Source organism: Phocaeicola faecicola (genome assembly GCF_013618865.1).
Classification (GTDB): Bacteria; Bacteroidota; Bacteroidia; order Bacteroidales; family Bacteroidaceae; genus Phocaeicola; species Phocaeicola faecicola.
On record NZ_JABSOE010000012.1, the window covers coordinates 1 to 57,671 of the forward strand.

At 46.0% G+C, this 57,671-nt stretch carries 39 protein-coding genes, 3 tRNA genes and 1 pseudogene (1 of these 43 running past the window's edge); 16 read left to right on the forward strand and 27 right to left on the reverse strand.

Annotated elements, in window-relative coordinates; all coding sequences use genetic code 11:
- Positions 1 to 270: 270 nt before the first annotated feature.
- The 3 genes from gyrB to H3001_RS05115 form a co-directional block, all read right to left on the reverse strand.
- Complete coding sequence (gyrB, locus tag H3001_RS05105) at positions 271 to 2,235, reverse strand: DNA topoisomerase (ATP-hydrolyzing) subunit B (protein WP_181214256.1); 1,965 nt, start codon at positions 2,233 to 2,235, stop codon at positions 271 to 273.
- Positions 2,236 to 2,423: 188 nt separating this feature from the next.
- Entirely contained in the window at positions 2,424 to 2,678 is a 255-nt protein-coding gene (gene rpsT, locus H3001_RS05110) for a 30S ribosomal protein S20 (RefSeq protein ID WP_178243711.1), read from the reverse strand.
- A gap of 42 nt (positions 2,679 to 2,720) precedes the next feature.
- Positions 2,721 to 2,792 (reverse strand) — tRNA-Glu (locus tag H3001_RS05115).
- A 176-nt stretch (positions 2,793 to 2,968) separates the two neighbouring features.
- Here H3001_RS05115 and recO point away from each other — a divergent pair.
- The 3 genes from recO (at position 2,969) to H3001_RS05130 (ending at position 5,090) form a co-directional block, all read left to right on the forward strand.
- Entirely contained in the window at positions 2,969 to 3,691 is a 723-nt protein-coding gene (gene recO, locus H3001_RS05120) for a DNA repair protein RecO (protein ID WP_178243709.1), read from the forward strand.
- Positions 3,692 to 3,849: 158 nt separating this feature from the next.
- Positions 3,850 to 4,002, forward strand: coding sequence for a hypothetical protein (locus H3001_RS05125; protein ID WP_178243707.1), 153 nt, complete (start codon positions 3,850 to 3,852; stop codon positions 4,000 to 4,002).
- Positions 4,003 to 4,052: 50 nt separating this feature from the next.
- Positions 4,053 to 5,090 carry a hypothetical protein gene (locus tag H3001_RS05130; RefSeq protein ID WP_181214257.1) on the forward strand — a complete coding sequence of 346 codons (1,038 nt, stop codon included), beginning with the start codon at positions 4,053 to 4,055 and terminating at the stop codon, positions 5,088 to 5,090.
- A 137-nt stretch (positions 5,091 to 5,227) separates the two neighbouring features.
- On the opposite strand, the gene H3001_RS05135 is transcribed toward H3001_RS05130, so the two are convergent.
- The 8 genes from H3001_RS05135 to H3001_RS05170 all read right to left on the reverse strand — a co-directional run bounded on the left by H3001_RS05135 (position 5,228) and on the right by H3001_RS05170 (position 24,413).
- Positions 5,228 to 6,394 (reverse strand): thioredoxin family protein, encoded by a 1,167-nt coding sequence (locus H3001_RS05135; protein ID WP_181214258.1) that lies wholly within the window; start codon positions 6,392 to 6,394, stop codon positions 5,228 to 5,230.
- A gap of 110 nt (positions 6,395 to 6,504) precedes the next feature.
- Entirely contained in the window at positions 6,505 to 7,989 is a 1,485-nt protein-coding gene (locus H3001_RS05140; protein WP_181214259.1) for a RagB/SusD family nutrient uptake outer membrane protein, read from the reverse strand.
- A 17-nt stretch (positions 7,990 to 8,006) separates the two neighbouring features.
- Positions 8,007 to 11,108, reverse strand: a complete 3,102-nt coding sequence (locus tag H3001_RS05145) for a SusC/RagA family TonB-linked outer membrane protein (RefSeq protein ID WP_181214260.1) — start codon at positions 11,106 to 11,108, stop codon at positions 8,007 to 8,009.
- A 375-nt stretch (positions 11,109 to 11,483) separates the two neighbouring features.
- Positions 11,484 to 15,086 carry a glycoside hydrolase family 2 TIM barrel-domain containing protein gene (locus tag H3001_RS05150; RefSeq protein ID WP_181214261.1) on the reverse strand — a complete coding sequence of 1,201 codons (3,603 nt, stop codon included), beginning with the start codon at positions 15,084 to 15,086 and terminating at the stop codon, positions 11,484 to 11,486.
- A gap of 27 nt (positions 15,087 to 15,113) precedes the next feature.
- The gene (locus H3001_RS05155) at positions 15,114 to 17,408 is read right to left on the reverse strand and encodes a glycoside hydrolase family 20 protein (protein WP_181214286.1); all 2,295 of its coding nucleotides are present in this window, start codon (positions 17,406 to 17,408) and stop codon (positions 15,114 to 15,116) included.
- Between the two features lie 137 nt (positions 17,409 to 17,545).
- The gene (locus H3001_RS05160; protein WP_181214262.1) at positions 17,546 to 19,183 is read right to left on the reverse strand and encodes a glycosyl hydrolase family 18 protein; all 1,638 of its coding nucleotides are present in this window, start codon (positions 19,181 to 19,183) and stop codon (positions 17,546 to 17,548) included.
- A gap of 133 nt (positions 19,184 to 19,316) precedes the next feature.
- On the reverse strand, positions 19,317 to 21,170 hold the full coding sequence (locus H3001_RS05165; protein WP_178243696.1) for a RagB/SusD family nutrient uptake outer membrane protein: 1,854 nt from the start codon (positions 21,168 to 21,170) through the stop codon (positions 19,317 to 19,319).
- Between the two features lie 30 nt (positions 21,171 to 21,200).
- On the reverse strand, positions 21,201 to 24,413 hold the full coding sequence (locus tag H3001_RS05170; RefSeq protein ID WP_178243689.1) for a SusC/RagA family TonB-linked outer membrane protein: 3,213 nt from the start codon (positions 24,411 to 24,413) through the stop codon (positions 21,201 to 21,203).
- Between the two features lie 279 nt (positions 24,414 to 24,692).
- Here H3001_RS05170 and H3001_RS05175 point away from each other — a divergent pair, with 279 nt between their 5' ends.
- Complete coding sequence (locus tag H3001_RS05175; RefSeq protein ID WP_181214263.1) at positions 24,693 to 28,655, forward strand: response regulator; 3,963 nt, start codon at positions 24,693 to 24,695, stop codon at positions 28,653 to 28,655.
- A 129-nt stretch (positions 28,656 to 28,784) separates the two neighbouring features.
- Here the strand turns inward: H3001_RS05175 and trxA are convergent, their stop codons facing one another.
- Together trxA and H3001_RS05185 are read right to left on the reverse strand one after the other, a co-directional pair.
- Complete coding sequence (gene trxA / locus H3001_RS05180) at positions 28,785 to 29,144, reverse strand: thioredoxin (protein ID WP_178243685.1); 360 nt, start codon at positions 29,142 to 29,144, stop codon at positions 28,785 to 28,787.
- 21 nt (positions 29,145 to 29,165) lie between these two features.
- Positions 29,166 to 29,411 carry a hypothetical protein gene (locus H3001_RS05185; protein ID WP_181214264.1) on the reverse strand — a complete coding sequence of 82 codons (246 nt, stop codon included), beginning with the start codon at positions 29,409 to 29,411 and terminating at the stop codon, positions 29,166 to 29,168.
- Between the two features lie 96 nt (positions 29,412 to 29,507).
- Between H3001_RS05185 and H3001_RS05190 the strand changes: the two genes are divergently transcribed.
- On the forward strand, positions 29,508 to 30,449 hold the full coding sequence (locus H3001_RS05190) for a LysR substrate-binding domain-containing protein (protein ID WP_178243683.1): 942 nt from the start codon (positions 29,508 to 29,510) through the stop codon (positions 30,447 to 30,449).
- Between the two features lie 83 nt (positions 30,450 to 30,532).
- Positions 30,533 to 31,342, forward strand: coding sequence for a DUF134 domain-containing protein (locus H3001_RS05195; protein WP_181214265.1), 810 nt, complete (start codon positions 30,533 to 30,535; stop codon positions 31,340 to 31,342).
- A gap of 191 nt (positions 31,343 to 31,533) precedes the next feature.
- Here H3001_RS05195 and H3001_RS05200 read toward each other — a convergent pair whose 3' ends face one another.
- Genes H3001_RS05200 through H3001_RS05210 form a run of 3 tightly spaced genes read right to left on the reverse strand, consistent with a single transcriptional unit; the run spans position 31,534 to position 37,505 of the window.
- Positions 31,534 to 32,826 carry an MBL fold metallo-hydrolase gene (locus H3001_RS05200; RefSeq protein ID WP_181214266.1) on the reverse strand — a complete coding sequence of 431 codons (1,293 nt, stop codon included), beginning with the start codon at positions 32,824 to 32,826 and terminating at the stop codon, positions 31,534 to 31,536.
- Positions 32,827 to 32,855: 29 nt separating this feature from the next.
- Positions 32,856 to 34,319 (reverse strand): SusD/RagB family nutrient-binding outer membrane lipoprotein, encoded by a 1,464-nt coding sequence (locus H3001_RS05205; protein ID WP_181214267.1) that lies wholly within the window; start codon positions 34,317 to 34,319, stop codon positions 32,856 to 32,858.
- Positions 34,320 to 34,331: 12 nt separating this feature from the next.
- A complete protein-coding gene (locus tag H3001_RS05210; RefSeq protein WP_181214268.1) occupies positions 34,332 to 37,505 on the reverse strand; it encodes a SusC/RagA family TonB-linked outer membrane protein in 3,174 nt (1,057 codons plus the stop codon).
- Between the two features lie 498 nt (positions 37,506 to 38,003).
- Between H3001_RS05210 and H3001_RS05215 the strand changes: the two are divergent.
- Positions 38,004 to 38,309 (forward strand): annotated as a pseudogene (locus H3001_RS05215) (type II toxin-antitoxin system death-on-curing family toxin); the annotation flags it as partial.
- Here H3001_RS05215 and H3001_RS05220 read toward each other — a convergent pair.
- Together H3001_RS05220 and H3001_RS05225 are read right to left on the reverse strand one after the other, a co-directional pair.
- Positions 38,298 to 38,975, reverse strand: a complete 678-nt coding sequence (locus tag H3001_RS05220) for a response regulator transcription factor (RefSeq protein ID WP_178243675.1) — start codon at positions 38,973 to 38,975, stop codon at positions 38,298 to 38,300. The pseudogene H3001_RS05215 and the gene H3001_RS05220 overlap by 12 nt on opposite strands.
- 6 nt (positions 38,976 to 38,981) lie before the next feature.
- Positions 38,982 to 40,409, reverse strand: a complete 1,428-nt coding sequence (locus tag H3001_RS05225; protein ID WP_181214269.1) for a sensor histidine kinase — start codon at positions 40,407 to 40,409, stop codon at positions 38,982 to 38,984.
- Positions 40,410 to 40,571: 162 nt separating this feature from the next.
- On the opposite strand from H3001_RS05225, the gene H3001_RS05230 reads away from it, so the two are divergent.
- Entirely contained in the window at positions 40,572 to 41,444 is an 873-nt protein-coding gene (locus H3001_RS05230; protein ID WP_181214270.1) for a GLPGLI family protein, read from the forward strand.
- Between the two features lie 12 nt (positions 41,445 to 41,456).
- The gene (locus H3001_RS05235; RefSeq protein ID WP_178243669.1) at positions 41,457 to 43,970 is read left to right on the forward strand and encodes a carboxypeptidase-like regulatory domain-containing protein; all 2,514 of its coding nucleotides are present in this window, start codon (positions 41,457 to 41,459) and stop codon (positions 43,968 to 43,970) included.
- A gap of 160 nt (positions 43,971 to 44,130) precedes the next feature.
- Here the strand turns inward: H3001_RS05235 and H3001_RS05240 are convergent.
- The 8 genes from H3001_RS05240 to prmC form a co-directional block, all read right to left on the reverse strand.
- A tRNA-Leu gene (locus H3001_RS05240) sits at positions 44,131 to 44,215 on the reverse strand.
- Between the two features lie 16 nt (positions 44,216 to 44,231).
- Positions 44,232 to 44,304 (reverse strand) — tRNA-Gly (locus H3001_RS05245).
- Positions 44,305 to 44,385: 81 nt separating this feature from the next.
- Positions 44,386 to 45,726 (reverse strand): argininosuccinate lyase, encoded by a 1,341-nt coding sequence (argH, locus tag H3001_RS05250; protein WP_178244259.1) that lies wholly within the window; start codon positions 45,724 to 45,726, stop codon positions 44,386 to 44,388.
- 69 nt (positions 45,727 to 45,795) lie between these two features.
- On the reverse strand, positions 45,796 to 46,221 hold the full coding sequence (locus tag H3001_RS05255; RefSeq protein ID WP_181214271.1) for an SRPBCC family protein: 426 nt from the start codon (positions 46,219 to 46,221) through the stop codon (positions 45,796 to 45,798).
- 107 nt (positions 46,222 to 46,328) lie between these two features.
- A complete protein-coding gene (gene pyrE / locus H3001_RS05260; RefSeq protein ID WP_178244261.1) occupies positions 46,329 to 46,964 on the reverse strand; it encodes an orotate phosphoribosyltransferase in 636 nt (211 codons plus the stop codon).
- 99 nt (positions 46,965 to 47,063) lie between these two features.
- Positions 47,064 to 47,753: a ComF family protein gene (locus H3001_RS05265; RefSeq protein WP_181214272.1), complete on the reverse strand. Its 690-nt coding sequence runs from the start codon at positions 47,751 to 47,753 to the stop codon at positions 47,064 to 47,066.
- Positions 47,737 to 48,216, reverse strand: coding sequence for a regulatory protein RecX (locus H3001_RS05270; RefSeq protein ID WP_181214273.1), 480 nt, complete (start codon positions 48,214 to 48,216; stop codon positions 47,737 to 47,739). Before H3001_RS05270 ends, H3001_RS05265 begins: the two co-directional genes overlap by 17 nt.
- Positions 48,213 to 49,061, reverse strand: coding sequence for a peptide chain release factor N(5)-glutamine methyltransferase (gene prmC, locus H3001_RS05275; protein WP_178244264.1), 849 nt, complete (start codon positions 49,059 to 49,061; stop codon positions 48,213 to 48,215). Before prmC ends, H3001_RS05270 begins: the two co-directional genes overlap by 4 nt.
- Before the next feature lie 37 nt (positions 49,062 to 49,098).
- Here prmC and ribD point away from each other — a divergent pair, with 37 nt between their 5' ends.
- The 7 genes from ribD to murI all read left to right on the forward strand — a co-directional run bounded on the left by ribD (position 49,099) and on the right by murI (position 57,374).
- On the forward strand, positions 49,099 to 50,133 hold the full coding sequence (ribD, locus tag H3001_RS05280; protein WP_178244265.1) for a bifunctional diaminohydroxyphosphoribosylaminopyrimidine deaminase/5-amino-6-(5-phosphoribosylamino)uracil reductase RibD: 1,035 nt from the start codon (positions 49,099 to 49,101) through the stop codon (positions 50,131 to 50,133).
- Between the two features lie 216 nt (positions 50,134 to 50,349).
- Entirely contained in the window at positions 50,350 to 51,798 is a 1,449-nt protein-coding gene (locus tag H3001_RS05285) for a DUF6242 domain-containing protein (RefSeq protein WP_181214274.1), read from the forward strand.
- 33 nt (positions 51,799 to 51,831) lie between these two features.
- Positions 51,832 to 52,575: an isoprenyl transferase gene (locus H3001_RS05290; protein ID WP_317170753.1), complete on the forward strand. Its 744-nt coding sequence runs from the start codon at positions 51,832 to 51,834 to the stop codon at positions 52,573 to 52,575.
- A 2-nt stretch (positions 52,576 to 52,577) separates the two neighbouring features.
- Positions 52,578 to 55,220 (forward strand): outer membrane protein assembly factor BamA, encoded by a 2,643-nt coding sequence (gene bamA / locus H3001_RS05295; RefSeq protein WP_178244268.1) that lies wholly within the window; start codon positions 52,578 to 52,580, stop codon positions 55,218 to 55,220.
- Between the two features lie 86 nt (positions 55,221 to 55,306).
- Positions 55,307 to 55,822 (forward strand): OmpH family outer membrane protein, encoded by a 516-nt coding sequence (locus H3001_RS05300; protein WP_178244269.1) that lies wholly within the window; start codon positions 55,307 to 55,309, stop codon positions 55,820 to 55,822.
- Positions 55,823 to 55,892: 70 nt separating this feature from the next.
- Positions 55,893 to 56,438 carry an OmpH family outer membrane protein gene (locus H3001_RS05305; protein WP_178244270.1) on the forward strand — a complete coding sequence of 182 codons (546 nt, stop codon included), beginning with the start codon at positions 55,893 to 55,895 and terminating at the stop codon, positions 56,436 to 56,438.
- Positions 56,439 to 56,531: 93 nt separating this feature from the next.
- On the forward strand, positions 56,532 to 57,374 hold the full coding sequence (gene murI, locus H3001_RS05310; protein ID WP_178244271.1) for a glutamate racemase: 843 nt from the start codon (positions 56,532 to 56,534) through the stop codon (positions 57,372 to 57,374).
- Between the two features lie 214 nt (positions 57,375 to 57,588).
- Here the strand turns inward: murI and H3001_RS05315 are convergent, their stop codons facing one another.
- Positions 57,589 to 57,671, reverse strand: the final stretch of a protein-coding gene (locus tag H3001_RS05315) for a peptidase U32 family protein (protein WP_181214275.1). 1,183 nt of this gene lie beyond the right edge of the window; the window shows 83 of its 1,266 coding nt (coding positions 1,184-1,266); its start codon lies off the right edge, out of view; its stop codon occupies positions 57,589 to 57,591.

Consider the following 57,671-nt stretch of genomic DNA (forward strand, 5'->3'; position numbering starts at 1 on the left):
ATGTCCAACTGATAGGATTATATGAAAAAACACAGAAAAAGGGCAATAGCAATGGCATATAAAGTGATTATACTCTATCGACTTTATATGCCACCTTACTTTTTAGGGACATTTACTGAATATCCCTCCATCAGATCCCGAAAAAACAAATCCCCCAAAGGTTCATCCGAACTTCTGGGGGATTCTTTTTTTCAGGTATTTCTACCTGCTTTCTCAGTGTAAGATGTGAGATAAGGATTTAAATAAATAATAATTATAAATAAAACCTGCTTACGCATCAATATTCGCATAAGTGGCATGTTTTTCAATGAAATCACGGCGAGGTGCCACATCGTCTCCCATCAGCATCGAGAAGATATAATCGGCTTCTGCCGCATTCTCAATGTTCACCTGTTTCAGGATACGTGTCTCCGGATTCATGGTAGTTTCCCACAACTGCTCCGGATTCATTTCACCCAAACCTTTATAGCGCTGGGTATGGATACCTGCCTCGCTTCCGTCTCCATATTTCTGGATAAAGAGCTGACGTTCCTCGTCTGTATAGCAGTATTCACTGACTTTTCCTTTCGAGCACTTGTACAACGGCGGGTTGGCAATATAAAGATGACCTCCCTGGATTACCTCCGGCATATAGCGGTAGAACAGTGTCATGATCAGCGTGTCGATGTGAGAACCATCGACGTCGGCATCGGTCATGATAATCACCTTGTGATAACGCAGTTTTTCGATATTGGCCTTCTTGCTGTTCTCTTCACCGTCTACACCGAAGCGGATACCCAATGCCTGGATGATGTTGTTCACCTCATCACTTTCAAAGGCCTTGTGCCACATCGCCTTTTCCACGTTCAGAATCTTACCGCGCAACGGAAGGATAGCCTGGAACTGACGGCTTCTGCCCTGCTTGGCCGAACCACCTGCAGAGTCACCCTCCACCAGGAACAATTCGCATTCTTCAGCTGTACGGCTGGAACAGTCTGCCAGTTTACCGGGAAGACCTCCACCGCCCATCGGGCTCTTACGCTGAACCGATTCACGCGCCTTACGGGCAGCCACACGGGCTGTAGCAGCCAATACGACCTTGTCTACGATGATTTTAGCTTCTTTCGGATGTTCCTCCAGGTAATAAGCCAGCGCCTCTCCTACCGCCTGATTGACCGCTCCACTGACTTCGCTGTTACCGAGTTTGGTCTTTGTCTGTCCCTCAAACTGAGGCTCTGCCACCTTCACCGAAATCACCGCGATCAGACCTTCACGGAAGTCCTCACCCGAAATCTCCACCTTGGCTTTCTCCAGGGCCTTGCTTTCTTCGGCATATTTCTTCAGTACACGGGTCAGTGCCGTACGGAATCCGGCCTCGTGCGTACCACCTTCTATCGTATTGATATTATTCACATACGAATGCAGATTCTCACGGAATCCGGTGTTATACATAATGGCGCATTCAATAGGAATGCCCTGCTTTTCCGTATTCAGGTAAATGACATCCTCTATCAGCGGAGTATTGGTAGAGTTCAGGAAACGGACAAACTCCTTCACTCCCTCTTCCGAATGAAAGACTTCCTGCTTGAACGTACCGTCTTCCTCCGTCACACGGCGGTCGGTCAGGGTAATGGTAATTCCCTTGTTCAGATAAGCCAGTTCTCTCATACGGGCCTGCAGGATGCTGTACTTGTACTCAGTAACCGTAAAAATGCTTCCATCGGGCCAGAAAGTCTGACGCGTACCCGTCAGGTCGGTAGTACCTACCTCCTTCACGGCATACAAAGGCTTACCGCATTCGTATTCCTGCTGATAAATCTTTCCGTTACGGAAAACATTTGTAGTCATGTGAGTAGACAATGCGTTCACACACGATACACCCACACCATGCAAACCTCCGGAAACCTTATAAGATCCCTTATCAAACTTACCACCTGCATGCAGGACCGTCATTACCACTTCCAGTGCCGATTTCTTTTCCTTCTCATGAAAGTCAACCGGAATACCACGACCGTTGTCCTGAACAGTAATTGAATTGTCTTCGTTAATCGTAACCTCTATATGTGTACAATAACCGGCAAGAGCCTCGTCAATGGAGTTGTCTACCACCTCATAAACCAAGTGATGCAAACCCTTTTCACTGATGTCGCCGATATACATAGCGGGACGCTTACGCACTGCCTCCAGACCTTCCAAGACCTGAATACTGCTGGCAGAGTAATTGCTTCCGCTGTTGGGTGTCAGTTCTTCACTCATTGTTTCTTATTAAAAATTCTAGTTCTTAAATCGTTCAAAGTTAATAAAAAACCCCGAGATATCCTCACTTTTAACCATCTTTTAAAGCCTGCCCTCCCGAGTGCCGCCGCACTGCGCTACGTATACATACAACGACAAAAGGCTGAGTTTAAAAACCCAGCCTTAATATCTTTTTAGTAAGCAATTACTTAAGCCAACTTACCGATATGAGCAGCAAGTTTAGACTTCAAGTTAGCAGCCTTGTTCTTGTGGATGATGTTACGCTTAGCCAACTTATCCAACATTTTCTGTACGTTAGGGAACAAAGCAATTGCTTCTGCCTTGTCAGTAGTTGCACGAAGTTTCTTCACTGCGTTACGCATTGTTTTTGCATAATATCTGTTGTGAAGTCTTCTCTTTTCTTCTTGTCTGATTCTCTTAATAGATGATTTGTGATTTGCCATCTCGACTAATCTTTAATATTGTTCGTGATCTTGTTTATTATGTAGCCCGTGGGGGAATCGAACCCCCCTTTCAAGAATGAAAATCTTGCGTCCTAACCGATAGACGAACGGGCCATCCTAACGGGCGGAAAGAACTTCCGACCTGCAATGCCGGGGACACTAAATTCCTCGTTTGCGGATGCAAAGGTATGAAGTTTTTTTATTATAACAAAACTTTCCGATGTTTTTTTCCCTTTTTCAAAGGTTTTCTTTCAGAAACGCTATCTTTGTAAGTTGAAAACCGTATCATCATGCAGCAGAAATATATAGGAATCGTACTCCATACTGTCAAGTACAACGACAAGTCGAACATTGTCCACATCTTTACAGAGAACGAAGGAAACATCTCCTGCCTCATCCCGGTTGCCCGCTCCCGCAAGTCTACCGTCAGGCAAGTGCTGTTCCAGCCGCTTTCCCTCGTAGAGTTCGATGCAGAAGTACGTCCCCATTCCAAGCTTTACCCCATCAAAGAGGCCAAAGCCTGGTACCTGTTTCACTCGTTGCCTTACGATCCCTTCAAATCGGCCATTGCCATGTTCCTTTCAGAGTTTCTGTTCAGGGCATTGAGAGAAGAAGCCGAAAACCCGTCTTTATTCGCCTACCTCACCCACTCCATCCAGTGGCTCGATGCCTGCCAGTCGGAATTCGCCAATTTCCACCTGGTCTTTCTGATGAAACTGACCCGCTTTCTGGGGATTTATCCGAACCTGGACGACTTCTGCGAAGGTTGCTGGTTCGACCTGATGAATGCCTGCTTCGTACCGGAACAGCCCGGACACGGAATCTTTCTCCCTCCCCAGGAAAGCCAGGTGCTCCACAAGCTGATGAAAGCCAACTACCGGACCATGCACCTGTTCGGCATGAACCGCATGGAAAGAAACCGCTGCCTCCATGTCATCTGCGAATACTACCGCCTTCACCTGCCCAGTTTCTCGGAGCTGAAGTCGCTGGCCGTCCTTCAGGAACTGTTCTAACCTGCAGGACAAACGGGGCATTTCTTTTTCCGGAATAAAAAAAGAATAAAAATTCCGCCCGTTTAACTATTTTTCACCATTAATTGGTATACATTCCTTTTGTCCTCGTGTTATTATTAGTAAAAAACGCTTTAAAATCTAATAATCAAGACAAAGGTATGGATACAAAATCAGACCCTCAGAAAGAAATCTACGAGGCTCCACAAGCCACCGTCATTGAAATGCAACCCGAAGGAGTCATTGCCTCTTCTTCCTCCCACGAGCGTATCGGAGGGCGCGGAGACGACTGGGGAGGAGGATGGGAACTGTAAACCGAGGCACAACGAACTAAACTGTTTATTAAGGGAAAATCCATCATTCTATGAGCAAGAAAAATCACCTTCAGATTCTCCATATTGTCCCCCTCACATTATTGAGCACCCTGTTCATGCCAGGATGCCAGTCTTATCCGGGAGCAGACCTCAGGGAGGAAGTCCCCGCTTCATCTCCTACCGTCACATTATCGCTGCATGCAGAGGCCGTCGAATCGCCACAACAAGGCCGGGCATCCATTGACGAGAGTGCACTGACTCCCGGATCTTCCACTGTCTTCCGCTGGGATGCCGGCGACCGGGTCATGCTGTGGATGGGAGAAGCACAGACTCCCTGCATCTTCAGTACCCCGGAAGGAGGCACATACGCCGCTTCCTTTACCTACACCGGACCGGCCGTAGAAACCGACCGGTATTTCGGCTTCTATCCGGCAAGCGAGCGGAAAGAAACTACACAGTCTCTGTACATACCGACCGACGGTACGGTCAGACAGGAACTGCCGGACCATTCCATGCACCTGGGCAGATACCGTGCCATGTATACCGAAAGCATCACTGGCAGAAGCGGAGAAACCACCCTGGAAAAAATAATATTCAAGCCATTGACCAGCCTGGTTGTATTCAAGATCAGCAACGAGAGCGGCACTGCGGTTTCCTATTCATCCGTCACCCTGGAAACCTCCGGAAACTCCCAGCCCGTTTTCTACAGTCATGCCACCTATACAGCCGGCAGCGGAACGAAGGAGGTCACCTTGCCTTCGTCTCCCACAGACCACTCCGTAACACTGAGTCTAGGAAAAGAAAAGGGAATACCGGTTGCGTCTGGCAACACCTTCCATGCTTTCTTGCCCCTCTTTCCATCGGCCTCTCTGACCGACAGCCCTCTGCAACTGAGAATCACGACCGATGCCGGGAAAACCATCACCCGCAGTTTTCCCGGCTCCCTGTTACGAAGTATCGGCAGCTTCCGGACAGGTTTGTTTTACCTGTTCCACATCCGGCATACCCCTTCGGATGAGTTGAGCATCACCCTTCCCACCATCAGCGGGTGGGAAGCCGGAGGAGAAGTGGAACTGACGGTCGACTGATCTGCGAAACCCTTCATACCCATTTTTATATATGTCAACAGGCCAGTTCATTCTTACCTCCGAATGACTGGCCTGTTCTTTTAGCAACTTGCGGTAAATCGTCCCTGTCAGCGACAGGGAGCATCTATCGGCAACAATTATTTTTTCTTCCGTACGGGTTTCATCTTCAACGCATCCGGACGCATGGAATACGTTTTCTTACCCCATACCGGTTCTTTCAGCAGACAAGCCGGTACAGGCTTTCCTTCCTGCTGACGCAACAATACTTTTTCCAAAGTAGCCGCATATTCCTGATGAATCTGAGGATCGTCTCTGTCTGTCTGGTTGTAAGCAATGTAACGCAAATACTCCACACACTTGTCGAACCAGAAGTCAGGCGCATTTTTTCCATAATATCCCATACGGGCAATAAATTTCAGACGATCAATCAACAACTGGTGATCTACCGCTGTATCAGCAAGCATGGCATCAATTTTCTGTGCAGCTGCCTCATAATTCTTCGCTCTGATATCCGAGTTGATACGGATCATCTCACAGTTGAAAGCCTTTCCTTCGAAGTCACACAAGGCCTCTACTTCTGCCAGGTCTCCATATCCTGTTTCCTGAGCCAGTTTCTTGTCGACAGCCTCTTTGGTAAAACGAGTACAGAAATCCGCATAATTGTCCGAAACCTGTTTCAGGTACTCATTCATTCCCGAGATGGTATTCACATATACCTCCCACACATCCGGATCTGTCAGTTTGGCTCCTCCACGAATCAGTTCAGCAAAAGCTGCGTCCACGTCTTTCTTGGCATACACCGAAGACTTATAGTTAATATAGTTAATCAGCAGCTTCCGGTCGCGGTTACCCTTCTGGAACTCACTTTCCAGATAAGGAGAACAAGTTTCCGGATTCAGTGCATTGCGTCCGGTCTGAATAAACTGCTCTGCTGTCTGACGACTGCTGCTGCGGTGTACCATCTCTCCCGTTGCCGGATTGATAAACATATAGGTCGGATAACTGCGTACCCCATACTTTTGAGCCAGTTCTACACCTTCCCCATTCTCCGCATCAATCTTCATGTTCACAAAAGTCTGGTTATAAAACTCTCCTACCACCGGAAGCGTAAACACATTCTGAGCCATGTTATAGCATGGTCCGCACCACTGCGTATAGAAATCCACAAAAATCAGTTTATTCTCAGCCTTTGCCTTTTCCACAGCCTCGCTCCATTTCACGTGCAGGAAATCAATTCCATAATTCTGCGCCCCGGCTGAAAAGGCACATACCATCATCAGGACAGCCAATATATACTTTTTCATCTTTTTCAGTTCAGTTAAAAAGCAAAGGCCCCAGCCACTTCATACTAACAACCCCCGAAGCATACAGCGGCTAAAGGCCTTACTTTATTTATACAATTAAATTCCTATTATTAATAACCCGGATTCTGCTCTGCCAGTTCATTTGAGTTTCTTTCCGAAGAAGGAATTGCCTCAATTCTACGGTCAATGATACGCTTGTAAGCCTGCTCTTCAGAGATCTTACAGTCATCCTCATACTTTTTCTTCAACTGCTCATTCAGCACAAACAGATACTTTTTAAAATCAGGACGCTCTACATTGACTCCCGCAAAACGGATCTGCACAAACCATTCGTGCCAGTTCTCGAAAGACATTTCAATCATCCATTCATTGAAGATCGCTTCTTCCAGTTCTTCCCGTGTCTGAGGCACCTTGATTTCAGCTCCCGCACGCTCACGGATTTTCTGAATCGGCGCATAAGCAGCCGAGATTGATGCATTCGTACGGTACAGGGCTTCTGCCTTCATCAGGTACAGTTCAGCCACACGACTGAAGATAATCGGCATATTATTGGCCGAATTCAACAACTTCTTGATTGATTTCAGATTATATGCCACAGTACCCCGGAATTCCAAACTATCTACTTTCGAGAAAATCGCTGCCGCCCGAGGATCGTCTCCTACCAGATTCACATAAGGAGTACTAGGCCCCCAGTAACCTTGGTTCTTTGAAACGCTGTTACCGTAAGCCGTTTCCCGTGTACTGGTATTGTTGGCATCGTTCTCGTCGTAATAACGTGCAAAAAGAATCTCCTTTGATACAGAGAACTTGTCAAAGATATCTCCATAAACCGGCTCTGGAAGTGGCTGGTTGGTATCCACCGCATCATCAATTGCAGTCAGCGCCTCTTCATAGCGTCCGGCATAGAACAACGCCTTTGCCTTCAATGCCCGCGCTGCCTCTTTGGAAGCCTGTGACGACTTTGACCAGTCCGGTGCTTTCTGGATAGCTACCTCTAACTGGCGCAGGATTTCTTCGTACGACGCACCGACCGTAGCACGAGGCTTCTTGGCATTTTCCACTGTCGGGAATTCATCACGGATAATCACTCCATAAGGACTTTCTTCATTCCAGAACTCACCATAACGAACCAGCAGACGGAAATACGCAAAGGCACGCAGGTAGTAAATTTCGCCAAGCACTTCCTCCTTGCGGTTACCCGAAAACGCACCGGCGTCGATACCATCAACCGCTGATTCCAGGTAGTTTGCATTTTTGATAATCGCATAGTCGCTGTTCCATTCCGCCCCGTCACTGTACGACAGCGTCGGATAGTAACGTTCGGTATAATAAATGGTGTTACCCACATCACCGGTAAACTCCTGACGGCGCATGGTACCCGCCTTGAACGGACCACCGGTAGTAGGAAATATCACATTGAAGCCATCTCCCGGCAAGTACGAATACACTCCGTTCAGCGCCAGTTCCACCGCATCCGGTGTCGTAATGGCTCCATCCAGGTCCGCTTCAAAAGCCGGTTTCTGGTCCAGTACATCTACCAGCTCACAAGCACTCATTCCCAACATCAGGAATGCCAGATATATATACTTCTTCATCATTCCAATTTATACAATTAAAGATTAAACTTAATACCCACCGAGAATGAACGGAATCCCGGATAAGAAGAGGTTTCGTAGTTACCCCCATAGTTGCTTCCCGTAGAAACGGTAGCCGGGTCGGTACCCGGATAAGAGGTAATGGTAAACAAGTTGGTAGCCGATACGAAACACTGGCCTTTTACCACCTTGCCCAACGGCAGATCGTAGGTAAGGCGGACTTCCTGCAGACGCAGGAAAGAAGCATCGAAAAGTTCCAGGTTAGTGAAATCGGGCACACCTTCTCCAATGTAAAGAGCCGGCAGTGTAGCGTTCGGATTTTCCGGAGACCAACGGTCGTCCAATCCGTAGTCAATCAGACCACACAACTGTCCAGGCAGGTTCTGGATGGCTTTGTTATACAGTTTCAGACCACCGATCTGGTAACCGAAGTTCGCAAACAGGCCAAACTGCTTGTAGCGTACATTGGCAGTGAAACCACCGTATACATCCGGGTCAGGAGATCCCAGGATGACACGGTCATAGCTTTCAATCTTACCGTTTCCATCCTTGTCCACCAGTTCCAGGTTACCCGGTTTCAGGGTATTTCCATCGTAATAAGACTGTCCTTTGCTAACTGCATAAGCATTCAGTTCGTCCACACGCTCCTGGTTCTGGATGATACCATTGTGTTCATATCCCAGGAAGGCTCCCATCGGATATCCTTCTGCCAGTACCTGGTTTCCACTTCCATGAACAATAACACCGTCCATGGCCGTCTTGGTTGCTCCTTCGCTCACCAGTCGGGTTACCTTGTTCTTATTGTGAGAAATATTGAACATCAATGTCACTCCCCAGTCCTTGGTGTCCAGCAGATGAGAAGTCAGGTTCACTTCCACACCCCGGTTGGTTACGGCTCCCACGTTGCGGTTCATTGTCATACTTCCACCTACCGAACTTGAAGGGAAGCTGTATGCCCAGATCAAGTCATTGGTATTTTTGATGTATCCGCCGATTGATCCCGACAACTTATAGTCCCAGAGTGCAAAGTCCAGACCGAAGTCATACAACACTGATTTTTCCCAACGGATGTCACGGTTACCTACCTGTGAGTGAATGATGGCAGGACGACCGTTGTAGCTTCCCGCTTCATACAAATCCCGGTTAGAGAAGCTGGTCAAGTTCTGTGTACCGGTTACACCCGTACTGAAACGCAACTTCAAGTCGTTGATGAATTTCAGCCCCTTCATGAAATCTTCTTCAGAAACGCGCCATGCAAAAGCACCGGAAGGGAAGAAACCGTAACGGTTGTTAGCACCGAACATAGAAGATCCGTCGTAACGGCCGGTAAAGGTAAACAGGTACCGGTTCATCAGTTTATAGTTGATACGTCCGAAAGAAGAGAACAATCCGTAAGCATTGTATCCGTTGCTCCATGAATTGATCTTTGTCGCACTTCCGATATTGGTATAAATCTCATCATCCGGATAATCCGATCCAGACAGATAAGTACTGCGGCTGGTATACTTTTCGAAAGAAACACCGGCTACCGCATCCAATACATGGTTCTTGTTGAACGTATAGTTGTACGACAAGGTATTATCGAACACCGTCTTCGAAGAGCGGAAATGATTTTCACTACCCGATGCCTCCTTACGGTTGCTCAGGAAACTCGGTGTAAAACTGAGGTTCTGGTTGAACTCCACATTGGCCGACAAGCTGGAACGGAACTTCAGTCCCTTGATGATGTCCACCTCACCGTATACCGTACCCAGTACCCTGTAGATATCGTCATTATCTACCTGATACGTATTGGCCACCGGGTTAGGTGAACCGTCGGTCAGGTCAAACTCTCCTTTATCATCGTATATCGGACGGTCAGGACGATATCCCTGTGCCGAGAACAGAGAAGTTCCCGCATTCGACTGGTCGGTGTAACTCATTGTCGCATTCAGTCCGAATCTCAGGATGGGCAATACGCTCAGTTCGGTAGAAATACGTGTATTGTAACGTGTCAGGTCTCCTCCCTTGATCATACCCTGCTGGTCCAGAATGGCAAGAGAAAGCATGTATTTAGCCTTCTGCGTTCCTCCGCTGACAGAAAGGTCCACATTATGACGGAATCCCGGCTGGTAAACTTCCTTGAACCAGTCAGTGTTGGCGGTACCCAGAGCTCCCGATTCCGGGTCCAGAATGTCCGGTGCATAATCGTTCGAAGGATCGAACACCAGCGTCTGCTCAGCAAACTTGCGTACGGTCTCTCTCCATTCGTCTCCATACAGAATACGGAAATTCTTGATCTGAGAATCAATCGTAAAGTTATAGTTGAAGTTGACAGTCGGTTTTCCCTCTGTTCCCTTACGGGTAGTAATGATAACGACACCATTGGCCGCACGCGAACCGTAGATGGCCGCAGCAGAGGCATCCTTCAATACGTCCATCGACTGGATGTCATTCGGAGAAATAGCATCCAACATCGTAGGATCATCGATAGGCACTCCGTCGATTACGTACAACGGCTCGTTCGAACCTGTCAGTGACGTAGCACCACGCACACGTACGCGCACTGTTTCACCCGGTTTACCTGTACCCTGTGCAACCTGAACACCGCTGGCGAGGTTCTGCAGCATAGACGATACATTGGTAGTATTCAGCTGGTCCAGCTGCTTGGCACCGATAGAAGCTACCGAACCTGTCAGGTCTCTCACTGAAGAAGTACCGTATCCGACAACCACGATTTCCTCCAGGTCGGTCGCTGCAGCGTGCATTACCACATTAAATTTAGTGTTGTTCCCCACGGGCTGTTCCACGGTCTTCATTCCCACGAAACTGACAACCAGTACATCCGAGCTCTTTATAGGACAAGACAACTCAAACATTCCGTCGATGTTCGTAATCACCCCGTACATAGAACCTTTAATCAGTACAGAAGCACCAATCACCGGCTCTCCTGTTTCGTCTTTTACGACACCTGAAATCTTTTTCTTTTGCGCTTGAACCAATACCTCTTCCGAAGGCTTCACCGCTTCCGAAGCCCAAAGAGGAGTCAGACAAACAGACCCAGACAAAGCCATCAGAAAAGGCAAGGCTCTCAGACAGACTCTTCCAGTCCCCTTGTTCTCCATCTTGTTTTTATCCATTTTATCAGAACTAATTTATATTAATACATTTTTAACTCTCATCAAAACCCAACTAATTGTAACAAATCAACCCCTTTATTTGATTACTAAGTAACTTTTCCCCCCTTATAATCTTCTAAATAGAAACATTTTCCTATCTGCGCCCAAAATTACTAAAATCCCTCAAATTGAGATACATTTTCTTAAAAAAAACTTACCGACACCTCCTGACGTCCCTGGGGAGTTGCACGCTTATGAAACAAAAGTTCCACGGTCGTGAAACTCAAGTTTCCTGATGAAGAAACTCTTGTTTCACGACCGTGGAACTTTTATCATAACATACGGCAATGAAACACATTCGAATGTTTCATTGCCGTACCAATGTATCTCCTGCTGTTATTCTTTAGTGCAAGAAGTAAAACGCAACTTATAGCTCAGTTCTTTTTGAGGAACCTGATAAGCCGGAAGCGTATCTACATCCTGTCCGCAACTTGCGTTTCCTACTCCACGCATGGCTGCATCCAGGTGCAGGACGATGTAAGGACGTGGCTTCAACTCCCACATGTGGTTACAGTTCATCATATCCTCGTCGGTATATCTCAATGCAGAGAATGACACCTGTCCTTCTGTCTGTATGCAAATACCCTTGCCGTCGATACCGGTCAGTTTCAGTTCACGAAGTCCTTCACGGTTACCCATCGACTGAGGTTTCACATAAGCCACTTCCATACCTTCCACCGTATCTGCATAACGGCCAATCATGCAACCGTCTTTACGGTCGGAATAGTTTTCCCACGGACCGTAGGCATAATAGTCTACCTGACCCAGAGACGGATTCACCCCACATACCAGTCCGCAACGACGCAGGTCGGCTGTGTGCGGAGTAAAGACTGCTTCCATATCCATCGTACCGCCCGGCAGGAACGTGTAGGCCATACGGGTATCGCAGAGCGAACCTTTACGTACCGTAGTCACCACGGTCTTTCCGTCTTCTACCGCTACCGTACATTCTCCTTCGGCTGCCATTCCGTTGGCTACCTCAGTAAAGCGGTCGTTCTCAATCCAGCGGTGATTGTCAAATACAAAGCCCTGACCCTGGCAAACAAAAGGCACTCCGTTCATTTCCAGACCGGTCAGTACACCAGTCTTTTTATCGAACACGGCCTTCACACCGTAGCCTGTCACTACCAGCTGGTTGCCTTCCTCGCTGTAACGATACTCATCGCCACCTTTCCGTTTACCCTTTACCTCCGGCAGCGGACCGCGGGCCACCGCTTCATACTGCATCTGAGCCACCTCATGTCCGGCCTCAGCCCATCTGTCGGCAGCCTTGCTGCATACAAAGACATTGACCATGACTTCATCTCCCGCCTTTGCAGCTTTTTTCAAGCTTACTTCCTTCAGTTTCAAAGACAAGTTCAGTGAATCATCCGGAGCCACATCCGGCAGTTCCAGACTGTCGGTACTCAGCACCACACCATTCTTCACCGTCTGCCAGCGCAGATAAAAACGGTTCAACGACAGGAAGTCGTAAGTATTATACAGCGTAACATTCAGTTCATTCCGCTTTTCATCCACCTTTCCTTCACTGAAATGCACATACTGGTATACCGCCTTTACCTCTTTCAGTTTCGGCGACTCCTCACGGGTTGCCGGAACAATTCCGTTCGAACAGAAGTTGCCCTGATGCGGTCCCGGGAAGTCATAACCCGTATGCAGGCGATAAATACCCTTCTTCATTTCATGCGGTTCATAAATAGCCTGGTCTACCCAGTCCCAAATAGCACCTCCGATGGTAGCCGAACTGCTCTCAATACTCTTCCAGTATTCTTTCAGGTTACCGATGGCATTACCCATCGCATGCGCATACTCACAGATGAACATCGGCTTATCGAATGAATTCACATACGTATCCATCCATTTCATGCCCGGATACATCTTCGAGTACAGGTCGCTGAAACGGTTACCGCCGAATTCCTTGCCATCACGTGTACCCTCGTAGTGAACCGGACGGCTGTCCAGTTTCTTGGCTGCATCGTAACAAGCCTGGAAGTTGCTTCCTCCTCCGGCCTCATTACCCAAGCTCCAGAAGATGACACTCGGATGATTTCTGTCGCGCAATACCATCCGGTCGATACGGTCTACGAAAGCAGGAATCCACGACGGCATGTCACTGATAGACTGATTGGCATGGTCTTCCAGGTCGGCCTCATCCATGGTATACAGTCCATAATAATCGAACATAGCATACATCTTGGCCGCATTCGGATAATGAGAAGTACGGATTGTATTGATATTGTTCCGCTTCATCAGCAAGACATCCTGCAGCATTGACTCTGTAGTCACCGCACGTCCGTATTCCGGATGCGTATCGTGACGGTTGGTACCCTTAAAGAACACACGCTGTCCGTTGATATATACCAGCGGTCCACGCACCTCGATTTCGCGGAAACCGTATTTCGTAGAGAAAGCCATTTCCTCTTTTCCACCCTCACGCTGGATGACATGCACCGTATACAGTTCCGGAGTCTCGGCCGTCCAGAGTGACAAATCCTTCAGGTTGAAATTAGCCGATACCTGCAACGAAGCCTTGTCGGCAGTATAACGAACCTGCTGTTCCGACTCTGCCAGCAGTTTTCCCTGCGGAGTAAACAGGCGCACAATCAGGTCTTTCGTACCCTCACGGCGGTCACGGTTGTCCAATGTCAGCTGTACGTTCATCGAACCCGTCCGGTATCCGTGCTGACTGTCGAGTTCCGACGTAATATAATGATCGCGTACAGACACCAGCGGCGTGTTATACAGATACACGTCACGGAAGATACCGCTCATACGGAACATATCCTGACATTCCAGATAAGAGCCGTCCGACCAGCGGAACACCTGTACAGCCAGACGGTTGCGGCCGGTGCGCAGATAAGGCGTCAGGTCAAACTCTGCCACATTGTTCGCACCCTGTGTATAACCCACATAACGTCCGTTCAGATACACCAGTGCAGCACTGTAGATACCCCCGAAATGAATGAAAGTACGTTTCTCCTTCCATCCTTCCGGCAAGTCAAAGAAGCGTACATACGATCCCACCGGATTGATTCCGTAATTCTTTCCGCCGTCATTGAATCCCTTACGGGCATCGATGAAAGGAGGAATATTGGCATGAGGATATTCCACATTGGCATAAATCGGCCGGTCGTATCCCTGCATCTCCCAGTTGGAAGGCACCGGAATCGTTTCCCATCCCGACACATCATAATCCTCCTTATAAAAATCAATCGGACGCTGCGACGGTTCCGGCACAAAATGGAAGGCCCAGTTACCGTTCAGCAAACGGTAGTCCGCACTGTGGCAGTCTACCCAAGGCATGCGGTAAAAATCCGCATCCGCCATCATTTCCTTCTCTCCCGGATACGGCATATAAGTAGCATGTCCCACCTCCTTGTTTTCCGCAAAGCGGGTTTCATCCTCCCAATACACCTTGGCACGCACGGCCGTACTTGCCTTCAGTTCCTCCGGAAATGCCATCGCACTTTCCCGGATACGGAAGAAAGTCTCCCGGCTACCGGCTGCCTTTTCCTTCGCAAGCAACATCAGTTGCCCCTTCGGACTGCAAGACAGAATCAGGTGCAGGCTGTTGGCCGGAGAAAGCTGCACAAAGTCTCCTTTCTGCTCCACCTTCCACAACTGCGACTCATCGGAACCGTTGTTCTCCGTAATACCCAGAGAAGCGTCAGTCTTTGCATGCAGCGCCTTGTTCTCAAACGGATTGATAAAGCGCAAGCTGCCCGACAGGTTGCTCACCGTCCACTGCTGATACTGATTCCCGGCATCAGTGGCCTGCAATACCGGAGCATTTCCATTCTGCTGATATGAAAGCACCTTTCCGGGACAGGACTCAGGAAGAATATTATAGAGTTTGTCCTTGGCAAACTCCACCTGAGCCTGTATTCCCAACAGGCTGCACATACATACCATCCATAAAATAAAGATTCGATTTACCATTCTATTACACGTTTTTAGGGATTGATATTATTTTATCATGATTTCGTCCAAACATATCTTGGAGACCTGCCCCGGCCGCACATGGTCGGAAGGACATACCCCCGCAGGGTTCAAGGTAAATCGTACATATCTGGCCTTTGCTGCCTGTGGCTTCACCGTCAGCTCCTCGATAAAGTTGCCTTCCTTGAAGATTTCCTCCTTCGAGAAGTCCGTCCGGCCCACTTCCGCAAAATTCACATTATCTTCAGAAACCTCCACCACCATGGAAGCAGGCTTATGAACCGCCATGCCATAATTGGTGATGCATCCCACCGAGCATTCACTGATATCCGTCGTTTTCAGCAAGTCCACCGTAACCACTACCGGCTGGGAAAGCGCCCCCGAATACCATTCAAAGTCCGACTGTTTCAAACTACCTCTCACCCCATTCACCAGGACATCCATTCCCGGCAAAGGATTCACCAACGGTTTCGCTGTTGCCTTATTCCATATCAGCGGAAGCGTCAACACCTTACCCATCATCCTATCTTTCACAAAGGTAGCAGATTTTATCACATTTCCATCAGTCAGCACCAAATCCTTTTCATATTTTAAAGAAGAAGCAGAAGGCTCCGTACCATCCAATGTATAACGGATCTCCACATCCGGACGTTCACATTCCAGATGAACCTGCAACTCTCCATTTTCGGTCGGAGTGACCTTATGCTGGATGTTGAACATCGAACGTGCATATACGATACCCTTACTGTCCAGATGAGCCACATAATTATCCAGTCCTTTCAGGAACATCCCCCAATCCTTCGTTCCTTCCGGAATCCATGCGATTTCCGCCAAGGCAGCCAAACGAGGGAAGACCAGATAAAACACATCCTCAGGCCGGTCGCAGAACTCCGTCCACATACTTGCCTGTACCCCCATGAGCAAGTCACGGTACTCCGGTTTCCATTCCTTCTGGACCGGTTCATAATCATAAAGTCCCTTCAAGGTATTGTTTCCAAAATACGTCAGAGGTTCAAACCACTGAGGTCCCTGATAACGGATCAGATAAGCAATGCGCGCAGGCGTCATCACGAAACGATGTCCCTGTTCCGCCGCCTTGAGGGCCGCATTTCCCATTCCCTGCCAGCCAAAGACAATCACATCCTCCGGCAGCCGGCTGTTGGTCAGTTCATCCCATCCCATCACTTCCTTTCCTTTGCTGCGCACGTAGTCGCTCATCCGCTGCATGAAATACCCCTGCAAGTCCTCTTCGTCCTTCAGTTTCTCCTCACGCAGACGACGCTGGCAAAGCGGACATTTCTTCCAGTTTGTCTTCGTCGCCTCATCACCTCCCAGATGCACATACCGGGAAGGGAAAAGCGCCATCACCTCATCCAAGACTCCCTGCAGGAAGTGATAACACTCCTCATTGCCTGCACAGAAAATAATCTCCGCATTTTTCCCGCCAAGGCCCGGCAGGACCCCGATGAAATCCTTTACCACCGGACAGGCATATTCGGGATAAGCCGCCAGTGCCGCATTCGAGTGTGCAGGAATATCGATTTCAGGAATAATCTCAATCTGACGTGCCGCTGCATAAGCAATGACCTCTTTCATCTCCTCCTGCGTGTAAAAACCTCCCACAGTAGCCTTCTCTCCCTTCTCAGGATTACGACGGTCGGGGAAAGGCAAAGGCCGGCGGTCCACCCTCCAGGCACCCACCTCTGTCAGTTTAGGATACTTCTTGATTTCCAGACGCCATCCGTTGTCATCTGTCAGATGCAGATGCAGCCGGTTCAGTTTCAACATCGCCATACAGTCGATCATGCGCAGCAGATCTTCCTTCGGCATAAAGAAACGGGCCACGTCGAGCATAAAGCCACGGTAAGCGAAACGAGGCTTGTCCTTAACTGTCACGGCAGGAATCGTCCATGCCTGTGCCGCCTTTCCGGAAGCACCTTCCACCGATGCCGGCAGCATCAGTCGCAGGCTCTGGAGGCCATAGAAAAATCCTCTGTTATCGGCAGCCTTCAGCAAGGCCCCGTCCGGAGTCACCTTCAGTTCATAAGCCTCATCCTCCATTTTCTCATCCACCTGCAGGCAGATATCTCCTTCGGCAGCAACCTTTACCTCCGGAGTAAAACCGGATGAAGCAGTAAACAAGGCAGCAAAAGTCCCGGCAACCGTCTGCTGTGCCTCACCTGGCACCGCAATCACGGAAGTTGCCGTCAACGTAAAGCTTCCCGCACCCTTTTCCACAGACAAAGGTCGCGGAACCACAGTCACCTCCTCTTTATTCTCGGAAGAGTGACACCCTGACAATCCCATTGCCAGTACAAACATCGCAAGCGTCACCCACCTGTATACAAAATTCATTATCATAAATTTAACTTAGTAAATCATCGTTATTCGTCCCATCATGTGCGACGCTCTTTCCTTACCCGGGAGCGTCGCTTCATATATTCTGCCTTTCCGGTCCATTAATGTGCAGCCGGAGAAGCCATTGTTTCCACCATCACCTTTGTCAGGCACCAGGGATTCTCCCAAGGCACATCGGTCGCCAAGTCCCAGGTCATCACACCAGCCAGATCATTGTCCATCACATACTGAGTCTTCCGGACAATGGTGCTGGCCCCATTAAATATATACTTCTTTCCCTGATACACCACTTCATCCTTATCCGGACGGTCAATCAGGTTTTCCTGCACCAGGTTCCAGTAGGCCACAGTACCCTGCTTACCCTCGGCAGCCCCATAAAACGGCAGTCCCATAACCAGTTTCTCTTTAGGAATACCGTACTTCAATACCTCCTGCGCCTCTTTCACATAAGTATCATACGGGAAACGGTCGACACTCGGACCATAGCACTGCATTGAAATATGGTCAACGGCCTGAATCGCCTCCTTGCTGATGGTATAATACAGCGGATGCAGCGAGACCGTCAGGACAGGACCTTTGCCCAAAGCCTTTTTCAGTTCCACAATCGTCTTGCTGTAATTATCGAATTCCTCCTTGTTCAAAGGCCATTCAAAATCCAGGTCTACTCCATCGAAGGCATACTGTCCGACCAGCTTCACTACATTTTTCACGAAACTGTCACGATACACTTCTTTCGCACACATGGTTTTCCAGTCGCCGGCAGTCACTCCCACACGGAACTTGATGTTCTTTGCCGAAAGCTGTGCCTTTACCTGCTTCATGATCTCTACCCAGGTGTGTGAATCCTTTCCATAGCTCTCCGCATCGTCATACTTCCAATAGGCCAGGGTCTTACTCATGTTCCAGGTACTGAAATCAATCGCTTTCTCCATCACCTTCTGTACCTCATTCTCTGAAAGAGGCAAGCCATTGAAGAAAGTCTCATCCAACTTACCCTTGAATCCCTTCGCCAGCTTCATCTGGGTACGGACAAACGGCAGTTTATCTCCCCAGGAAAGATCAGAAGCAGCCTTTTTGCCATTTACATACAGATGAATTCCTTTGTTATTGGCCGTCACACTGTATGTCAAAGCCAGATGATTCCACTTTTCCGTCTCAAATCCGGACGCCGTCAACGTAACCTCTCTGCTGTCTACTTCAAACACAAACTCTCCCTTGCGTGCCCCCTCTTTCAAAGCAATCCGATGACTGCCATTATCCTTCAGGAACAGACAAGCCCCTTGCGTCCACTCATCCACATACAACCAGGTTCCAAAAGTAAACTGATTGCATTTGCCAGACTCGGCATTGCCCCAGATTACCGGAGTATGCAGCAAGTCATTGCCAGCATTCATCTCTCCATTTCCATCGAACGAAATCACCCCCTTCCGTTCCCGGAATTCCGGCAAGTATTTCTCATTAGAAAATGCAACTGTATTATCTGGAATCTCAAAGAACAGGCTTCCATCCGCATAAGGGTTTACCCCTAATAAGATCAGGTCATTGCAGGCATTCATGCTTTTTGCCGAAATCCGGTTGGTCTGAAAGAAATTGCTGCGAATATAAGAACTTACAATTTTATCCGTCACAGGCAAATCTGTAAAATCACCATCAGGATTTCCCTCCTGTCCCATCATCTCCACTCCACTCGTACACGACACAAATGCCAGAATCCCTAAAAAGGAAACCGATTTTCTCATAAAGTTATATTTTTTCATTATATTGATATACTAAAATATTTACATAATTAATTCAAAAAATAAGCCCGCATAATTACGCTACCATACCATAATGTAATTATACGGGCTCAATTATTCCCTATACAGTTACCGATCAATAACCGAAATTATTGTCTGTGATGCCAGGATTTGCATCAATTTCTGTATCAGGAATCGGCAAGAGCAAATTCATTTTCAGGAAATCATCGGTCAGATTGCCTTCATTGTAAATTCGGTCAGTCCACTTCTGAGCACTCTCCTTATAATATTTGTCAGACTCCCGGGTAAACTCATGTCGGTTGTGATACTCCAACGCTTCTTTCAAATATTTAGTACCTCTGATGCGGATCATATCATACATAGAAGGCTCGCCAAACAATTCAAAAATTCTTTCAAAATACAGTTTTTTCCGTACCTCTTCCTGACTGAGACTTTCAGACCAGGCCTTAGGTTCTCCATTACCCACCGAACCAGATGAGTTTCTGGCACGTGCCAGCACCTCTTCAGCAATTTCTATCGCACGCTTTGTTTCTCCCAGTTCATTATAGGTATCTGCCATCAGTAACAACATTTCAGCATAACGGTATACCATCAGGTTCTTATGACTGGCAGTACCCTGCTGCTGCATATCGTACAACTTCGCATGTGCCGGCCAGGCAGTCTGTTTACCCCCTGTAGTAAATTCCTTTGCGATATTTTTCAATGCCTGAATCTTTGCTTTTTCCTGAGGAGTTCCATCCTGCGGTACTGTCAAAGACTCCAGATACTTCAGGCTCGGGTTAGTAGGATCATCAAACTTTTCATAAGGCAAACGGACTACATACAATTTATCCTCTACATCCTTGCCATCCTTGGTGATTTGCTCATATTTAGGCTTTCCATCCTCGACACCAATCTGTACCTTATAAGTAATATACGGATAATAATAAACCGAGTCATTCGGTGACGGTTTATCTCCTACCTGAGGAGAAGGATTCGGCTGATTGTTTCCTTTCCGCTTTCTGTGAGAAGTAAGATAAGTGGCAGCAATACGAGGATCATACGGATACGTACCATAATGCAGGTCGTAAGCAGCCTTTGTAGCACGGTAAGTACTCCAGTTCACACCGGCAGTAGAAGACGTCGGAGAAAAACGGTTGCTGGCACGATTGAAGCAGTTGGATGAAGTCAGACTAAAGTTCACCTGGAAAATAGACTCCTTCGAATCGGCTACCCAGTCCTCAAACAACCGGCCGAAATTCTTTTCAAGCATATAGACATGATTGTTATATACATCGTCAAACATGCCTTTCGCATTCTTCCAGTTCTCGGCCTCATTAATGCCCAATGCAGCCATCTTATAATATACCTTACCCAAGAAAGCCTTCACAGCCCAAGAATTCGCACGGCCCACTTCCGACTTGTCAGAGATACCCAATGCTCCGGTCAAATCGCTCACAATCTGTTGAAAGACCATTTCACGCGGTGAACGAGGCACAGCAATACCTTCGGAAGTCGATGCAACCGTCTTCAGAGGAATGTCTCCAAACATGGAAACCAGGTTATAATAAGCCAGTGCACGCAAGAACTTTGCCTCTCCACCAAACTGAGTCTTGACATTTTCCGGCAGAGAACTTTTGTCCAGATTTTCAAGAAAAGCATTTGCCTCTGAAATCACCTTATACATACCATTCCAGGTAGTAGAGATCAGACCGTCACTGGACAACGTCTGCAAAGACACGATTCCATCACTACCACTCCGCTGTGACCATCCAAAACCAGAACCTGTGACAGGTGTTTCCTGATACATCTGACCATAAGCTGAAGTCGAAGCCATGTAAGAATAACATCCCAGCAGCGCCAGTTCAGCATTAGATTCTGAAGCAAAAACCACATTATTATTTTGAGAATATAGCGGCGTTTCATCCAAACAAGAAGACAGACTGGATGCAACGGCAATTGCCAATATCCAATATTTATATTTTTTCATATTAAAACCCTTAATTTATCAATACTAAAATCAGAATGTCACATTTAATCCAAATATAAACTGGCGAGGAGTAGGATAGGCATTCATATCTACCCCAGGACGCAAACCATCAAAAGCAAAGCTATTCACTTCCGGATCATAACCGCTGTAATCGGTCAGTACAAATGCATTCTTGACAGAAGCAAACACCGATGCATTCTGGAAACCGATTTTCTGCATCCACGCAGCAGGCAACACATAACTCAGCGTAATATCCGAGCAGCGCAGATAGCTGGCATCCTCCACATAGCGGTCCATCACCATATTCTGAACAATGTAGTTAGATGACGGATACAGATTTGAATGATTCTCTGCAGTCCACATTCCCTTAAAGGCCTCCTTTGAAATAGTACCAGCCTTAGTTCCCGGAGTGTTGATGTAACGGTTATTCACATTGATTACATCTCTGTCGTGTACTCCGTTGAAAGCGGCCGAGAAAGACAGGCCCTTCCATGAGAAATTAGTCTGGAAACCATAAGTAAATCCTGGATTCGGATTTCCAATAATGTCACGGTCGGAAGTATTAATGCTTCCATTGCCATCCTTATCCACAAACTTGATATCACCTGCTACAGGTAAATTTCCATTTACATCCTTGTAATAACCTACAGTTCCGTCATCCTTCATATACTTGACACCCTGATCGGTAATGTCTTCCGGCTGAACAATACCCTGAGTCACATATCCCAGGAACAATCCCGGAGCCTCACCCTGCAGGAAGATATGACCTACTCCAAAATGGTCTCCCAGCGAGTTGCCATAATATCCGATTCTTTCACCCAGGCAGCCAAATCCAGTAGGAAGCAATCCCAAGTCCACAATCTTACTCTTGTTCTTACCGATATTACCCGTCAAGCTCCATTTCAGGTCTTTCGTATCTATAATCTGCGCAGTCAGAGAGAATTCCACACCTTTGTTGTCCAACGATCCCTGATTATAATAAGTAGAGCTGAATCCGGCAGAACCCGGCAGGTTTCTGGAAATAAGCAAGTCTTTCGTCTGCTTCATATAAAGATCCAACGTACCAGTAAGACGTGAGCGGAACAATCCGAAGTCAAAACCAATGTTCCAGGAAGAAGTTTTCTCCCAAGTAAGTCCGTCATTCGGCAGATTGGTCACAGTCAGCGTAGATTCCTGATTTCCGGCACCGTCGGCATAATGGAAATCACCACCTCCATACATTGAGAAAGTAGAATAAGGATCGATACTCTGGTTACCCGTCACACCATAGCTTGCACGGAGTTTCAACTGATTCAGCCAGCTGACATCCTTCAGGAATTCTTCCTGTTCCATACGCCATGCCAAAGAAGCTGAAGGGAAATATCCCCAGCGGTTACCTTTCTTAAACTTACTTGAACCGTCGGCACGGAGAGAAGCAGTAATTAAATACTTATCCAGAAAAGACAGATTGATACGTCCCAGGTAAGAAAGCAACTGATAGTCTTTCTGAACCGGCTCCAGATGCTGTACATTGCCTGCCATATGAATTCCGTTCTCTCTCAGTTCAAACATAGAGAACTGAGTACCGTTTACATTCTGGTTCAAGAAATTATAATCATCATAAGTCACACCCGCAGTCATATCCAACATGGCTACGTCTCCCAGCTTATGATTAAAAGTCAACACATTTTCGATGGTTACATTGCTCTTGTCCAGATTCGAAATAGCCAGGTAACCATTGTTGTTCATACCCTGATACAACTGCATACCGTACCAACGCTTACGGTCGTTCAAGTTCAGGTTTCCTCCTGTACGGAAGTTATAACGCAATCCCGGCAAGATATCCCAAGAGAAATCCATACTGGCATTGAATGTCTTGTCGTTCGTCACGTCTTCATAGTCATTCAGCCAGCTCATCACCGTTGTTTTGTTCTCTGCCTGGAACGAAGGGTCATCCTCCGGCATTTCAAACGGCGCATAATCCAGTGCAGTACGAGAAACCGCTGTAGTAGCGCCTCCCAGCGTAGATCCTCCCGCCATCATGTTATTCTGACGGATAGATCCACTCAATATCATATTCAAACGAGTATTCTTCGACAGGTTCATACCGATGTTTGCACGCAAGTCTCCCTGCTTCAAACCGGTTTGTTTTACAGTACCGTTGATATCCTTGAAGTTGGCAGAGATATAATAAGTAGCCTTATCCGTTCCTCCGCTTACAGAAAGCGAGTAGTTCTGAGAAAAAGCCGTTGTATAGATTTCTTTCTGCCAGTTGCGGTAATTCACCAGGTGATAAGTAGCCGGATTATTCGGATCATAATGAGCCAATGCGTCATTATATACATATCTCACCTCATCTCCTACCAGATAAAAAGGATATTCACCGTTGGAAACACGGGAATTGATATACATGGCATGCTCACGCAAATCGGTCATCTCCAGCAATTTTGAAGGCTTTGCAATGGTAAAGTTCGCAGAAGCGTTTATCTTGGCCTTTCCCTGTTTTCCTTTTTTAGTCGTAATCAAAATCACACCATTGGCACCGCGTGAACCATAGATGGCAGTTGAAGACGCATCTTTCAATACCGTAATATCTTCAATGTCGGAAGGGTTCAAAGAAGCCAAAGGATCCTGGTTAATCTGGAAATCTCCACTGATACCAGAAGAAGCAAACTCTCCGGCAGAAGCCTGAGGAATATTATCGATTACATATAACGGCTGGTTGTCTCCACGCAGTGAACTGGCACCACGGATCTGAATAGACGATGCAGCTCCTGCCATAGCCGAAGTAGAACTAACTACAAGTCCGGCTACCTTTCCATTAAGCAGGTTATCGAGAGAATGAGCCTTTGCCGCATCGTTGGCATTCGGCTTCATGGTAGTCAGCGCTCCGGTCAGGTCTCCTTTTCGTGCCGTACCATATCCGACCACAACTACTTCATCCAGGATTTCCGCATCTTCCTTCAGCACCCAACGGTTGTCTCCCAATTTGGCTACCTTGGTTTCCAAAGTGCTATATCCTACATAAGAAATAACCAATACGTCACCTACCTTACCTTCAATAGAAACATTTCCATCAAAATCGGTAATCGTTCCGACTGAAGTTCCCTTAATCTGAACCGTTGCCCCAATCACAGTTTCACCCTTTTCATCTATAACCTGTCCGGATATAGTCCCCTTCTGTGCATAAACCGCAAAAGGGCAAAGTAGCAAAACGACCAAACAAATACATAATAAATGTACTTTACTTTGTACTGATTCCATAGTCTGTTTTTAAAGTTAATGAATTGTGTTTATTCTTCGATTTGAGTTATTAACGGGTGCAAAGATTTAAGAAATTAAAATTCCCCATGTTTCAAAATCACTATTTATAGTTCGAAAAACATTAAAAATGGCTCCAATAATCAATATTTGAGGCCTGACACCCCGATTTTTGAATAAAAACAGGCTAAAAACCGGAAGCAACCCAAGGAAATCCCCCAACCCTCTAATAAAAAGAATAAAAAAACTTATATTTGTACTAAAATCCAAGAATCTTAAATTATGAAGGTCCGTATCACAGTTGTACTATTTGCCATCCTGCTCCTTTTCTCACTGTCTGCATATGCCCATGATTTTCTCTATCAGCAATTATCCATTACGGAAGGTTTCCCTCCTTCTATCCAAAAAGTCTATGCTGAATCCAACGGGTATGTATGGATAGGATCCAAAAAAGGATTGGGGCAGTTCAACGGATACACCTTAAAGACCTATACCCACCTTCCTGATGACTCGACCTCTCTCCCGGGAAACGAGATACTCCAGATCATAGAAGACAGTTCACGGCAAATCTGGGTACTTACCCACAAAGGGCTTGCCCGCTACGACAGACACTCGGACACTTTTCATACGATAAAAGAAAAAAATGAAAATAACCTGCTTGCCACAGCTGCCTGCAAAATCCGTGACGGCATTCTTTTTATCAGCCGGTCGGCCGTGTGGAAATATGATTATTCTACCCGCAAAATAGCAATGTATCTCCCATTTAAACAGAAACTGGAAAATTTTTTCATTCATGAAATCTGGGAGTGGGATAAGAATCACCTGCTTTGCGTCAACAAGTGGAACGGAATATTCCTGCTGAATCTTCAAACTGGAGAAAAGGACTTCCCTCCGATTACGTCGCATAAAGAGATCAATCAGGTATTCATTGACAGCAAGCAGCGGGTATGGACCAGCATCTACAACAAAGGTATCACCTGCTATGACAAAACCGGCAAGGAAATAGCTTCCTACACGACAGAAAATTCCTCATTAAGCCATAACATCATCCTGTGCTTCAGCGAACACAAAGGAGAAATATGGACGGGCACAGATGGAGGAGGAATCAATATCATCAATCCGGAAGACCACTCCATTAAAAACCTTATCCATACATCGGGCGACAGAAACTCCTTGCCCGTCAACTCGATTGTCTGCCTGTATCAGGGCTATGACAACGATAATTGCTGGGCCGGAAGTGTAAAGGGAGGGTTAATCCATATCCGCCCGACTTTCATGCACACCTATGGAGATGCCCCTCTGAATGTTCCCAGCGGGCTCAGTGAGAAAGCGATTCTGTCTTTCTACCAGGAACCCGATTCCGAAAAAATCTGGATAGGAACAGACGGAGGCGGGGTGAATCTGTTCGACCCTGTCCGTAAGCAGTTCAAGCATTTCCCTGAAACCTGGGGAGAAAAGATTGCTTCCATTACCCGATACAGTTCCACAGAACTTCTGGTTTCCATCTTTTCAAAAGGACTTTTCACGTTTAACAAAAAAACAGGCAAACTGACCAAAATAAATGAAGGCAATCCCCTCATCCAGCAATATGCTTTGTATGGAAGAAAGGCGGTCAACCTTTATCAGAACTCGCCACAGTCCATCCTGATTCTATCATCAAAGATTTACAAATACAACCCTTCTACGCGAAGCGTATATCCGCTGATAGACAATCTGCAGCGACAGGCTATACCGTTCAAGTCCGACAGCTGTCATACCTACTTATATGACGAAAAACATATCTATGCCATCAGTCAGGAGACAGACCAGATACAGACGGTTTATACAGCCAAGACGACAACGACCATCCGGTCGGCCTCAAAAGATATTTATGGAAACTTCTGGATAGGAAGCAACCAGGAACTGTCCTGCTATGATCCTTTGAAGAAGACGGAGACACCGGTCCACAGTCCATGGCTTAAAGACATCTCAACCGTCATCTGTGACAATAACGGACGCGTGTGGATAGGAACCAATCATAAGCTGCTGGTCTGGCACATCAAGGATAAAAAACTGATCTCCTTCGATGAATCGGACGGTGCTGCCCAGAATGAATTTCTGGACAAAGCAGTCATGATTTCCCGTCAGGGAGACATCTATATGGGAGGAGTGAACGGACTACTTTGCATCAACCAGTCCCAATATACCCAAGAAGCAGCCTCTGTCCCTACCTTCTCGCTTACCGATATTCTATGCGACAACCAAAGTATGCTTTCTTCCGTTGATTTTAAGCATAAGACCCTCTCCCTGTCGAGTTACAATAAAAACGTAAGCATACAGGTGATGACACACGAAGAAAATATCTGTCGGAAAAAGACATTCCGATGGTACATTTCCGGAAGCAATTCACAGATTATTGAAAACAATACTCCAGAAATTACACTGTACTCGCTTACCCCGGACACTTATCAGATTGCAGTGTCGTGTGATACGAAAGACGGAGAATGGACTTCTCCGCAGACCCTCATTACCTTATACATTCCTCCAGCCTGGTACCAGAGCTGGTGGTTCATCACGCTGTGCATCATCGCGGCACTGGGAATCGGTGCATTCATTATCATCAACCTGCTGCAACGGAAAGAAGAACGGATGGCTTCTGCCATTAAGGAACACAAGCAAAAGGTCTACGAAGAGAAAGTAAGATTTTTAATCAATATCAACCATGAATTAAGAACCCCTCTGACACTTATACATACCCCATTAAGCAGTCTGCTGCAGACGCTTCCGGAAAACAGTCCGATTTATCCTACCATCCATAACGTACTGAAACAGTCCAGGCGGATGAAAGATCTGTTGAACATGGTACTGAACCTGAGAAAGATGGAAATGACCGAACATACGATGAACTTGGGAAGCTACATGCTGAACGAATGGGTAAAAGAGGTAGGCAAGGACTTTTCATACGAGGAAGAAAAACAGAATATTTCCCTGAAGTATGAAATGGACCACCGCATTACCAAAGTAGATTTTGACAAGGAAAAGCATCTGATTATACTGACGAACCTGATTGTCAATGCATTTAAGCATAGCAATCCCAATTCGACCATCATCCTCCGTACGGAGTTGATTGATGAAGGAAAGTCTGTACGCATTTCCGTGATTGACCAGGGGTGCGGACTAAACAACGTAGACTTGAACAAACTGTTCACCCGCTTCTACCAGGGCAAAAACGAAAAGGAAGGAAGCGGCATCGGCCTGTCATACGCCAAAATACTGGTTGAGCAACATCACGGACAGATCGGGGCCTGCAACAATAAAGACCAGGGAGCCTGTTTCTTCTATGAACTGCCCGTGCATCAGCATCAGTCTGCCGCACAAGAACCGTCCCATGAGTATCTGAATGACTTGATAAAGTCCGGTGAAGAAGACGAAACATACATCCCGCTGGAGAATCAGATTGATATTTCAAACTATTCCTGTCTGTATGTAGACGACAATGAAGAACTGCGCAATTTCATATCCTCGGCTCTTTCAGGCCACTTCAAGCACTTCTATCTGGCTTCGAATGGAGAAGAAGCACTTCAGATAGCCCTGAATGAAATTCCGGATATCGTAATCAGTGATATCATGATGCCGAAAATGAACGGATATGAACTATGCCGGAGAATCAAGGAAAACGTAAACATCAATCACATATTGGTGATTCTGCTGACGGCACGTGTAGATGAAGAGAGCCGCATGGACGGATACCGTACAGGAGCAGATACGTATCTGGAGAAACCGTTCGACATAGAAAAACTGCTGGTGACTGTCTCCAGCCGTCTGCTGCTCCGGGAACAAATCCGGAAAAGATACATGTTTGCCCCCAGTACCATCGAAGAGCCCAAGGCTGTCTGCTCTTCGGATGATACGTTCTTATTTAAACTGAATAAGATCATTGTAGAGAACATCGACAACGAGGCACTGAACATTACCTTCATCTGCCGGGAAATGGGTACCAGCAGAGCCAGTCTGTACAACCGAATAAAGACACTCACCAACATTGGGCCGAACGAATATATCAACAAGCTGAAAATGGAGACTGCCATGACCATGCTGAGAGACAATGAACTGAGCATTACTGAAATTGCAGAAAAGACAGGGTTCTCCTCCAGCAGGTATTTCAGTACGGCATTCAAGAAGTTTACAGGCAAGACGCCTTCACAATATAAGGAAGAAATCAGCAGCCAGGAAAAAGATGCTGCCGCGGAAAATCCGGCAGAATAATTTCTCTTTAGAAAATAAGTATGCCCTTAGCGTATCGGAATGTGAAGATTCCTATATGCTAAGGGCATATCATATTTCAGGCCTCATCCGCCGGATTCATGAGACAGCCATCAGTCGCTTCCTGTGGCTTTACTTTAACAATACGCTGTGGATGGCTTCTTTCAAGGCCGGTTTAGGCATCGCTCCCTGTGCCATCTGCGGCTGTCCCTCCATCGGGATAAACAAGATAGAAGGTACACTGCGGATACCGAACAAGGCCGAAAGTTCTTCCTCTTCTTCCACGTTCACCTTGTAAATATCGATCTGTCCTTCGTATTCGGCAGCCAGCTCATCGAGCACAGGGGCAAGCATCTTGCACGGGCCGCACCAAGTAGCATAGAAATCGATGATGGCAGGACGTTCACCCAGGAATTTCCATTCATTCGGATTGGCTTCATAGTTTGCTACTTTATTTAAGAAATCTGCTTTTGTCAAATTCATTGCTTTCATATGCTATATCTTTTTTAATGGTTATCTTTTATTGTTACGTACATCATATACTTTTACAAAGTCTTTATACAAGAGCTTCTGGCTCTGTGAAGTTGCACAGCCTCCGAAAAAACAGCCTGATAAATTCAGGATGGCCATCCATACCAGCAGGAATCCAGGAAGAAAAACTGCCACTTCGCCGGAATACATTCCATAAGCTATCAGAAGCATTCCCAATATCAGACGTATCCGTCTGAATATGTCCCATTTTCTTAATATTCTGTCCATCGTTCTTCTTTTAGGTTTCTGATACAAAAGTAGTTTGCTTTTATCAAGGGGACAACAGATTTTATTTATCTTTGTATAGACCAAATCTATTGAAACATGAACTTACAACAGATGGAATATATAGTGGCACTCGATAAATACCGTCACTTCGTACTGGCGGCAGAGGCATGTGGAGTAACCCAGCCCACCTTGAGCGCCATGATACAAAAACTGGAAGAGGAACTGGATGTCAAGATATTCAACCGCGACCGGAAACACATTGCTCCCACACAAGTCGGAGAGAAAATCATCCGGCAGGCCAAAATCGCCTTGAATGAGTCGCAAAAAATCAAGGAGATTGTGGCCGATGAAATGGACAGCATGAGCGGAAGCCTCCGGATTGGCATCTTGCCTACCATCGCTCCCTATCTGGTGCCCGATTTTATCTTCCATTTCAGGAAAAACTATCCGAAAGTAAACCTGTTCATCGACGAAAGAGAAAACGAATCACTGATGCAGGCACTTAAATTCGGAAATCTGGACATTGTCATTACCACTCCTCCGCCCCATACCGACAACCTGCTTGAGATACCGGTATACATTGAAAAATTTGTGGCTTATTTCTCGAAAGACTGCCATAAGAGCCGGGAGGCCATTTCGCGGAAAGAACTGCCACCCGAACAGATGTGGATCCTGAAAGAAGGGCACTGTATCCCCAATGGGGCCATGAATTTCTGCAAGAACAAGGAAGTCGGCAATCATATCTATGAAGCCGGAAGCATAGAAACCCTCGTCAGAATCGTGGATAAGAACGGAGGATATACCATCATACCGGAACTTCACATCCAGTCGCTCACGGAAGAACAGCAGAAAAATATCCTGCCGCTTCCCGGAAATCCTCCGGCCCAGCGGTGCGTATCGATGTTTATCAAAGATGATTTCATCAGGGAAAGAATGGTCAACGCCGTCCTCCACACACTGAAATCCATCATTCCTCCTTATATGATGGAAGAACGGTTCAACAAGAATCAAATCCGGTTAAGGAGTGTAACCTTCTGAAAAATAACCGGTAAAAAGTTATTTTATTTTTATTGTTTTGAACAAATGTTCATTATATTTACAGCAGAAAAAAGAAAACAGTCATGTCACCCCGTCCAAAAAACATCCGAAAAGTAAGAGAGATTCCCGCAGGAAGCGGATTCATTCCGTCCGGAAAGTGCAGAAAAAGCAGTGAGGGCATCACGCTTTATGCAGAAGAATACGAAGCCATCCTGCTTTGCGACTACGAGGATAAGACACAGGCTGAAGCCGCAGAAGGAATGGGCATCTCCCGCCCTACGCTGACACGTATCTATGCATCGGCCCGGAAAAAAATCGCACAAGCCATCATCGACCGGCTTCCTCTGACCGTTGAAGGAGGAGCCTCCTACATGGAAGCCCAATGGTTTCAGTGCGAACGGTGCGGCATGCTGGTAAACAACATCATTCCCGGCCTGAGACCCGATAATATTACCTGTCCGGGGTGCAACGGAAGATGCAATGGCATTGATTCAGACAATATCAATCAAAATAACTATACGAATATGAAGAAAATAGCATTACCGACAAGAAATGGCATGATTGACAACCATTTCGGACATTGTGAGTTTTATACCATCGTTACCGTCAATGAGGAGAATCAGGTGGTCATGACAGAGAATATCCCTTCACCACAGGGCTGCGGATGCAAATCAAACATTGCTTCTAAACTTCAGGCTGACGGAATCACCGTCATGCTGGCCGGCAACATGGGTATGGGAGCTCTCGAGAAATTATCTTCATGCGGTATCAACGTCATCAGAGGATGCAGCGGCCCCATCATGGAAGTTGTAACGGCTTATCTGAATGGAAACATCCAGGATTCCGGAGAAAGCTGCCACCACCACGATGCCGACCATCAGTGCAGACATTGATAACCTTCTTGTTCTCACATACAACTATCATTGATACAATGATGCCCCTGTAACTGAGAACAACATTAATCAGTTGATTCATGATGCCGGATATATGAAGGCTAAATTATGCAATAACAGTCTTTCCCAACCGACATCATGAATCTTTTTTTATAAACAAGAAAATCCTTGATTCAATACAAGACTCTCTCTTATTTATGAGAGGCACAATAATTCCATACTCCTTTAATCTTCATCTCAGGCGTATCCGAATCCAAGACAAAAACCGTATACCGCCCATCCGGCTGTACCCGAAGTACGATATGCCCATTACAACTTTCATAACTATTTTTCAAATCAGGTCCGGCCACATCTTGAAGTGGCTGTAAAAGATTAGTAGAAAACAAGTCCCGCTCACCTTCATAGAGCCAGGAAGACCGAACTCTATAAAACGTTTCCAGTCCCGGCTGGTCACTCGACCATACGTGCTGAAGCCAGACTCTGGGAGCCAAAGTACTTATTAACTTCTCACTCAAAGCATCTCTTCCCCCATGATGGTTCATCACCGCTACATCGACCCGGCCAATTACAGGTGCGACAGCAGAAGCCACATCATTCCATTTCAGTGTTCCCAGCGCCGCATATCCAGGAATATCTCCACCAAGATAAAAACGGAATTTTCCATAATCAATGCGTATTCCCGCACTCAAACAATTCTCCTGAGCCTTGAAAACAGTAGTATCCGGAAATGTATTTATTTTTCCATCTTCCCTTATACCATCCCAAATTACTCCATTCACATGTAAATTCCGAATAGAAAATTCAGGATAATCTTCTGGAGCATATTTCAATACAAACTGTTTACTACTTCCCACTTTAAAACTCTCCGCTTCCATTCCCTGGTGTTGTCTATGCCATTCTATAAAACGGAGATAATTCTTAAAGGTAAAATATTCTACAGTATCCGATTTCCCACTCAAACAATAAGCCACATCATAAGGCTCCTTATACTCAGGGTATCCTCTGTCTACAATTTTTCCTATAGGTAAGAATTCGCCTACTCCGGTAATTCCGGAAAGTAAATAATTTCCTTTTCTAGACGACTGAGACCCTTCCCCTACTGAGCCATAATGATCATCATGAAAATGGGTAATCAAGGCATAATCAATCTTTTTATGCGCTGAAGGAAGAATCTTATTCAAATAATATACCGTCCATTCATATGCATACCGGGAACCATCCGGTTTAGGAGATGTATTACGGACAGACCATGTACGAGGATCAGTCAAAATCAGTTCTCCAGCATCGACCATCAATGTGGTTCCATCTGGAAGAATCATGAAATTCGTTTCCCCACGTCCTGTATTTATCAGATGAATATCCAGTTCTCCTTTCTCCCAGGCAGGCAACTGTTTGCCTATCCAGCCACAACTGTCTGTAACCTGGGCATAAGACATGCCCAAATTACAGAAAATAGACAATAATAATAGTTTAGACCAGCTCATATTCGTAGATTTTATAGCTTTACATTATATCAATATATCCAAGGCTTTTGATCGCTAGCATCCTCCTGAAAACCTTGAGCACTCAACGCCTCTTCCATATGCTCCTGATTCACATCTATCTCGTTCTGAGGATATCTTAACCGGTAAGGCAATTGAGACACCATCTGTCCCTTACCACATTCTATATGTGGGTATCCGGTACGAAGAGCATGGAACCAAGACTCATAATCACCCTGCATGAAAAACAGGATATAGCGTTGCTGACAGATTTGCTCCAGTCCCCGGTTCTCATCAAAAGCATTCCGCACGACATAGTCTTCATAATCAGCCTCACATCCATAATAATTAAATGAAGCACGTATTGCTTCCTGATAACAAAGTGAAGCATCTGCTGAAATCCATCCTCGTACCGCTGCCTCTGCCTTAGCCAGCATCAGTTCAGAGTAACTCAAGAATAAGGCAGGTTCTCCTACAGGATCGCTTGTATAACGGTTGATATTGATCCGGCTATATTCTCCTGTTGCAGCATCTGCACTGACATCTGTCAAGGCCTTAGAAGCATCCAACCCCTTATAAGCGCGAAAATCATCTGCCGGTATTTCTCCCGAAAATGATACAGCCGGCTGAGCAAAGACAAACAATCTGGGATCTTTCAGTGAAACAAGCAGATCACATATCACGTCCCCTATAAAACGTTTATTTCTCATATCCAAATCATTGTAGCATGGATACATCACTCCCTGGCTATTCAGATAATCAAGTTGTGCCTGTTCTTCCTCTGATTCAAATATCGGATAATTCAATGGATCGGCAATAATCCGTGCAAATGCCTCAGCCGGTTTCAAGCCTGCGTCATCTGTCCGATTACTCAACATAATCAGAATTTTCAGTTTGTAACTATTCGCCAGTTTTCTCCATTTCTTTATATCTCCTTCATAAATAATATCACCTTCTATTGTCAAAGACTCATCTTTTAACAATTGATTTGCCTCCTCCAGTTCATTCAACAGACCTATAAAAATAGATTTCTGCCTGTCATAAGAAGGATAAAAACGCTCCTCAACCGGTTTATCCATATTCTCCCCTTGCAGCGCCTCAGAATACGGAACATCTCCATACAGCATCGTTAAAGTGTAGAAATTATGTACTCTCAGAATATGTGCAATAGCCAAATAGGCATTATTCTGCGGATTTCCGGCACAAGCCTCCTGCATTTTCGTGATATTACGCAACTGATCGTACTGAGAGAAACCTCCACGGGGCAGATTATATGTCTGCCAGTCCTGTATATCACTCACTCCCACAGTATATCGGGTCAATAAACTACACTCTCTCTCGTTACCGTTCCTGCAGGAATAAAATAACACATCAGGCAGCAGCACTTGAGGACTGACCGTCATAGGATTATTAGGGTCTGCATTATATTTTTCTACCTGACAAGAAAATAAGGTCATGACCCATACGGTGAACAATAAACAGTATATTTTTTTCATATCCAACAAACTTTAGAATTTGACATTAATATTAAAACCGACATTCCGTGCAGAAGGAAACTGCAAGTTGGCATCTGTTCCTTCATCCGGATCGGCCAATGGAACTTTAGTAAGTATAAACAAATTATTTGCTATCACACTTAATGAAACATTCTTTATTCCGCAATGCAACTTATTCAAAAATTCAGAAGGGACATTATACATTAATGACAATTCTCTCATTTTCAAGAAGGAGGCATCATAAGCCATTGTTTCGCCGTTCAATCGTACATAATACTGTTCCGTGAAACTCTTGTAATCAGTCATATACTGATTCGGGGCAAACTGACGAGTATCACTTATCACATTGCCTTCGGCATCGCGTATCAAAGAGCCGGAAATTACATTTACTCCATCAGCTTTATATACTTTTCCTCCTTTCGACTCTACATAAGCATCACGATCCGGCCCCACCGCATCTTTATGCACACCTGCATACCAGAATTTCTCACTCATTGTTGCATGCTGAACTCCTCCGATACGAGCATCAAACAAGAAACTCAACGAGAAGTCCTTCAAAAAATGAATGGTATTGCTCCAGCTCATTGTCCAGTCAGGAGAAAGATAACCGACAAATTTACGATAGTCATCCCTGACAGGCAAACCATTCTCACCAATAATAAGTTGTCCGTCCGGAGCATATAGCATTGCATTGTCTACCATATATTTATCCATACGCTCCCCAACTTTCACATCCCCCAAGTGATCAGCTCCTCCATAAACTGATTTTAAGGTACGACGATGCAAGCTCCAGTTCACAGAAGTATTCCAAACCAGATTGCTGGTCTGAACCGGTATCGCATCTACAGTAAGTTCTACTCCCTGACGAATAAATTCGTTTCCATTAATCTTATAACTTGTAAATCCTGATGCCAGCGAAGCGCTTTGATTAAAAATCTGTTCAGAATCAATATTACGATAATAAGTGGCATCAAATCCTAGTCTTCCGGCAAAAAATTTACCAGTAAGTCCAAGTTCAAAACCTTTTGTATCCGAAGGTCTCAGGTCCTGATTTCCTAACACGGCCGGATAAGCCACTGCATTATTATTACCATAAGTGATTGACGGAGAGTAAGCAGTCATATATTCATACGGACTCAAATCGGCTCTTACTTGTGCCCAGGAACCTCTTATCTTCAAGAAAGAAGCATCAGACATATTAAACAGATTGGACAATATCACAGAACCAGATACTGAAGGATAAAAATAGCTGTTATTATCCTGAGGTAGTGCTGAAGAAGCATCCTCACGGGCAGTCAGACTCAAGAAATAAGTGGATTTATAATCTAAATCCAATGTAGCATAGGCGCTGTTTCTTAAATAATTCGTCAATTCATTGCGGGAAATGACATTACCTAATGAATTGCTAAGGTTATATACATTAGGAACCTTCAGCCCCTGTGTCTTCGAATCATGCCATTGGTCCTTTGAAAAATTAATACTTCCTCCAACCATTGCATTCAAAGAAAAATCATTTATTTTTTTCTCATATCTTATGAACAGTTCACTGTTGTAATTTCCACTATGAGTATCTGTAAGCTGATAATTACCCTTTTCTGCGCTTTCCCCAATAAAACTATAAGGCCAGGTCATTTCCTGAGTCTGTGATACAATATCTGCACTTTGACGAAACGAAACATTCAATCCATTCATGATAGTATAATCCAATGTTCCAGTAAGAAAAGTCTTATCACGATTCATGATCTGCTTTTGTTCATAAGCTGCAAAATACGGATTATTGATCCACGAAAGATTAAAGAAACGCTGCTCATACCCCTCTCTCCCAGGAACCCAGTAATTTCTGAAATCACGAACATCTACATCCGGCCCCATCCAAATAAGCATACAATAAAGAATATTGATATTTCCATATCCAATACGTGGATAATTAGGTGAATTCATCTTATTGTACATTACATTCCCTGAAAATTTCAAGCGATCGTTCAACTGAGTATTGACCGACACACTGGCATTATATGTATGTAAGGCCGTAGAAGGTACTTCACCATTTTGATAGTCATATCCTAAATTCACCCGGAAAGTCGTTTTCTCCGTAGAACTGGTAACACTTACATTATTACTTAAAGTATATCCTGTCTCTAAAAAATTTTTCAGATTATCCTTTCCCCGTGAAACGAAGGGAGTCGGAATCAGATTTCCATCTGCATCCCTCGGGCTATCCCATTGAGTAGTCTCCCAATAACCACTCTCAGTAGATGGATCTTCCACATCCAATTTAGGTCCCCAAACCCAGTCATTATCATACAAACCGTTACCTTTCCCATCAAAATAAGCATACTGACCGTTCAAACCATTACCATATTGATTATTGGTTTCTGGAAATACAATCCATCCGGCACGAAACATTGAGCGCTGGCTAAATTCTACAGATACAGCAGGCTGCCCTGTTTTAGACTTTCCAGTCTTAGTGGTAATCTGAATAGCTCCAGCCTGCCCCTTCGAACCATAAAGCGCAGCAGCAGTAGCACCTTTCAATACAGAAATACTCTCAATATCCATAGGATTAATATCGTAAAGATTTGTATTGGTAGGTACTCCGTCAATCACAATAACCGGATCGGCAACTCCACGCAGACTAATGCTGTTTTTTTGAAGCATATTCGGAGTATTGTAAACCGTCATACCCGCCACTTTTCCACTTAAAGTAGTAGCGATACTAGGATTAGGCATTTCTGACAAACTCTTACTTTCTACCGTCTGCACGGCATATCCTAATTTTTTCGCTTCTTTTTTGATACCTAATGCAGTTACCACCACATCATTCATCTGTATCGTTTCCGACTGCATTACCACATCTAATATTTGCCTTCCTTTTATTGGGAGTTCTAACGTTTTATATCCGACCATACTGAAAGTCAACACATTCACATCGTCCGGAATTTCAATTTCATAATGCCCGTTTCCATCTGTAATTCCTCCGGATTTCATATCCTTGGTACTAATGAATACACCCGGTAAAGGCTCTGGAGCACCAAACTCTGTTGTTGTTACATTTCCTGATAACTTTCTTTTACCTTGACTTTGTACTACCGCTGCTTCAGTGGACAAACCGCTTATCAAAAGCAAGAATAGCATAATAAAGAAACAAAGTCCCCTAAACCCCTTTTCTAAAGATAAATAGTTCATAATTAATATAGATTAAGAATTGCTGCAAATGTAGAAGGATGGCATTACAGAAGTATAAACAAGCAACAACATTCACAGTAAAAATCATGACATTTTTATTGCATTACATACCATTAATATGCTACAAATAAAAAAGATGCAATCAATGTTATGTTATACAAATGATTGCATTTTTATTGTGCCTGAAACAGGAATCAAGAATTACCCCTTGTAAAACACGAGTAAAATATAACACATTAATAATAAGCGATAAATACTTAGATACATTACAGAATTTTGCAAATCAATAGTGCAAAAATCATATATTTACACCACTCATAATGACAATACGATGCCAAACAGGTACTTAGCGTAATTGAGAATTACAACACCGCACTTTCCTTACTTGATGATTATGACCACCAGTACATGAAACTCCCGGAGGGAAGCAAGGCTACTTACGTTTTAAGCTACTAAGAATGCCGGAGCCTGATTGACCAGATGCGTTTTAACGCAGACTCAGATTTGTTCGGTCATGAAAAAGACGACTCCTTCAAAGGTAGTATCGGTAATATATACCAGAGTTTTGGCGGTGAAGATATCTATCCTACTTTGGAAGAAAAAGCAGCCAACTTGCTTTACTTTGTTACCAAAAACCATAGCTTTAGTGATAGGAACAAACGTATCGCAGCAACAATTTTCCTATATTTCCTTGACAAGAACGGTATCCTATACAATGAGAATGGCAACAAGAGAATAGCTGATTATACACTTGTTGCACTGACAATCATGATTGCCGAATCCAGTCTTCAACTATCCCCGTAGCACATAACCTTTTTTCATCACCGATTCGATTTTAACCGATGAATCTCCTTTCAAAGCCTTGCGCAAATACGTTATCTGTACGTTCAAAGCTAAGGAATTAGCATACGAAGCGTCTCCCCATACATGCTCTAACAACTGCTCCCTGCTCACCACAGAATTCCTATGCTTTATCAATATACGAAGCAGTTCTGCCTGACGGGAAGTAATCATCACCTTATTGGCTTGAGTACGCAATTCATTGTTCGTATAATCAAAAGTAGTATGTCCCAACTGATACACTTCTTTGTCCACCGTATCTTCCACATCTCCGAAACGCTCCTGAATCCGGGCAATCAGTTCCTCCGGATAGAAAGGTTTGGCCAGATAATCATTGGCTCGCACCTTAAAACCTTCCAGACGGTCCGTCTTGTCAGAACGGTCGGTCAGGAAGAAAATCAACACATGCCGATCATGTTCCCGAATCTGCCGGGCCACCTCATACCCATTCACCACGGGCATATTGATATCCAGCAACACCAAATCCGGTTTCACTTCGGGATACTGTTCCAAGGCAATCCGTCCATTGCCGGCATAGAACACCTCATACCCCTCGGCTTCCAGAAAGCGTTTCAGAATCATGGCATATTTCAAATCGTCATCTGCAAAAAGAATCTTCAAGTGTTTCATACATTGTCATTTTGATTGAGGAATTTCGAGAGTGAAGACTGAACCTTTACCCAATATGCTTTCTACACCCACGGTTCCTCCATGGGCTTCCACCATCAGTTTCACATAACTCAATCCCAACCCAATTCCCGGCAAACTACGGTCGATGACCTGCTCCGAACGATAGAACTTGTCGAAAATGTGCAACCGGTCTTGGGGAGATATACCGAAACCATTATCGGCTACCTGTATCACCAGCTTACCTTCTGACAACGTGGCACTGATACGAATGCAGACTTCATTACCCGAATACTTTATGGCATTCTCCAGCAAGTTACTGATGCTATTCGCGAGATGTACTGAATCAGCAGCTATCCACAACGGATTAGGAGTGAGCTGAGTCTCAAAACGTACATGTTTGTCTGCCGGAATCACGGTCAGTCTCAATAATTTTTCCAAGGTCTCACTCAAATTAAACAAGCGTACAGAAAGTGGGGTTTGCTCATCATCCGCCCGCGTCATCTCGCGTACCTTCACCAAATAGGCTGAAAGATTATCAAGTTCGAACATGGAGTCTTTCACCACTTCATCCATCATCTGCTCATCTTTCCGCATCCGCTTGTTGTTCAAGAACGCCACACACATCTTCAAGGTCTGCACCGGACGTTTCAACTCATGGATCATCGTATTGACGAAACCTGTCCTCAATTCATCCAGTTTGTACTGTTTCAAGATGGTCCGTACCTGATAAATCAAACAGAAAATCAACAACAAAATCAGTATAAGCGAACCGATCAGCTGCCATCCCATCTCTTTCAACAATGGATTTGTCGGAAGGTCGATATACCCTGTCACCGCATCGCGGACAAAAGGGTTGTAGGGATAAATAAATTTCATGCGATACTTCATGAATGATCTCTCAACTACATACGTCCCCTGCCAAAGAAAAGAATCAAGTTTGACCAACTGACAATCCGTCGCATAAATGTGGTGACTGGTGAAAAGTGAATCTAATACATACAAGTCAAACGGCCGGTCGGCATACTTAGTGTAACGCAAACTTGCATTCACAACTTCATCGAGAGACAGACCAGTAACATTAAATGAGTCTACCAGATGCAAATTACCCAACGAATCCTCATCATATAATTTAGAAAACCTGACATACGATTCAGCCTTTCCTTCCTCAAAATTCATTTTCAAAGAATATCCCAGCTTAACTAAATCAGAATCTTTCATAGTCCGATCCGCGTCCATCATTTTGATGGTATGGTTGGCATCTAACGCCAACGTAAAATTCTTATCCTGAAGTACTAGCAAGGTATCATTCAACCGAGCCATATAAGCTAACGCCGTATAAGTGTATTGATGGTGCAGCCAATACACTTGCCCGCCAATCACCAGCAAAGCTGTTACGATTGTCAATATCCACACCAGTTTGATTTGTTTTCCCATCTTTCAAATTCTTTTCTACAAAAATAAAAACCTTATACGATTTATAAGGTATGTCCCTTTTCCCAATTTGAAAAGAATAATATTTCAGTAATAACTTTTCTCTGAAATTCGCCGTATCCCCGTTTACCTTTGTTGTATCAGAAAACTTTAAATTACAGAAATATGAAAAAAACTTTCTTTCTTACAGTCTGTCTGTTAAGCTGTCTGTACACTGCACTCTCTTCACACGCACAAATATTTGTCGTGGATACAAGTTCCATCTTTAACCAAGACTCCATTGATACCCAACGCATCAAGGTACAGTATGAGATGACCTACCTGCAAGATACGGTTTCGGAAGATGCCAAACCTGGTCAAGAAACCTTGATGCTGGAAATCGGCAAACAGTATAGCAAATGCTACAGTTATAACTTTTATGTACGTGACTCGTTATTGATGGCTGATGCCAAAGCAGGCGCATCCAAGGAAACCATGCTACAACATGCCACAGCAATTGGAAATCCCCAAATTTCTTACCAGATATTCAAACATTACCCTGCAGGAAAAGTCACCACGCTCGACCGCCTGGCAACCACCAATTTTTTGTGTGAAGAGAAAGAGGAAATACCGGAATGGACACTTCTCCCCGATACAACCACCCTTCTTTCTTATTCCTGCCAGAAGGCTACCTGCCGCTTTAAAGGCAGAACCTATATTGCTTGGTACACTTTAGAAATTCCGGTTTCGGAAGGGCCCTGGAAACTGTTCGGATTGCCAGGACTGATTATCAAAGCAGAGGATAATAAGAAGCACTATACGTTCAGCTGTACCGGGATAGAACAATGCAAAACCCCAACACCCATTCTGATTAATCTCAAAGGAAGGGAAAAAGTTTCCCGCTCCAACTTACACAAAATGTATGAACGGATGGCCAAAGATCCGATAAGTTTCCTCGCCTCGGCTGCGCCCAATGTAAAGGTAAGTGTAACCGACGAACATGGAAACTCCATGAAATCATTCTCTATTCCTTATAACCCTATTGAACTGTCTGAATAATCTTCCTACCGTATGAAATCCCTGATTTTTTTCTTCTTCCTGCTTTTCACCTGTCAGATGCAAGCACAGTTTCTCATAAAAGGGAAAGTCATCGACAACGAAACACACCAACCGCTGGAAAGGGCCGCAATCACCCTCACACGTGACTCAAGCCGTACCGTCTACAAGTATGCCTTAAGCGACCCAAAAGGATATTTCTCGTTTTCCGTATCCGAAAATGCTGCATGGACGGTACATGTCACCTACTTGGGATACCAGAAAGAAAGTCGGTCTGTGCAGAAGGGTAAAGAAATGACAATCCGACTCAAACCGGAAGCCATTTCCTTGAAAGAAGTGGAAATCAAGGGAGGACGTATCTACGGGCAACAAGATACCGTAAAATACGACTTGTCTCGTTTCACCTCCGGGAAAGAGCAAAGCATCAAGGAGGCACTGAAAAAACTACCGGGAATTGACGTAAACGAACAAAGTGGGGAAATCCGATACAACGGAAAAGCTATCAGCCAATTTACTGTAGAAGGAATGGATGTATCGGGAGGCCGGTATAATCAAGTCACAGAGAACTTGACAGCTGATGCAGTGAAAAGTGCCGAAGTGATTGAACACTTCCAACCCATCCGTTCCTTACGTAACAAAATACCAAGTGACAAAGTGGCTTTGAACCTTACACTAAAACCGGAAGTCCGTTCCCGCTGGTTACTCACCTTTCAGGCAGCGGGTGGGTATGGCGACCAAATGTTGTATAACGGAAAACTCAATGCCTTACAACTGGCTCGTGAACGGCAAGGCATCTATTTATATAAGGCAGACCAGACCGGAAAAGATCTTTCCACCGAACTGCAACAGCTGATTTCCGACAACCAAAACTTTCTCACGCCTACCGATGTTCCGACCTTTATCGAACAACCTACCTTTTCCTTCCCTTTGGAAAAACAACGGTTGATGGACAATACTACTCACCTGGTATCTGTGAACCGTCTTTACCGAAAAAACGAGGAACAACAGTCCCGTTTCACCTTCCACTACCTATACAACGAACAACGTCGTAACCAAGGTACTCAGGAAATTTACTACTATCCTACCGATACAATCCATATCGCACAAACACAAGATTACAATCTGTACATGCATCAAGCGCAAGCCACCTACAACTATGAACGGAACGGCACACGGTCTTTCTTCCGAAATCTACTGGAAGCCCATGGAACTTGGGGGCACAGTCAGGAAAACCTGCACGGCAACCCAGAACTGACACAGTGCCTGCAAACGAGCAGTCTTCAGCTAACCAACCAATTGAATCTCTTGACGACTCGCAAGCACACTACCTCTGGCTTTCGCTCTTTCTTCCGCTATGCCTACCAGCCCACCACACTTCAATTTGCGCAAGTCAATCAGTCATTCGGACTCCAGCAAGTCTATATAGATAACCAAGCATATCACCAATGGAAAAAGAACGGAATGACCTTTGGGGTTACTGGAGGCATGCAAGGGGAATGGTTATGTCTGCATCAGACAGCCAATTTCTCCAGTCCCCAGTTCAAACTCTACGTCACTCCTATGTGGATGTGGGAACAAAACTCTTTCCGATTGACAGTATCAGCCGATGCGGCTTATCTAAGAAAAAACAATCCACAATATACAGACTTACGAATCAGTCCGACGGTCTCACTATACTGGCAATTCAATCCACGTTGGGAATTAATCACCCGTGCTCAAATCCAGCAAAAAAACGAAGAAGCCACCGCTTACTACCCGTATTCCTACTGGAAGAACTACCGGACCCTGGTATCCTTTTCATCTCATATTCCAGAATTGCAGGATCAACTCTATTCCTTTTACCTGACCTACAAACGGACTGTCCACGAATTTTTCTGGTCACTTTCAGGAAGCTGCTGGATTCGGAAAAACCAACAATTGACTCATTCAGGATATCGGGACAGTATCTTCACTCTTACAACCTGGGAAGTTCCTAATCATAATCGCAGCTACAGTCTCACCAGTCTGCTCTCAAAAGGCATCTATGGCTGGAATCTGAAAACTTCACTGGAAACCCAACTCGTCCACAGTGAAGGAAAACAGGCAGGACAGGGATCAATCCAAAACTACCGCTACACCCAACTCATACTAACCCCTAAAATCAACTGGACACCCCTTTCCTGGTTCAACACCACGTATTTGGCATCTTTTACCTGTAATCGTTCTCTCATCGGAGAAGGTAATAATCTACCAGCCTTATGCAACATCCGTCAGCGAATCCACCTTGAAATAGGAAACTCCACCTGTCAAATCCATCTCATTGGCGAACACTATTATAACCAACTCGATGAAAACGATCATCAGCACGTATGGCTTGCCGATGCCGAAGTTTCGTACATCAAAGACAAATGGCGGTTTTCGATGAGTCTGTGCAACTTATTCAACCAAAAAGAATATCGATATACGACTTATTCGTCTATCCAACAATATACTTCATGGATTAAAATGCGACCAAGAGAAATCTTAGTTTCAATTCAATATCAGTTATAGCATAAACTAAAAACAAAAAAAGTCAAATCTTGGTTTTACTTTCGGTTTAACTTTGAACCCAAGAACACACTGATTAAGTATAATCAAAAAAATAGAATCGTTTAGAAAAAAGAAAAGTTCTTGTAAATTATGCTTTACAAGAACTTTAACGATACATCTGTACTCGAAGCGGGACTTGAACCCGCACAGCCGCAATGGCCAAGGGATTTTAAGTCCCTCGTGTCTACCGATTCCACCATTCGAGCATCCTTTCAAAGAAAGAGCGGAAAACGAGACTCGAACTCGCGACCCTAACCTTGGCAAGGTTATGCTCTACCAACTGAGCTATTTCCGCAATATTAACGGGTGCAAATGTAAGGAGTTTTGCAATATCCTCCAAACATTTCACCCGTTTTCTTATTTTAGAAGACCAAATTTACCGTTTCAGCAGCGCTTTCTCCGCTTCCTCTACTTTCTCAAAATTAAAGCCGCCCAAGAGCTGGTTCATCAGTTCCACAATGCGGTCATTGCAAAGGTTTCCGATACTTCCGGCATGAGTATGATGTACCTGCTTGTTATGAGTAAAGTTTCCGGCCTCGATATCCAGTCCCACCTTCTTATAGGCATCACGGAAAGGCATTCCCTGAAGCGCCAGACGATTGACCTCCTCTACACTGAAGATATAAAGGTATTTGTCATCCTCCAGGATATGCTCATTCACCTTCAACTTATCCATGATATAAGTAGCCATCTGCAAGCAATCCTTCAACTCCTCGAATGCCGGTACAAACACCTCCTTGATAATCTGCAGATCCCGGAAATATCCGGATGGAAGATTGTTCATAATCATCATAATCTGCTGCGGAAGCGCCTGAATCTTGTTACATTTGGCACGGGTCAGTTCAAAGACATCCGGATTCTTCTTATGAGGCATGATACTTGAACCGGTGGTACATTCATCCGGCAGTTTCACAAATCCGAAATTCTGACTACTGAACATACAGGCATCAAAAGCAAGTTTCGACAAGGTACCTGCCACAGAAGCCAGCGCAAAGGCCACATTGCGCTCCATCTTGCCTCTTCCCATCTGTGCATAAACCACATTGTAGTTCATCGAGTCAAATCCCAGCAGACGGGTCGTCATTTCACGGTCGAGCGGGAATGAAGAACCGTATCCGGCAGCAGAGCCCAAAGGATTACGGTTGCACATCTTGTATGCCGACTGAAGGAACATCATATCGTCCACCAGACTCTCCGCATAAGCCCCAAACCACAAGCCGAAAGAAGAAGGCATTGCAATCTGCAGATGCGTATATCCGGGCATCAGTACATCCTTATAACGGTTGCTTTGTGCAATCAGCACCTGGAACAGTTCCTCCACCTCTTCCACCACCTGCTTCAGCTGTTCGCGGGTAAAGAGTTTCAAGTCAACCAGCACCTGGTCATTACGCGAGCGTCCGCTATGTATTTTCTTACCCACATCTCCCAGTTTGCGGGTCAACATCAGTTCTACCTGAGAATGCACATCCTCTATGCCGTCTTCGATGACAAAATCTCCAGCCTCGGCCGAAGCATAAATGTTTCTCAGTTCTTCCAGCAACACCTCCAGTTCGCCGGCAGTCAGCAAACCGATACTTTCCAGCATGGTGATATGAGCCATAGATCCCAACACATCATGCTTTGCCAGATATAAATCCAATTCCCGGTCGCGTCCGACAGTAAACCGGTCGATTTTTTCGTTTACCTGAACGCTTTTTTCCCAAAGTTTCTGAGCCATAATATACTGCAAGATTGAAATAAAACAGAAAAGATATTCCCTAACAGACCTTTACCATCCGGTTCCCGATTAATAAGGAATCATCGCCAGCATGTCGGCCAACTTCTCAACCCCTTCCTGCAAAGGTTTGGAAACCATCGCTTTCATGAACATGTTCACTTCCGCACGGATGGTCACTTTCATTTTAGCCTCATTGTCCGTAACCGGCAGGATCTGTATCCACAGATTCAGAGGAATCGGCGACTTATCCCCCTCAAACTTAATGCATTTCATCGGTTCGCGTTCGATGATACGCAATGTCAGCGTAATTCCCTGCACCTTGAGTGTCAGCGAATCACGGTCGAATGCCATATCCTCCAACTTGCCGTCCAGCTTTTCTTTCAGCATATCAAGCCGTTCACGCACCGACTCCAAGTTGTTCAAATCAGACAATTTATTATACACCCGCTCCTGGCTGTAAGGAACATGCTTTACCGTACTTTCAAATTGAGCCATAATCTGTAAATCAATAAAGAAGCACGGATTCCACCTTCGCACAGCCATACAATAAAGACAGCCATGGAACTTGTGTAATCCGTGCTCCGACTATAAAAAATTAACTATTATTTTCCAGTCCAATGTGCAGGATCTTCTCTCCATGCCTGAAGTACCGGAATATCTTCTTCATTAATATAATCTGTTTTCAAGGCAGCTTCCAGAACCGCATTGTAGTTTGTCAAAGTAACCAATTCCACTTTTGCGTTCTTGAAGGCTTCTGCCGATACATTGAATCCATAAGTGAAAGAAGCTACCATACCGATTACCTCACATCCGTTGCGACGGATAGCGTCTACTGCTTTCAAGCTGCTTCCGCCAGTTGAGATCAGGTCTTCCACTACTACCACTTTCATTCCCGGACGAAGTTCACCTTCAATCAGATTTTCCAAGCCGTGATCTTTTGGGCTTGAACGTACATATACAAACGGAAGGTTCAGCTCTTCTGCCACCAAAGCACCCTGAGCAATCGCTCCGGTTGCCACACCGGCAATCGCATCCACTTCCCCAAATTTTTCAAGGATTACACGACACAATTCCAACTTCACGAAATTACGCAAAGCAGGATAAGACAAAGTCTTGCGGTTGTCGCAATAAATAGGCGATTTCCAACCAGAAGCCCAAGTAAACGGATTAGCCGGTTGAATCTTAACAGCCTTCACTTTTAACAATTTCTCTGCAAATAATCTTTCCAAAGCTTTCATAACTTAATTATATCTGATAAATCTATCTGCAAATGTATAGAAATTCGGTGGGAATAAGAAATATAAGTGCATATTTTTTGACGGAGTTCATCTTTTTGATTATCTGGCCCACGCCAAAGTAACTACACTGAATGAAATCCCTTCTATCTGAGACAAAGCATCTGCGCAGGCCACCAAAGTAGCGCCGGTAGTCAGCACGTCGTCAACCAGTAACACATGCTTTCCGCAAAGGCTTCCGGCCTTCGGGGTAGCGACAAACAGCCCCTTCACGTTGCTCCATCTTCCATATGCCGTTTCATGGGTCTGTGTCGCGTTATTTCTTACACGTGTCACCGCATCCGTCATCAGCGGAATCCCGGTTTCTTCGGCAATGCCCCTTGCCAACAGCTCGCTCTGATTATATCCTCTTTCCCTCAAACGTGCGCGTGCCAGGGGAACAGGCAGCAGATAATCCACCGATGCAAAAAAGCCGGCAGTCTTCAACTCCTCCGCCATCCGTTTTCCCATTTCACGGCAGAGCCTGCGTGCCCCGTGATACTTCATGTCATGCAGCAGTCCGGCAACCTCCCCTCCCTTCGTGTAATACAGCAGGGCATAGGCCTGTTCCACAGGGAAGCGGCCCCAAAAGCATTTTGCCATCTCATTATCGGGACTGACCTCCAGACGGGTAAACGGCAGACGGGACCAGCAACGGATGCACATCCCCCACTCTTCCGCTCCCAGCTTCTTTCCGCACGACAGACAGAAACGGGGAAAGAACACCCCTGTCACATCATTCCACAGGTTCATCTTCCCATGTCTCCTTCAGGCATTTCCGGACCTCCTCCGTAGTATAGCCCCTTCCTGCAGCAAAGCGGAGCAGTTTCATATTCCGCTCATACTCGTTCCGGCCGGTAACTCCCCGCTTCTTTCGGTTCAGCAGTTCGGACAGCCCCTGCATATATTCCTCTTCATCAATATCTTCCAGTCCGGCAGCAATAGCCGCCTCCGGCAGGCGCTTCATCTTCAGGGCCTGCACAATCTTCACCCGGCCCCATCCGGCAAAACGGTATTTGTCACGGACAAAAGCCCTGCAAAAACGGTTCACATCAATGAACCTGTCCTTTTCCAAATCCTGCAGCACACACACTATCCAGTCGTCCGAAGCCCCCCACTGGCGCAACTTCGTTTCAACTTCCGAAGGACAGTGCTCGGCTGCCGAGCAATAGGCTTCCGCCTTATTCTTCAATTCTTTTTCCGATAACTCTTTCATGGTCTGACAGCTTTTACCATCCGGTCATTTCCCGACAAATCTTTACGTAACTCCACTTCCGTATATCCCAAACGTTCCAGCAAAGCCACCGTTTCCTTCCCGTAGGCACGGTTGATTTCATAATACAACCTGCCCCCCGGCGACAGGATACGGAGACCTGTTTCCGCTATCTTCCGGTAAAACAGCAGCGGATCATCATCCGGCACAAACAGCGCCAGTCCCGGCTCCCAGTCGAGCACATTCCGCTCCATCGAAGCCTTCTCTTTCTCTGCAATATAAGGAGGATTGCTGACCAGTACATCCACTTCTGTTTCAGGAAGAGACTCCGACAGCACATCCTGACAGCAGAAAGTCACCACAGCCCCATTCGCTGCGGCATTCCGCCCGGCCACCTCCAAGGCCTTTTCCGAAATATCCCATGAAGCCACCTGCGGCCGGTAAGCTTCCAGGCGTTTGTACAGCGTAACCGGTATGCAGCCGCTCCCAGTCCCGATATCCAGAATCCTTACCCCCTCAGTTCCCTGGCAGTCGGCCGTAATCCATTCCACCAGTTCCAGTGTCTCCGGCCGGGGAATCAGCACATCGGGAGTCACCTCGAAAGACAATCCCCCAAACTCCGCCTTTACCAGCACATACTGCAGCGGCTCATAATCCCTCAGCCGGTTCAGAATATCTTCCAGCCTGTCACGGTCGTTCTCCGAAAAATTCATATCTTTGCCCGCATACAGATCGAAAGTCGAAAAATGAAACACTTCCGTCAGTATCCACTTGGCTAAAGCACCCGCCTCAGTCTCCTGATAATAAGGGTGTAACACTTGCTTAATATATGTATAAATAGGATGCATAGAATGCAAAAATAAAAATAATATTTAGGAATATACTATGACCCAAGATGAAAAATACATCCGCAGATGCATTCAGTTGGCACAAAACGGATTATGCACCACAGCTCCTAATCCGATGGTAGGAGCTGTCATTGTATACAATGACCGGATTATCGGGGAAGGTTACCACATACGCAGCGGAGAAGGACATGCAGAGGTCAATGCCATCCGCTCTGTAAAAGACGAGTCACTGCTCAGCAAGGCGACCATCTATGTCAGCCTGGAGCCCTGTTCGCATTATGGAAAGACCCCTCCCTGCGCCGACCTCATCATCAGCAAAAGAATCCCCAGAGTCGTGATTGGCTGTGTAGACCCCTTCCCGCTGGTTGCCGGACGGGGAATCCGGAAGCTTCAGGAAGCCGGCATCTCTGTCACCGTGGGGGTATTGGAACAGGAGTGTAAAGAACTCATCCGCCGGTTTACTACCTACAACCTGAAAAAGCGTCCGTACATTACACTGAAATGGGCCGAATCGGCCGACGGGTTCATCGATATCATACGTCAGGACGGCAAACCGGTCATCCTGTCGACCCCGCTGACCGCTTTACATGCGCACAAACTGCGGGCCGAAAACCAGGCCATTCTGGTAGGCCGGAAGACCGCCCTCCTGGACAATCCTTCCCTGTCTACCCGCCACTGGTACGGCAGACACCCGCTCCGGCTGGTTATCGACAAAGACCTGAGCCTGCCTTCCGGTCTGCACCTGTTCGACGGCTCCCTGCCGACCGTAGTCTTCACTTCCAGACAGAAAGAAAGCAGTAACAATCTGGAATACAGACAACTGGATTTCACACAGGATATCCTGCCGCAAATCATGCAGGTACTGTACGAGAAAAAGATACAGACATTACTGGTCGAAGGAGGCAGCCAGCTGCTCCAGTCCTTCCTGTCGTCCGGATTATGGGACGAAGCCTACGTAGAGCACAGCCGCACCGTACTGAAAGAAGGAGTGGCCGCTCCGTCCATTTCTCCCCAATATGGCAGGAAAGAATTTCAATACGACGGTGTCCGGATGAATTATTATGTCAAATAAATCGAAAACGAGCCCCCTAAATATTGAAATTAAAGAACATAAGAAAGGTTTATCCATAATTTTATATAAAACTTAAGGCAAAAGTTCTGATTCGAAAAAAAACTTTCTACTTTTGCAACCTATAACATAAAGAATCATTTGCAAATGAAAATTAAGTTTTTACCAATATTTATATTTGGCCTACTTTTTGCAACGGCAGGACTTACTACATCGTGCTTGAATAGTGATGTAACTGAAATCACATACAGTTCAAATACCAGCATCACCGCCTTCTCTCTGGGAACCCTGAAGGTAAAGGTAGTGGGAAAAGACCAGGCTGGAAAAGATTCTGTCTACTACAGCGAGGTAGATATGTCCAACTATCCCTTTACAATAGACCAGATCCAGCGGACCATCGAGAATAAAGACTCACTGCCGGTAGGAACTGACATTTCAAGAGTAATCACCAGCATTACTGCCGATACCCAGTACGTATTGTACGGAAAGATCAGCAAAAAAGGGGAAGAACCGACGGATACTTTATGGACTAGCACCGACTCCATCAACTTCGAGGTGGCTCCGGAAGAAGGACTGACCTTTAAAGTGGGTGCCATGAGCGGGGTAATGGGTAAGCCTTATCACGTGAAACTGAACGTACATACCTTGGTTCCTGATTCATTGCAATGGGCTTCAGAACCGACACACTACCAGTTTACAGCCGGTAAGCTGAGTCACCAGAAGGCAGTCTTCATCAACAACCGTATTTTTGTATTCGGAAAGCAGAACGGCGAAACCGCAGTAGAATATACGCGGATTACTTACCCTGTCATCAACGACCAGGGGGTAGTTGTCGCTCCGCAGCCCTCTGCATGGGAGGCTGTAAGCAACCCGCAGCTGGCAAAAGCCGATCCTTATTCGGCTACCGTATGGAAAGAACAGATTTACTTCCTTTCTGAAGGAAGCCTGTATATCCTGAACCCGGAAAACCTGTCTGTAAGCCAGGCTGCCGGAACACTCAACCGCACCGACCTGACACAGGTATTGGGAAGCGTCACCACTCCTTCCGGCATCAGCCAGTTGTATGCCCGCACTGCCGAAGGATTCATCACTTACACCGAAAACGGACAGACAGCCGGATGGGGTAATACAGAAGCCGCTCCGGAATATGCTCCGGCCAACGGAGAACGGTTCGCTGCCGCAACGCTCCCGATGTCATACAATAAGAATCTGATGCGTACTATCGTAATGAGCTATAATTCAGCACAGAAGGAATCGGCAGGTGTAATCAACCAGCGTCTGACCAACGACAATCAGTGGACAGCCTACAACTATGCGCAGATCGATACCTTCACCTGTCCGAACATCGTAGACGGAAGCATGATTTTCTACAACAAGAAACTGTATGCCTTCGGAGGAGCTGTCAGCAGCAAGAAGCACGAAGCCTACAAAGACGCTTTCAGCACATTCTACGCATCTACCGATAACGGACTGACATGGACACCAGAAGTACGCTACGTACGTTTCCCTGAGAACCAGTCGTTTGCGACCTATTATCAGAAAGGAACAGCCGGAGAAGGTGCCTATTCATGCGTCACCGACAGCTACCATTTCATCTGGATTATCTGGGCAGACGGAACCATGAGCCGCGGCCGCATCAACCACCTGGGATTTGCCTCCAAGTGGTAAATACAGTCTTAATCATCACACTCGAAGAATCGTATCAACATGCAATATAAGGAACAAATAGACAAGACACGCATTCCGGCACACATTGCCATCATCATGGACGGCAACGGACGCTGGGCCAAGCAGCGTGGAGAAGTTCGTTCGGTGGGCCATCAGGCCGGAGCAGAAACCGTACATGTCATTGCAGAAACAGCCGCACGGCTGGGAGTAAAATACCTTACTCTCTATACTTTCTCTACCGAGAACTGGAATCGCCCGGCAGAGGAAGTAGCCGCTTTAATGGGACTGTTGATGAACTCCATCGAAGAGGAAACCCTGATGAAGAACAACATCAGTTTCCGCGTCATCGGAGATATGGAAAGACTGCCGGAAGATGTCAGAGCCTGCCTGCAGCAATGTATCGAACATACCTCGCAGAATACAGGTATGTGCCTGGTACTTGCATTGAGCTACTCGTCTCAGTGGGAAATTACCGAAGCGGTAAAACAGATTGCACAAGAGGCCGTCGACAAGAAGATAGACATTTGCCAGATTACAGATGAGACCATCAGCCAGCACCTGACTACTCATTTCATGCCGAATCCGGACCTGCTGATCCGTACCGGAGGAGAAATCCGTCTGAGCAATTACCTGTTGTGGCAGTGTGCCTATTCGGAACTGTATTTCTGCGATACATTCTGGCCGGATTTCAAAGAAGAAGAATTCTATAAAGCCATTTGTGATTATCAACATAGAGAACGCCGTTTTGGCAAAACAAGTGAACAAATCTTGAAGTAACAATGCGAAACCTTATTTCCTCTATTCTACTGATTTTTGCCTGTATGTTCAGCCTTGTGGCGAACGGATATGCACAGGAAAATACAAATTCAACCGGTGAACGCCCCGTTATTCTGTATAATGGCGCCCCCAAGAAATACGAGATTGCCGATATCAAGGTAACCGGTATCAAGAACTACGAAGATTATGTGCTGATCGGCATATCCGGACTGGCCGTAGGACAAACCATCACCGTACCGGGCGATGACATCACAAGTGCCATCAAGCGATACTGGAGACATGGATTGTTTTCGGACGTGAAAATCTCGGCAGAGAAAATTGAAGGAAACAAAATTTACTTGCTTGTGGAGCTGAAGCAGCGTCCGCGTATCACTGACATCCGTTTCCATGGAGTGAAGAAGGGAGAACGTGAGGACCTGCAGGCCAAGCTCGGACTGGTTAAGGGTAGTCAGATTACTCCTAACCTGATCGACCGTGCCAAGCTCATCATCAAAAGACACTTTGATGACAAGGGATTCAAGAATGCAGAAGTCAACATCGTAGAAAAAGAGGACCCGAACAATAAGGAACAGGTATATGTAGATGTCAACATCGACAAGAAGGAGAAGGTAAAGGTACACCAGATTACCATCGACGGCAACTACGTACTGAGTGACAAGAAGTTGAAGCGTGTCATGAAAAAGACCAACGAGAAAGGCAAGCTCATCAATCTGTTCCGTACCAAGAAGTTCATAGAGGAAAAATACGAAGAGGATAAGCAGAAGATCATTGACAAATATAATGAGCTGGGATACCGTGATGCCATCATTGAAGTGGACAGCGTATCGCCGTATGACGACAGAACGGTCAACGTATACATGAAGATCAGTGAAGGTGAGAAGTATTACCTGCGCAACATTACCTGGGTAGGAAATACGGTGTATCCTTCCGACCTGCTGAACGAGCAGCTGCGCATGAAGAGCGGAGATGTATACAACCAGAAATTGCTGAACGACCGTATTACGAACGATGAGGATGCAATCGGAAACAACTATTATAACCGTGGATATGTGTTCTTCCACCTCGACCCGGTAGAAGTCAACATCGACGGTGACTCCATCGACCTGGAAATGCGTATCGTAGAAGGACCGCAGGCAACCATCAGCCATGTCCGCATCAACGGTAACGACCGTCTGTATGAAAACGTGGTACGACGCGAGCTCCGTACACGTCCGGGTGACCTGTTCAGCAAGGAAGCGCTGGAACGTTCTTACCGTGAAATTGCACAGATGGGACACTTCAACCCGGAAAACATCAAACCGGATGTACGTCCGGATGCAGCCAACGGTACGGTGGATATCAACTGGGGACTGGAATCAAAGGCCAACGACCAGGTGGAATTCTCTGCCGGATGGGGACAGACCGGTGTCATCGGTAAGCTGAGTCTGAAGTTCACCAACTTCTCATTCGCCAACCTGTTCCGCAAGAACGACAATTACCGCGGATTCCTGCCGCAGGGAGACGGACAGACACTGACCATCAGCGGACAGACCAACGGACGCTACTACCAGTCGTACAGTATCTCGTTCTTCGACCCCTGGTTCGGAGGCAAACGCCCGAACTCGTTGTCGGTATCTGCCTTCTATTCGGTACAGACCGATGTCAGCAGCCAGTACTACAACTCGGCTTACATGAACAACTACTATAACTACCTGAGCGGATACGGAAGCTACTACGGTGGTTACTACGATAACTACGAGTCTTACTACGACCCTGACAAGTCGATCAAGATGTTCGGAGTATCTCTGGGATGGGGTAAACGTCTCCGCTGGCCGGACGACTATTTCACCCTGTCGGCCGAACTCTCTTACCAGCGCTTCATGCTGAAAGACTGGAGCTACCTGTACATCAAGCTGAACAACGGACAGTACATGAATACCGGAAACTGCAACAGCCTCAGCCTGAACCTGACGCTGGCACGTAACTCTACCGATAACCCGATCTTCCCGCGTTACGGTTCTGAATTCAGTGCTTCGCTGCAGATTACTCCGCCTTACTCACTGTTCAGCAAGAAGGACTACTCTACTTACGGTAAGGACAACTACGAGGATGCTGCCAGCATGTACCGCTGGATTGAATACCACAAGTGGAAATTCAAAGCCAAGACTTATACCGCGCTGATGGATATCCAGAAATGTCCGGTCATCATGACCCGTACGGAATTCGGTATCCTGGGACACTTCAACAAGTACAAGCGCTCACCGTTCGAAACCTTCTATGTGGGAGGTGACGGTATGACCGGATACAGTTACAACTACGCATCCGAAACCATTGCCCTCCGCGGTTATGAAAACGGTGCATTGACCCCTTACGGTCAGGAAGGATATGCATACATCCGTCTGGGAGCCGAGCTCCGCTACCCGCTGATGCTGGAGAACTCAACCAGTATCTATGCACTGGGCTTTGTGGAAGCCGGTAACGCATGGACCGATGTGGCCAAGTTCAACCCCTTCCAGTTGAAACGTTCGGCCGGTGTGGGTGTCCGTATCTTCCTGCCGATGATCGGTATGATGGGTATTGACTGGGCATACGGATTCGATAAGATCAACGGTTCTACCCAGTATGGAGGAAGCCAGTTCCACTTCATTATCGGACAAGAATTTTAATTAACCTGACAGGAATTGAGAAGCAGGAGCTTCGGAGCATGTCTACCGGTCCCTGGTTCTCAATTTCAGTTTTAAACCATAAGATTATGAAAAAACTAATTCTTCTCACCATGTGGCTCATCGCTTGCCACTTCACCGCACAAGCACAACAATTCGCGTTGGTAGACATGGAATACATACTGAAACAGATTCCAAGTTATGAACAGGCCAACCAACAGATAGAAAACCTGTCGAAACAGAGACAGAGCGAGATTGAGGCAAAGGTAAACGAGGCAAAAGCCTTGTACGAAGCCTACCAGAAAAAAGCGGCCACTCTTTCGGCGACTCAGAAGACCGCTCAGGAAGAAGCCATCATTGCCAAGGAAAAGGAAACAGCCGAACTGAGAAAGAAATACTTCGGTCCCGAAGGCGAAATCATGAAAAAGCGCCAGGAGCTCATCAGCCCGATACAGGACGCCATTTACAATGCCGTAAAGAACATTGCCACACAGAAAGGATACGATGCCGTAATCGACCGCGCATCGGCCCAAAGCATGATTTTTGCCTCTCCACGCATTGATATCAGCAATGAAGTCCTGGCAAAACTAGGATATTCGAATTAATTTTATACATTTGCACAGGTGAATATAACCGTTGAAACAGAAATTAATAACAAATAGAAATTTATAGATTATGTTTAAGAAAATTGCTTTATTACTTTTGCTCATCGCACCGATGAGCGTATTCGCACAGAAGTTTGCTCACTTCAAGTCAATGGACATCATCCCGGTAATGCCTGAATACGCAAAGGCACAGACAGACATACAGACGATGCAGAAACAGTATGAAGACGAAATCAAGCGTGCTTCAGACGAATTCAACAAGAAATATGCCGAATACCAGCAGGAACAGAAAACCCTGCCTCAGAACATCCAGGAACGTCGTCAGAAAGAACTCCAGGAATTGTCTGAAAAAGGCATGCAGTTCCAGCAGGATGCACAGCAGCAGCTCCAGAAAGCATATGCTGACATGATGGAACCGATCTACAAGAAACTGGAAGATGCAGTAAAAGCCATCGGTGCAGCCGGAGGATATACTTATGTATTCGACCTGAACCGTACAGATATCCCTTACATCAACGACACCATGTCAAAGGATGTAACCAACGATATCAAGACAAAACTGGGCATCAGCCTGACAGCAGTTCCTGCAGCTCCTGCAGCAGCACCAGCACAGTAATCCAGAAAAAAGAATAATTACATAACAAACGCGGACCGGTACGGCCGGGCAGGAAAATCGCTGCCCACTGTATCCGTCCGCGTTTTAAAATTTATGATGAATCTTATGTATCCCATTATTGGCCCCATCGGCATTTTCGATTCCGGATACGGAGGACTGACCATTCTGGAGAAAATCCGCCAGCAGCTTCCCCAATACGACTACCTGTATCTGGGCGACAATGCCCGCACCCCTTACGGTACACGCTCTTTCGAGGTGGTATATGAATTTACCCTGCAAGCCGTACGCAAACTGTTCGAACTGGGCTGTCCGCTGGTCATCCTGGCCTGCAACACCGCCTCGGCAAAGGCCCTGCGCAGCATCCAGCAGAACGACCTGCCCTATCTTGACCCTACCCGCAGGGTACTGGGAGTCATCCGTCCCACGGCCGAAAGCATCGGTCCGCTGACCGTATCCCGCCACGTAGGTCTGCTGGCCACCGAAGGTACCGTCCGCTCACAGTCGTACCTGATGGAGATACAGAAACTGTATCCGGACATCACCCTCACAGCCAATGCCTGTCCGCTATGGGTACCGCTGATAGAGAACAACGAGTTCGAGTCGGAAGGAGCCGATTTCTTTGTCCGCAAATACATCAACCAGCTGCTGGAAAAAGACCCTCAGATTGACACCCTCATTCTGGGATGCACCCACTATCCGCTGCTCATCAGGAAAATCCGGCAGTTTACCCCTCCCCATATCCGTCTGGTAGCCCAGGGAGAATACGTAGCCTGCAGTCTGAAAGACTACCTCCACCGCCATCCGGAGATAGAGGAGCGCTGTACCACCCAGGGCAAGTGTCAGTTCCTTACCACCGAATCGGAAGAGAAATTCCAGGAATCCGCTTCCCTCTTCCTGCACCAGCAAGTCAAGGTACGCAGCATTACCCTCGAATAAATTGGGGATTCACTCCCTTCAAGAAGCATTTCCTTTTGCATTACGGGCAAGAGGAAATCCCGTCGTTATACACGGTCAGACCCTGCATGCGAGGTTGCATAACCCCGCACCCCAGGTCGTCCGACCCGCATACCGAAGTTGTACAACCCTGCGTGCAGGGTCAAAAAAAGTCTGCCCTTGTGAGGCAGACTCCCAAACGGTTGTTTATTCTTTCTTATTGCTTGTTCTTCAGTTCCTCGGCAGGTACCATCCGGTACAGCTTGTCACTCGGACGTACCCGGTCGGGCACCTTGAAGG

Excerpts from the sequence above, each read along its gene's own strand:
- H3001_RS05235 (WP_178243669.1), top strand. The coding sequence starts at position 41,457 with ATGAAATCCCTGATTTTTTTCTTCTTCCTGCTTTTCACCTGTCAGATG.
- trxA (WP_178243685.1), bottom strand. The coding sequence starts at position 29,144 with ATGAAAGCAATGAATTTGACAAAAGCAGATTTCTTAAATAAAGTAGCA.
- H3001_RS05195 (WP_181214265.1), top strand. The coding sequence starts at position 30,533 with ATGTCACCCCGTCCAAAAAACATCCGAAAAGTAAGAGAGATTCCCGCA.
- H3001_RS05220 (WP_178243675.1), bottom strand. The coding sequence starts at position 38,975 with ATGAAACACTTGAAGATTCTTTTTGCAGATGACGATTTGAAATATGCC.
- H3001_RS05230 (WP_181214270.1), top strand. The coding sequence starts at position 40,572 with ATGAAAAAAACTTTCTTTCTTACAGTCTGTCTGTTAAGCTGTCTGTAC.
- H3001_RS05190 (WP_178243683.1), top strand. The coding sequence starts at position 29,508 with ATGAACTTACAACAGATGGAATATATAGTGGCACTCGATAAATACCGT.
- H3001_RS05205 (WP_181214267.1), bottom strand. The coding sequence starts at position 34,319 with ATGAAAAAAATATACTGTTTATTGTTCACCGTATGGGTCATGACCTTA.
- H3001_RS05300 (WP_178244269.1), top strand. The coding sequence starts at position 55,307 with ATGAAAAAACTAATTCTTCTCACCATGTGGCTCATCGCTTGCCACTTC.
- H3001_RS05175 (WP_181214263.1), top strand. The coding sequence starts at position 24,693 with ATGAAGGTCCGTATCACAGTTGTACTATTTGCCATCCTGCTCCTTTTC.
- H3001_RS05305 (WP_178244270.1), top strand. The coding sequence starts at position 55,893 with ATGTTTAAGAAAATTGCTTTATTACTTTTGCTCATCGCACCGATGAGC.
- H3001_RS05150 (WP_181214261.1), bottom strand. The coding sequence starts at position 15,086 with ATGGTAAATCGAATCTTTATTTTATGGATGGTATGTATGTGCAGCCTG.
- pyrE (WP_178244261.1), bottom strand. The coding sequence starts at position 46,964 with ATGAAAGCTTTGGAAAGATTATTTGCAGAGAAATTGTTAAAAGTGAAG.
- ribD (WP_178244265.1), top strand. The coding sequence starts at position 49,099 with ATGACCCAAGATGAAAAATACATCCGCAGATGCATTCAGTTGGCACAA.
- H3001_RS05140 (WP_181214259.1), bottom strand. The coding sequence starts at position 7,989 with ATGAAGAAGTATATATATCTGGCATTCCTGATGTTGGGAATGAGTGCT.
- H3001_RS05135 (WP_181214258.1), bottom strand. The coding sequence starts at position 6,394 with ATGAAAAAGTATATATTGGCTGTCCTGATGATGGTATGTGCCTTTTCA.
- H3001_RS05125 (WP_178243707.1), top strand. The coding sequence starts at position 3,850 with ATGGATACAAAATCAGACCCTCAGAAAGAAATCTACGAGGCTCCACAA.
- H3001_RS05155 (WP_181214286.1), bottom strand. The coding sequence starts at position 17,408 with ATGTTTGTACTGGCAATGGGATTGTCAGGGTGTCACTCTTCCGAGAAT.
- H3001_RS05145 (WP_181214260.1), bottom strand. The coding sequence starts at position 11,108 with ATGGATAAAAACAAGATGGAGAACAAGGGGACTGGAAGAGTCTGTCTG.
- prmC (WP_178244264.1), bottom strand. The coding sequence starts at position 49,061 with ATGCATCCTATTTATACATATATTAAGCAAGTGTTACACCCTTATTAT.
- H3001_RS05185 (WP_181214264.1), bottom strand. The coding sequence starts at position 29,411 with ATGGACAGAATATTAAGAAAATGGGACATATTCAGACGGATACGTCTG.
- H3001_RS05130 (WP_181214257.1), top strand. The coding sequence starts at position 4,053 with ATGAGCAAGAAAAATCACCTTCAGATTCTCCATATTGTCCCCCTCACA.
- H3001_RS05165 (WP_178243696.1), bottom strand. The coding sequence starts at position 21,170 with ATGAAAAAATATAAATATTGGATATTGGCAATTGCCGTTGCATCCAGT.
- murI (WP_178244271.1), top strand. The coding sequence starts at position 56,532 with ATGATGAATCTTATGTATCCCATTATTGGCCCCATCGGCATTTTCGAT.
- H3001_RS05265 (WP_181214272.1), bottom strand. The coding sequence starts at position 47,753 with ATGAACCTGTGGAATGATGTGACAGGGGTGTTCTTTCCCCGTTTCTGT.
- H3001_RS05210 (WP_181214268.1), bottom strand. The coding sequence starts at position 37,505 with ATGAACTATTTATCTTTAGAAAAGGGGTTTAGGGGACTTTGTTTCTTT.
- argH (WP_178244259.1), bottom strand. The coding sequence starts at position 45,726 with ATGGCTCAGAAACTTTGGGAAAAAAGCGTTCAGGTAAACGAAAAAATC.
- rpsT (WP_178243711.1), bottom strand. The coding sequence starts at position 2,678 with ATGGCAAATCACAAATCATCTATTAAGAGAATCAGACAAGAAGAAAAG.
- gyrB (WP_181214256.1), bottom strand. The coding sequence starts at position 2,235 with ATGAGTGAAGAACTGACACCCAACAGCGGAAGCAATTACTCTGCCAGC.
- H3001_RS05270 (WP_181214273.1), bottom strand. The coding sequence starts at position 48,216 with ATGAAAGAGTTATCGGAAAAAGAATTGAAGAATAAGGCGGAAGCCTAT.
- H3001_RS05200 (WP_181214266.1), bottom strand. The coding sequence starts at position 32,826 with ATGAGCTGGTCTAAACTATTATTATTGTCTATTTTCTGTAATTTGGGC.
- H3001_RS05255 (WP_181214271.1), bottom strand. The coding sequence starts at position 46,221 with ATGGCTCAATTTGAAAGTACGGTAAAGCATGTTCCTTACAGCCAGGAG.
- H3001_RS05160 (WP_181214262.1), bottom strand. The coding sequence starts at position 19,183 with ATGAGAAAATCGGTTTCCTTTTTAGGGATTCTGGCATTTGTGTCGTGT.
- H3001_RS05225 (WP_181214269.1), bottom strand. The coding sequence starts at position 40,409 with ATGGGAAAACAAATCAAACTGGTGTGGATATTGACAATCGTAACAGCT.
- H3001_RS05170 (WP_178243689.1), bottom strand. The coding sequence starts at position 24,413 with ATGGAATCAGTACAAAGTAAAGTACATTTATTATGTATTTGTTTGGTC.
- recO (WP_178243709.1), top strand. The coding sequence starts at position 2,969 with ATGCAGCAGAAATATATAGGAATCGTACTCCATACTGTCAAGTACAAC.
- bamA (WP_178244268.1), top strand. The coding sequence starts at position 52,578 with ATGCGAAACCTTATTTCCTCTATTCTACTGATTTTTGCCTGTATGTTC.